The sequence below is a fragment of the Streptomyces hesseae genome, assembly GCF_031845785.1.
GTDB lineage: Bacteria > Actinomycetota > Actinomycetes > Streptomycetales > Streptomycetaceae > Streptomyces > Streptomyces hesseae.
Window position 1 is genome coordinate 171,569 of sequence record NZ_JAVRFI010000003.1, and the last position, 57,671, is coordinate 229,239.

Sequence of the window (57,671 nt, forward strand, 5' to 3'; positions counted from 1 at the left end):
CCTGGGTGTCCGCGAAGATCATGTACTTGCGGTCGCGGCGGTTGAAGCCCTTGGCGGCCAGCGCGTCGTTCGTCGCGCCGAACTCCTGGAGGGCGCCCGCGGGCAGCTCGACGTTCAGGACGGACGCGGTGCAGTCGGACTCGGTGACGTAGCGGACGTGCCGTTCGCCGCCGGTCTCCTGGGCGCTCGCGTTGTAGATGAGGTCGGTCTCCGACGCCCACTGCTTGAACGAGGCGGCGTACTGGGCGAAGCGGTCGCGGCCGGGCGCGTGGGCGTACAGCACCTGGACGCGGTTGCCGCTCGCGCCGTCGCCCTCGCAGACCACGCGGGAACCGGACGGGGCCTGCGGCGTGGTCGTACCGGAGCCGGGGGCGGCCGGGGCCGCCAGGCCGCCGGTGCGGGCGTCGAGGACGGGCTGGGCGCCGCGCAGCGCCTCGGCGGCCGAGGGGGCCCGGCCGCCGTCCCCGGCCGGGTCCGTGGAACCGGAGGCGGTGGCGCGGGCCACCGGCGCGGTGTCCTTGGTGATGTCGACGTCCTTGGGCGGCGCGTCCGGGCCGTGGGTGCACAGGCGCGCGGAGGAGACGCGGTAGACGCCGGCGCAGCGGTCGCCCTTGGGGGCGGGGTCGAGGCCGTCGTAGACCATGCCGCGCGAGGTGTCGGACTTGGGCGTGGTGGTGAGGGGGGCGGGGGGTGCCTGGTGCTGCGGCGCGGCGGCGGGCACGATCGCGGCGTCGGCCGGGGCCGCCGCCTCGACGTCCGGCGCGGGGCCGGTGCCGGAGCCGAGGGTGAGGACTCCGGCGGCGACGGTGGCGGCCGCGATCGTCGCGGCCGCCGTGAGTATCAGTGGTCGTCGTCCGTTCTTCTTCCGACGGTGGGTGGTACTGCGTCTTTCGCGTACGTGCTTGGAGCGCATGGGTGATCCCAACGGTCGTGGAGGGTGTGACGCGGCCGGGGCGAAAGCCCGGCGGTACCGCGCGACGGGCGCGCGGAAGTTCGGTGGGGGTGCGGTTCAGCGGGCGGCGATGACCGGCGTCCAGTGCTGCGGCGAACCGGCGACGAAGGTGACGCCGACGCCGAGTTCGGTCAGCGAGCAGTCGCGGACGACGTCGTGGCGTACCGCGCCGCGCGTCCACACGGTCATCGCTCCGGCGACGTCGGACCGCCCGGCCGAGACCGCGCCCGCGAGGCTCCAGCGGTGCCCGGGGGCCGCCTTCTCCTGCTCCCGGGAGACGTCGACGCGGCCGCGTACCGCCAGCTCGTCGGCGCCGCGCCGGGCGACGACGACCAGCTCGGCGCTGGCACGCAGCGGCCCGCAACCGGCCTTGGCCCGTTCGTCGTTGACCTGGCGCTCGACGTCCCTGGCGGCTTCGTCCTGCTGGCCGCTGCCGGGCGTGGTCGCGGGCGCCGGGGTACGGACCGGGGTGGCGGTGCGTGCGGACGGGGCCGCGGAGGGGGTACGGGCGGGCTGCCGTACGACGGGGCGGTGGGCGGGCGCGGACGCGGGCGTGGCGGTACGCACCGCCGGGGAGGACGCGGAGGGGTCGGGCGCGGGCGGCGAAGGAAGCTCGGTCCGCAGGGAGGTGAGCGGAAGCACCACGTTCTCCGCACCCCGGCCCTGGCTTCCGTCGCGCGTCGCGCTGCCGTCCGGCGCGGGGGCGAGGTAGCGGTATCCGCCCAGGACGCCGACCGCGACGGCGACGGCCAGGGCGGCGGCGGTGACGACCGCGCGGACACCGGGGCGGCGGCGCACGGCCGGGACGAGCGCCCCCAGGGACGTACCGGAGGCCGTACCGGGAGCCACCCCTCCCGCGCCGCCCGAGACACCGGCCGAGACGCCGCCCGAGCCACCGGCCGTAACGCAGGCGACGGGCTGAATACCCGGCACCCCGGCGGCGAACCGGTCCAGCAGGGCGCCGCTCACCGGGACGAGCCCGAGGCCCGCGAGCAGTCCCTCGGCGGGTATGAGCGCGGTCCAGTGGCCGCCGCACTCGGCGCAGCCGCGCGTGTGGCGGGCGATGCGCTTGCGCCACAGCGGGGACGGCGTGCCGTCCCAGATGCCGACGATGCCGGCGAGTTCCGGGCAGCGCGGGGTCGTGGCCAGGGCCCGTACGACGGCCCGGGCGGTCTCCAGCTGGAGTTTGGTGCGCTGGATGCGTACGGCGGTGTGCTGCGGCGTGAGCTCCAGCGCCGTGACGACCTCGGCCCGGGTCAGCTCGCCCGTCGTCTCCAGCCACCACAGGGACAGCGCGGCCCGCTCGTCGTCGTCGAGCCAGCGGGTGGCTTCGGCGACCTGCCGGCGCTGTCCCTCCAGCCCGAGCCGGAGGATCGTCAGCTCGACGAAGTCGGCGCCGGGATCGGAGAGGTGGCACGCCTCCTGGAGCCCGCCCACGGGGGCGTCCTGCTGTCTGCGCCAGTGGCCGCGGATCCGGTTCATGGTGATCGCGACGAGCCAGGACCGGAAGCGGGAGGCGTCACGCAGCCCGGAGAGACCGCCCACCATCCGGATCATGGTCTCCTGGACCACGTCGTCGACGTCCGCGTGGCCCTTCAGCGCCCTGCCGACGATGTTGTAGACCAGCGGCAGGCAGGCTGCCACGAGTTCGCCCTGCGCACCCGCGTCCCCGGCCCGCGCCGCCTCGACCACCCCGGTCACACTCTTCACAGTCACGTCTCGCCACCTCGTTTCCGCCCGCCATTCCTGGCGCTCCGATGCATGGGAGACCTGAGGTAACAGGGGCCATAACGAAAACTGGTCCAACTTTTCGGCCACCACTTCGGCACCGCCCGATCACGGCACGGGCGTACCGACCTGGTGGCGGGCACGACGAAGGCCCAGGGCGGAGACGTGCTCCGGCCTGGGCCCATGTGCGCCGTCGGCGCGCGGTGGCGCCCCGGTCAGCTCGGCATCGGATGGGCGTACGTGGCGGCCAGGAGGGGGTGCCGCGTCACTCCGTCGCCCTGCACCAGGTGGCGCACGGACGACGGGATCAGTCCGCCGAACACCGTGCCGACGAGCCCCAGCGCCTGGCACCGGAGGTGGAAGTCGTACGTCGCCATCGAGGCCCGCACCAGCGAGACGCGGTAGCCGTGGGACCCCGCCCAGCTGTCCGCCGCGTCCAGGTCGGCGTAGAGCGCGACGATGCCCGCCGCGGTGGAGAACTCGCGCTGGACGCCCAGGTCCTCGGGCGGTCCGAGCTCGTCGGGCCCGGCCAGGTGGGCGGTCTCCCCGGCGGTGACCCGGTAGACGCCGGCCGGGGCGCCCTCGCTGCGGAACGCGAAGACGAAGGCCACCAGCTCGCCCGCCGTGTCGTCCAGCCCCCAGTCGGCGCGGTCGCGGGCCAGTACGTCGCCCAGCGACGAGAGGATCACGTCGGTGCGCACCGGCTGCTGCGCGTAGTGCAGCAGGGAGCGCCGCCGCTGGAGGGTGTCCCGCAGGTCGTGGACCGGTCGCAGGTCCTCGGCCGACGGGGCCGGGTCGACGGGCACGGCGTTCGCGAACGGCACCGGCCGGCGCTCCGCGGCCAGGCCGTCCGACGTGCTCGTCCGGGAGGAGAGGCCCTCCAGGACGGTCTTCATGGTTTCCAGGTCGTTCCTCATGCCGTACCTCCCAGGGTCGCGACGGCGACGACGGGCTCGTCGGCCGGCGCCGCGCCGAGCACGCCTGCCAGCGCGTCGTCGTCCCAGTCCGGTGCCGGCGCGAAGCGCAGTCCCAGGTGCCGCGCGACCTCCCGGGCACTGGTCAGGGCGCAGCCGGCGTCCAGGAAGGTCAGCCTGAAGCCGAACGTGCCGTATTTGGTCATGACCTTCTTCAGATCGCCGGTGACGACGATGTCGCACGGCGCGTCACCCGGGGGCACCGCACTCGAGACGGCCGCGAGCGTGTGAGTGCCCTGGGCGTACGCGTAGACGCCCGGGGGCAGTACCCGCTCGTCGCGCGAGATGACATAGGCCGTGGTGCAGCCGATGTTGCCCGCCGCCGCCGTCCAGCGCTTGACGCGTTCCGGTGTGGTCTCGTCGTCCTTGACGCCGAAGGCGATCTTCAGCACCAGCGCGAGGGTGTCCAGGGTGAGCGGCATATCCCCGAGGGACGCGTCGCGCCGCTCGGCCTCGGCGAGCACGGACAGGTCGGGGGCGGGCAGCGGGGTGTGCGGGCGGCTCGGCCAGTCCTTGAACTGCGACTGCAGGGCGAGGTTGGTCGAGTAGTAGTGCGCCTGGTGGCCCTTGGGGTCGAGGAACGCGCGCGGCGGCATCGCGATCGAGGCCTCGTAGAGGGCGCCGGCCGGCGCCTGCGGCGCGACGGGTCCCGTCGTGGCGGAGCACCGGGGGCATCCCGGCCGGGTGGTGGCCGGGAGGTAGGTCGTGGCGAGCGTCGCCAGGTCGATCACGCTGGAGTCGATCGGCAGATGCGTGATCGTGGACCGCGCGGCCAACGCGGTGATGTGGTGGGCGGCCATGCCGACGACCAGGTCGTACAGGCCCTCGGACGGCTCGCCGGACAGGGCCGCCTCACCGTGGCGGCCGCAGTCCAGGCATGGCGTGATCGAGGGGTCGGCATACGGGCCGACGATGATCGTCCGCGCGTCGGCGCGCACCCTCAGCAGCGGACGCCCGTCCCGCCGGCACCGTTCCTCGGTGGCGGCGAGCAGCGGCGCCGACGAGGCCGTCTCGAAGAACACGGTGAGCTCGTCCTCGCTGCCGGGCCGCTCGGCCGGGTCGGTGACCACCTGGCACACCCCCCGCAGCGCCCGCCGGGCCGCGGCGACGAGGGCGAAGTCCCCTTCGAGTCGCACGGGCCGCCGCGCCAGCCGCGTCACGGCGTCGGCCCAGGACGGGTTCACCCCGGTGGAGTTGCCCAGCCGGGAGAGGAAGACGGCCAGCTCGGGCTCGACGTCCGGCTCCTCGCCGGAGACGGCCTCCTCGACCACTCCCGCCGTCCAGAGCAGGGCCACGCACTTGTAGACCGCCGCTTCGTCGAGCCCGACCTCCCGCGCCAGCGCCGCGTGATCGCGAGTGCCGTCGCACGCCTCGGCCAACGGCACCAGCCCTTCGCGCGCGAACGCACCGGAGAACGCCTGGCTCCGGTCCGCGCCGTCGAGCACGACGGCGTCCCCGGCCCGGCGCAGCCTCACCCCGCGTCGCAGGACGGGCCGGACCGGCACCGTCAGCTGCATGTCCGTACGCGCGGCCCGCCCGATCTGCTCGGCCTTCATCTCGGCAACCATGACCAATCCCCCTCTTTACCGAAGCAGTTCCGGAACCGGCATCGCGCCGGCGGCACGCGCCTTTGCGAACCGGTCCCCGCACCGCGGGCAAAGGTTCACCGACACCGTCGCGGCGGCCTGGACGGCTCCCGAGACGATGTTGACGGTCCGCACGGTGCCCCCGATGCCCATGACGCCTTCGGCGATCTCGCCCAGGGCGAGCTCCAGGAGGCCGGAGGCGACCGCCACATGCTGCGGGCCGAACCCCTCCGGCAGGCCGGACAGCGCCGCGTCCATGTCGTAATGGCGAGCCGAACCCGCGTGCTGCGCGGCGCGCTTCCTGTAGCACGCGTAGCAGGCCGTCCTCCCCGGAACCACCACGGGCCCGCAGACGATCCTGGTCGGCTGCAGCTCGATCCCGACGGAGGCGGTCCCACGCTCCGCGCAGATCCGGTCGATCTCGTCGCGGAGCTCCGCGTCGCCGCCGGAGTGCACGGCGACGACGACGTCGGCGTGCGGTGCGGCGCCGTTGCGGAAGTCCTCGAAGGACACCCGCCGCTCCGGGGGGACACCGCGGTGCTCCATGAGCCTTCGGCCGAAGGAGTCACCGATGACGTACAGGCACTGCGGGCGCGGTTCGTGCGGCATGTTGCTCTGCTCCTTCTTCGCGCTCACGCGAACGGCTGGTGCTCGGGGTTGATCGCGTCCTCGGGGTGGCTCGGGTGTCCCATCGCACGGGGCGCCTCGTACAGGCGCGGCGTGCCGAGATACCGCTCGCCGTGCACGAACGACACGGGCAGCGCCTCGGGCACGAGCACCTTCACCGCCCGCATCCCCACCTGACGCGCCTCGTCCGTGGTGATGTCGGCGACGAGCACCTCGGCGCCCTGCTCGGCGAGCCTCGCGACCACGGTGTCCAGGGGGTCCGCCCCGGCCGGCAGCCCGGGCATGCCCTCGATGCCGTACGACGGGCGCTCGCCCTCCAGCAGGAAGTCGAAGACGCCGCGCCGGTCGGGTGCCGCGTTGTGGACGGCGCCGCCGACGACGCTCACCTTGCCCGGGTCGGGCTCGCGCCCGGCGTAGGCCGCCACATACCCGCGCAGCGCCACCCGCAGGGAGGCCAGTTCGCGGTAGATCTTGCCCAGCGCGCGCTCCGGCTCGATGTCGCAGGTGGCGGCGACGACCTGGGCGAGCGTGTCGTCGGAGTCGGCGAGCTGCATCGCGTAGATCACCGGGACGCCGAAGTCCGTCGTCGCGTCGAACAGCCGCACCCGCAGATCCGTCGAGGTGCCGACCCGGTGGAGTTCCCGTGTGGCGGCGTCGAGCCGCTCCGGGTCCACGACCAGCTCGGGCAGCCGCAGCCGCTGGAGCCAGACCAACGCGATGGCGTCCCGCTCGACGACCTCCAGCAGGCCGTTGAGCACGGCCGCGCGCACGTCGGAGTGGACCGCGGCGCCCGTGGTGATGCCGCGGGTGAACCGTTCGGACGTCGATTCGTAGGGCATGTGCAGATACACGGAGATGGCGGGCACCAGCACCGGCACCTGCCGGGTGAGCGACCACGCCCGCACCCAGCGGATGGGCACCGACGGGTCGTACTCGGCCAGTTTGGAGTCGTCGCGTGCCAGCTCCGTGGGTGAGCACCTGGGCCACCGTGACGGTGACACGAACTCCTCGTCGAGGTCGTTCTCGGCGGCGACCACCATCTCGGCGTCGTTCCACGCGCAGGTGGAGTACCGCTCCAGCGCTTCCGCGATGGCGACCAGTTTGGCGCGTTCGGGCGTGAGCCCGGTGCCCGCCCCGTCGGCGTTGCCGGTGTCCTCGTCGTGGGCCCACCGGTGGAGGTTGTCGAGGGAGCGGGACGGGACGCCGAGGTAGGCCAGCTGGACCGCGAAGGGCGGTTCGCCCTCGCGCACCGGCAGCGGAGCCGTGCGGGAGACCAGTCCGTACGGCGAGACGAGATCCTCGAGACGGCGCAGCTCGTCCGGGATGTGCTCCTGGTGCCTGCTCAGATACATGTGGCTCTTCTTCCTGCGGTCGTGTGGTCCCCGTGCTCGTGCCGTGTCACCCGGTGGCCGGCGAGGAGACCGCCGCCATGCTCTTGGCGAGGCGGTCGAGGTCGTCGCGGAGCTCCTCCGTGGACCTTCCGGCGACCTCTTCGCAGGCGCGGGCGACGACGTAGCAGAAGACGTATCTCTCCGCCAGGCTGAAGCCGAGGGAGTACAGGCAGCTGTACAGCAGGCTCGTGTGCAGCCGGAATGCCAGGAAGTCGGCGTCTCGGTGCATCAGGCGATTCAGCTCAGGGCTCGGGGGTGTATGGAAGCGCGTAGGCTCGACCGGTCCGCCCTGTTCGCGGACGAGATCCTCGAGGGTTCTACCGGCATCGACGACGGTGCCGTCCAGGAACTCGGCCGCCAGGCCGGCGGAACCGGAGACCACCAATTCCGTCCATTGCGCGACCGCTCTGTCGCCCGTCGGCCCGATATCCGGATCGCCGCATTCGGCGATAAAGTCCCGCGTGGCCGGACCGACCTGTTCATAGAATCTGGCACAGGCGGCCTCGAAGGATTCCGGATCCTTGCTTCGCGGGTAAATCGCCTCGAAATGCGACCGATAACTCAGCAAACGCAAGGACAAGAGCTCGCGGAAGTCATATCCATCGAGTTCCCGTTGTGGAGAGCGCAAAAGGGTCGCTCTACTATGGGCCACCATAAGACGAATCGCCCCGAGTGCCCTATTTAGCGGGTCCCGCTCCTCGGCGGCGCGGTCCAGGAACTCGACGAGAGTCGGCGCGGCCTTTTGGAAGAGACGCTTTGAGGAATCGGAGAATCCGCTTCCGTCGAACCCCGCGTTCCACAACGGTGAGGGGACCGCCTCCCGCGGCGTCTCCTCGACCTGTGCCGCGCACCCATACCTCTGGGCGAGTCTCCGCAGCTCATCGCGGGTGGTGTCGGGGTCGGAGACCCCGTCGACACTGATCTGGAGGACTTCCGCGCCGGCCCTGGCGTCCCATGTACGGACGAAGTAGTAGGGGCCATACATGCCTGCACGCTCACGCGAGAACAGTTCCCGGATCAGAGGCGCGAAGGCTTCGTTGTAATTTGAACCATTCGGCTGCGGGATGGTGACAAGCAAATGCACGGTTGAGCCCCCCCCCGGACCCGAGCACACTCGCTCGGATCGGCCGTTCGTGTGTTTCAGAACCGACCGTACCCAGAAGATCAACTTTGTGAACCCCTCGTAACATGTGATCTAGGCCACTCCGAAATTCGCTTGCGAGCCATTCGATCAGCTGGATACGTTCGTGGCACATCAACCGAAAGGGGGTGCTCCAAATGGAGCAGCAGATCGACCTCAACGTGCTTGAGATCTCGGACCTGATCGCGGGTGCCGGTGAGAACGACGACCTGGCCCAGGTCATGGCTGCGTCTTGCACCACCACCAGCGTTTCCTCGAGCTCGTCCTCGTCCTCTTCCTGATCCAGGGCTAGGAATTAGTTGAGCCACCGTCGAGGTGCACCTCGGCGGTGGCTCACTGCCATTCTGGCGCGCTTATTCAGTTTTTAAACCGCGCGAATCGACCGGTTCAGTGGAATAGCAGGCGGACTCCGTGCGGCGGGCCCCCTTCTCCACGGCCCGGCCCCGACGTCCGACGTCCGCATGCCATGAACCGGGGCCCGCGTGACGAAGTTGGGGGATTTCTATGGGTGTGAATGTCAGTCCGTACGTCGTCTACCGGCGGAGCAGACTCCCACTGGGTGAGCTCGAGGGGATGTCCTTCACCACCGCCTGGTCACGCATCGACGCGGCGCACGCCCTGCGCGAAGAGATCGGCAAACGTGCCACCGCTCTGAGCGACCGCCTCGGCGACGTCGTGCCCACGCTGGCCGACGACATCCGGGCCGGCCTCATCCGCCTGCGCCGCGACGTGCACAACCTGCGGCACGACCGCGTGGCGGCACGACTGGAATCGTTCCGTGCGCATCTGGCCGCCGACACGCTGGCCGAGCTCGAGGACTGGTGTGCCCTCGGCGAGCGCGCCGAGCAGTGCGAGCGCGAGGGCGAACTGGCCCTGGAGGACGAGAAGTCACGGGCGGCGGACGGCTTCCGCGCGCTCTTCGAACACGACGCGATGGCCCGGAGCGTCCAGCTCTCCGGCGACCAGCTCTACCGGGGCCTGCGCGACTTCGTCACCGGCGACGGCGGCGCCCTCAAGCCGAGCAAGGCCAGGGTGCGGGAGTCGTCCCTCGTCAACTTCGCCTACCGGGCGGCCCTGAAGCCTTCGCCCTTCGGGCGGTTCACGGAGATCGGCGCGTTCCCGCCGGACGACCCGGCCGCGGCGGCGCCCGCCCGGGACCACGGACCGGACGCGTCGGACCCCTCGGTCACCGTGCTCAACCGCCTGCTCGTGAACTGGGTGCTCGCCGCGCTGCCGCGCATACCGGGCGGCCTGGAGACGGGCCACCTGGTGCTGAACTCGACCCTGCGGGCCGGCGCCGAGGCGATCGAGTTCATCGGCGTCGCCCCCGGCACCCACGACGGCGAGAACATCGCCTCCGAGACGGTCCTCCGGATGCGCCGCGAGGCACTGTTCAACACCTTGCTCGCGGCGATGCCCGAAGGATCGGCCCCCGCCGCCCCCGTGCTGCGCGCGCTCACCGCCGTCACCGGGAACGACGAGCTGAGCCGCAAGGTCGTCCACGGTCTCATCCGGGCCGGCGTCCTGTTCTTCCGCCCCGAGATCGACGACCACGACCCCGAGTACTCCACAAAGCTCGACGGCGTGCTCGCCTCCGGCGGTACGCCCGAGACGGCGGCCCTGCGCGAGCACTTCACCGACCTCCGGCGCCTGGAAGCCGACTTCGCGGGCGCGACGGCCGAGGAACGCCAGAAGCTGCTCGACTCGGCGTACAAGGCGATCAGCGGCATCGCCGAGCTGTGCAAGGTATCGCCGCCCCCCGAGTCCGTCCTGAAGTCACCGGTCTTCGAGGACACCCCCGCCGCCACGGCGCCCCAGGCGTGGAGCCTGCCGACGGTGGAGGGGAGCATCCCCGCCCTGACCGGCCTCTGGCGGCTGGCCTCCCTGCTGGACAACGGCCAGGTGAAGCGCGTCGGCCTCCACGCCTTCGCGACCCGGCTGCTCGGCGACCGCCGCACCATGCCGTTCCTGGAGTTCTTCAAGGCGTTCTCGTCGCTGACCGACCAGGATCAGCTCGACGTGCTCATGGGCCGGGGTGTGGCGGCGGCCGACACGTACCGCGCGCAGCGGGCCGAGGCCCTGGACGTGATCCGGGAACGGCTCGTCCCCGGCGACGGCGCCGTACACCTGGACCCCGCCGACATCGAGCGGGCCTGCGCGGGCGTGGACGACCTCCTGGACACCGAATCCGTCACCTTCCGGGCGCAGTTCGCCCGTGGCGTGCTGCCGGACCGCGAGCGGACCCTCGTCGTCAACGGCCTGCTCACCGGCTACGGCGTCTACTTCTCGCGATTCGGCTCGTTCGTCGGGGGCACCGGCGACTGGTCCCTGCGCGAGGCGCAGCGAAAGCACCTGGCCGACCGGTTCCCCGGCCAGATCGACCTCAACTCCGTGCTCGGCTTCAACTTCAACCTCCACCCCTCGGTGACCCCGCGGGTCGTGAACTACCCCGGCGCGGTGTCGCTCGGCGCGGACCGGACGGTGTACGGCCTGGCGCGCCTGGAGGTCCGCGCCGACGACGCCACCAGGTCGCTGCGCCTCCACGACCCCGAGGTGGGGGAGGACCTCGGCCTCGTGCCGATGAACTTCCTGACCCCGATCGGGGTGCCGCTGCTCTACCGCATGCTCGAGGCGCTGTCCCCGTCCAACCGCTATATGTGGAAGCCCCTGGACGACATCCGGGACGCCGGCGGCGCCGTCGAGTACACCGGGACGACGCCCCGCCTCGTCGTGGGCGACGTCGTGGCCGACCGCAGGTCCTGGACCGTGGCCGCCGCCGGCATCCCCATGCTCCAGGAGCTGAGCCGCGACTCGTACGAGGCCCTCGTGGCCTTCGACGCGTGGCGCCGGTCCCAGGGCCTCCCCCGGCACGCCTTCGTGCTGTGCCAGACGGCCGAGGAGCGCGACGTGATGGCCGGCCGCGGCCGGAAGGTGACCCGCAAGTGGGCGGACTACGCGCACCTGCGCCGCGCCAGCGTCCACAAGCCGATGTACGTGGACTTCCGGAACCCCTATCTGGTCCGCAGCTGGGCCAAGTCCGCGCTGTCGCGCGGCGACGTGCTCGTGTCGATCCGCGAGTGCCTTCCTTCGGTGGACGACTACGGCCCGGAGACGGGCTGGACCGCAGCAGAGGAGTTCTTCGTTGAACTGCACACAGACAAGTAGCGAGCAGGCGACGGCCGAGCGGGCCGGGGCGCGCGAGTGGCGGACGGCGCACATCCACATCCCGCACTCACTGCACAACCCCTTCCTGTGCGACGTCATCGAGCCGCTGCTCCGCGCCGAGGGGCTCCAGGAGCACTACTTCTTCCTCCGGTACTGGCAGGGCGGGCCGCATGTGCGGCTGCGGATGCTGTGCGGCCCGGGGGCCGGTTCGGCGGAGGCGGCGGAGCGGGTCGTCGCGGGCCTGGAGCGCGCCATGCCGGAGTTCGGAGCCGGGGAGCGGGAGGAGTACGCGCTCGGGCTGACGCTCCAGGACGAGCTCGCGCGCCTGGAGAAGGAGACCTCCCGGGAGGGCCGGCCCATCGGCTCCCTCGACCCGGTCCCCTATGTGCCGGAGTTCCGCAAGTACGGGGGCACGGAGGGCGTGGCGATCGCCGAGACCGTCTTCCGGAAGTCGTCCGTGGCGGTCCTCGACCTGATCGGCGGGCAGCCGGAGGCACGGGCCGGCGCCCGCCGGGCCCCGATCGGGGAGGCCGCGAGGATCATGGTGATGTTCCTCCACGGAGCGGGCCTCGACGCGGAGGCCGCCGTGCCGTTCCTGCGGGAGTACGAGGAGTGGTGGCGGCCGTACGCGCCGGACGAGATGGTGCGCGCCTGGCCGGAGCTGTACCGCGGCGTCTCGGCGCAGCTGACGAAGCTGTGCTCGGCGGTCTGGCGGGACGGCGCCACGGACGACGTGTTCCACCGCATGAGCGTCGAGGCCACCGCCCGCGCCCGTGCCGTGTCCGGCGCGGAGCCCGGCGCCGACGCCCGCGAACTGCGCCTGGACGGCACGCCGTACGTGGGCTGTCTGTCGAACTACATCCACACCACCAACAACCGCCTCGGGCTGGTCCCCGCCGCCGAGGGGCTCGTCGCGTACCTGGTGCGCAGGGGGCTCGAGGAGATGGCGGCGTAGCCGGCCGGACGGGTGGCCGTGCGGCCGCCGGCGGGACGGGCTCCCTCGCGGGACCGTCCGCCGGCGGCTTCACGGGTGGCTCACCAGGTCACGGGGAACCGGTGGAGGCCGTACACGCCCATGCTGTCCTTGAACGGCAGCTCCTCCACCGGGGCCGCCGCCTTCAGGCCGGGGATCCGGGCGAAGAGGGTGGTGAAGACGATCTCCAGCTCCAGCTTGGCGAGGTTCTGGCCGATGCACTGGTGGATGCCGTGACCGAAGGCCAGGTGCTGCTTGCCGCCCCGGTCGATGTCCAGCCGGCCGGGGTCGGGGTAGACCGCCTCGTCGTGGTTGCCGGAGGCGCTGAGCCCGATGACGCCTTCACCGGCGCGGATCAGCACGCCGCCGATCTCGATGTCCTCCGTCACCACGCGGGAGGTCACCTGGTCGGCGATGCTGAAGTAGCGCAGCAGTTCGTCGACGACCTGCGGGGCGAGCTCGGGGTCGGCCTGGAGCCGGGCCAGTTGCCCGGGGTTCTCCAGCAGGCCCAGGACGCCGAGGGAGATCATGTTCGCGGTGGTCTCGTGGCCGCCGACGAGCAGGACGTTCGCCATCCCGACCAGGCCCTCGTGGTCGAGTGTGCCGGTCTCGCGGTTCTTCTCGACGAGCCTGCTGAGCAGGTCGTCGCCCGGGTCGGCGCCCTTGGCGGTGACGAGCTCGGAGAAGTAGGCGTGGAGCTCCTGGTGTGCGGTGTTCCGCTCCTCGGGATCGGCGTCGACCGAGACCAGCTTGTTGGTGCGGTCCTGGAAGAAGTCGCGGTCGGCGTAGGGCACTCCGAGCAGCTCGCAGGTGACCAGGGACGGAACGGAGAGGGCGAGCGCCTCCACCAGGTCGACCGGTCCCTCGCCGGCGAGCATCGCGGAGACGCGCTCGTCCACGATCTCCTGAATGCGGGGGCGCAGTTGGAGCACCCGCTTGACGGTGAATTCCGGGATCACCATCTTGCGCTGCGCGGTGTGCACCGGCGGGTCCATGGCGAGCATCACCGGACGCATCCGTTCCATGACCTCCGCCGGGATGTCCCAGTGGAGCGGGTAGCCGGGGTGGGCCATGTTCGAGCTCACGTGGGGACTGGCGAGCAACTGCCGTATGTGCTCGTGCCGGGTGAGCAGCCAGGCGGTCCGTCCGGAGGCCAGGGTGACCTTGCCGATCGGCTGCTCGGCGCGCAGGGCGGCGTACTCGGCCGGCGGCCGGAGCGGACAGGTCCGCGGATAGGGGAAGGCGCTGTTCTGACGGTCAGTCACGATCTGCTCCGCTGATGGCTCAAGGGAATAAGCGGACGCACTCTATCGAAAAGGAAGGGGCATTCACCGGTTCAATTTCGTGGCATAGAACACTCCAACTGCGCGTGGAAGTACCGCCGCAGCTAAGGAATCTGATACTCCGTTTACTCTCGCGCGCTCCGCACCCTAAAGGGTAGGCTGAGCCCGTCGACATCACCTGGACAGACTGGTGGGGGAATGTTCGTTTCGATCGTCATGTGGGATCTGAAGAAGTCGGAAGCCACGGTGGAGAGCCTCAGGGATTACCTGCGGGACTATGCCGTCGAGGCCTACTCCAACCTGGACGGCATGCGGCTGAAGGCGTGGTTCTCCGACGCCCGGCGCCAGTTGTGGGGTGCGGTCTACCTGTGGGACCGGCCCGACCAGATGCCCGGCCTGTACAACGTCAGCCGCGTGGTCGACATCATCGGCTATCCGCCCACTTCGGTCGGTGGCTTCGCACTTGAGGCGACCGCCGAGGGGAACAGCGTGCACGACACGCTGGCCGGCCTGGGCCTCGCCCTGGAGGGCGGAGCGCCGGAGCCCGGGCCGGTGGACTCGCCCTGAACCGGCACAAAGAGCCGACAATACTCGTGCTAACGTCTGCATCGTGGCCAGCCTTGACATTATCACCGAGCGCTCCGACCCTGCTGTTCAGCGAATCATCGATGTCACAAAACATTCGAGGTCCGTTGTCCGGACGGCGCTGATCGAGGACATCGAGCCTCTTCTGCAAAGCATCCGCGCCGGCGTGGAGTTCACCGAGGTCTACGGGCTCGAGTCCACTCCCCTGCCGGGTGATCTGCTCGCCGCGTGCGAAGAGCGCGGAATCCCGGTCCGGCTGCTCGCCGGCGCGATCGCCAATCAGGTTTTCAAGACCGAGAAGAAGCCCAAGGCGTTCGGCATCGCCCGCGTCCCGCGGCCCGCCCGTTTCGCGGATCTGGCGGACCGCTCCGGCGATGTCGTCCTCCTCGACGGAGTGAAGATCGTCGGCAATATCGGCGCCATCGTGCGGACCGCGTTCGCGCTCGGTGCCGCGGGCATCGTGCTCGTGGACAGCGATCTCGTCAGCATCGCGGACCGGCGCCTGGTCAGGGCGAGCCGGGGCTATGTGTTCTCGCTCCCGATCGTCCTGGCGTCGCGGTCCGAGGCGCTCGGCCACCTCAAGGACAGCGGCATGCGGCTGATGTCCTTCGACATCGACGGGGAGCACACCGTCGGCGATCTCTCCCGGATCGACGAGCGGCTCGTCCTGATGTTCGGCAGCGAGAAGACCGGTGCCTCGGGCGAGCTCGCGGACGCCTCCACCGAGTCGGTGACGATCCCGATGAACCCCGCGGCCGAGTCGCTCAACGTCTCCGTGTCGGCCGGCATCGCGCTCCACGCGCGGGCTCACCGGAACCTCCCCGCGTGACCCGAGCCGAGGATCCGTCACCGGCATGACGCCGGTACGACGAGAGCCGCCCCCGGATTTCCGGAGGGCGGCTCTCGTCGTTCCGTGCCCCCGGGCAGATTCGAACTGCCGACACCCGCTTTAGGAGAGCGGTGCTCTATCCCCTGAGCTACGGAGGCGGGGCATGAGCGCGTCCGCCGACGCCCGCGGACACCCGTGGGGGGCCGCGCGGCCTGCGAAGACGCTCGACGGACAGGTTAGCGGATCGGCGTGCGGCCGGTCAGTGGGCCGTCAGGTGTAGTCGTCCGCCGGCGGGCGGCGGGTGACCAGGACGCGCCAGTTCCCGGAGCGGTCCTGGCCGAGGACGTCGACGGTGACGCCGGCCGCCGTGCAGCGCTGACCGGCGCGGTAGGGGGCGTCGGTCAGGGGCGGGCTCACATTGGGGTCGGTGGTCAGGCAGCCGCGGCTGCCCGGGGTGGCGTCGGAGGTGCGCACGGGGGCGCCGCCCGAGGGCAGGTCGGAGGCGACGGTCGTGACGAGGACGCCGGGGCGACAGACGGCGTGGTCGAGACGGCCCGGGGCGCGGGCCTCCAGGGTGATCGCGCGGGTCGGGGAGAGGGGGATCACGGCGAGCTTGGGGCCGCCCGGCACCGAGGTGGGGCTCAGCGTCAGCATGCGGCGGCCGGGCCGGGACACGCAGTGGACCTGCGAGGGGGCCAGCCAGCCCAGCTTCCACTTGTGCCAGGCGAGGAAGTCGTTCGAGGGCCCCCAGTCCTCGTCCATGGGGTCCCAGTGGCCCACGGGGGTGCGCGGCATCCGGTTCTGGTCGCCCCGGTAGAGGTCGGGGAGGCCGAAGCTGTGGGCGTTCTCGTGGTTGAGGACGCGGTAGGGGCTGTCGCCGGTCTGCCGGCTCCAGATGAAGGACACGTTCCGGATGGGTGCGCCATTGCGGGAGGTCAGTCCGGTGGCGGCGCCCGCGAAGGTCACCGAGCGGACGTCCTGGACGGCGGGCGGGCCGGCGTCGGGCGTGGCCAGCACGTTGATCAGGTCGTAGCGCCGGAAGTCGACCCGCCCGCCGACGGCGGCCAGGATCTCCTGGGTGATCGCGTAGTAGCCGTCGTCCCGGTTGGGATCGAAGGTCGCGCCGCGCGTGATGCCGTACGAGCGGTACGGGCGCGACATGCGGATCCAGCGCGGCCAGGGCGTGGAGCGGTAGTCGAGCCGCCCGTAGGAGCTGACGCGGTAGTAGTCGGCGACGGCCGGGAAGAACTCCGCGTACCGCTTGCGCGCGCTCATCCTCGCGGGGGCGTCCGGGAAGTCGATGAGGAAGGTGGCGGCCCGCACGACGCCGCTGGACCGGGCGTACCCGCGCGGGGTGCGGGCCCCCTCGGAGACGTGCCGGGTGACGGTGCGCAGCGCGCACGGGCCGCTGGGCGGCCTGGCCCCGCTCCGGAGGCCGGAGGCGGACGGGTCGCCGGCTGTCCCGTCCGTCCCGGTCGCCCCGGTCGTCCCGTCCGTGGCGGCCGGGCGGGCGGCGGCCGGGCCCCCGGCCTCCCCCGCCCGCGCGGGCAGCGGTGCGGTGAGGGCGCCCACCGTGGCCGCCGCGACCAGGATGACCAGGGGTCTCATGCCGCCTCGCCTTCATCCCGCCGTCGTCATCTCGTCGTACTCATCACTCACCCTGTGCCCGGTGAGCGGTCCCACGCGCCTTGGACTGCGGCAGACGGGGAACGGAATCCCGCCATCCGGGGGTGTGATTCACGCCATACGGAGCCCTGAAATATCCGGGGAGGTTCTCCCCGTTTAAGTGAGCGTTCCTGTCAAACGGGGAGACACTCCCCGCATAGTCATCCTCACGGAAGGAGGGCACGGCCTTGGCCACAGCCCCGCAGCCCCGCCTGCGCGCCGACGCCCTGCGCAACCGCGAGCGGATCGTCGCGGCCGCCCGCGAGGCCCTCGTCGAGCACGGGGCCGATTCCTCACTCGATGAAATCGCTCGACGTGCCGGGGTCGGCAATGCCACGCTGTACCGGCACTTCGCGGACCGCCGCGAGCTGATTCACCATGTCACCCTCTCCGTCATGGCCCGTATCGCCGACCGGGCGGAGACGGCGCTAGCGGAGGAGCCCGATGCTTTCCACGCGCTGAGGCGCTTCGTCCACGCCGCGGCGGACGAGCGGATCGGGGCCCTGTGTCCCCTGCTCGCCGAGGGCGTCGACAAGAGCCACCCCGACCATGTCGAGGCCCGCGACCGGCTGGAGAGCGTCATCGAGGCGCTGATGGCCGCCGCCCGCGCGTCCGGTCAGCTCCGCGCCGACATCGGCATCGGTGACCTGATGGTGGCCATCACCCAGCTCACCAGACCGCTGCCCGACACCGGCTGCCACGACTTCGGCCAGTTCGTCCACCGCCACCTCCAGCTGTTCCTGGACGGCCTGATGAACCCGGCCCGGTCGGAACTCCCCGGCACGCCCGCCACCTTGGCGGACCTGCGCCGGAAGTTCCCCTCGGCAGCGGAGCCGGCGGCGGACCCGGCAGCGGACTCGTCCACCGGGGACGCACCCCGCCCGTAGCAGCACGCGCGGCCCGCGCACCAGGCAGGCCCACGACCACCGCACACACCATTACCGCTAGGTAGGCCCCACCCATGCCAGAACTCCGCACCGAAGCCGACCCCAGGCGCTGGAAAGCGCTGATATTCATCGCCCTGGCCCAGCTGATGGTCGTCCTCGACGCGACCATCGTGAACATCGCGCTGCCCTCCGCCCAGGCCGACCTGGGCATCTCGGACGGCAACCGGCAGTGGGTCATCACCGCCTACGCCCTCGCCTTCGGCGGACTGCTGCTCTTCGGCGGCCGGATCTCCGACCTGTGGGGCCGCAAGCGCGCGTTCGTCACCGGCCTGATCGGCTTCGCGGCCGCCTCCGCGCTCGGCGGCGCCGCGGTCAACACCGGCATGCTGCTGGGCGCCCGCGCCCTCCAGGGCGTCTTCGGCGCGCTGCTCGCCCCGGCGGCCCTGTCGCTGCTCGCCGTCCTCTTCACCGAGGCGAAGGAGCGCGCCAAGGCGTTCGGCGTCTTCGGCGCCATCGCGGGTGCCGGTGGTGGTGTCGGCCTGATCCTCGGCGGTCTGTTCACCGAATACCTCAACTGGCGCTGGACGTTCTTCGTGAACATCCCCTTCGCCATCGTCGCCGCCGCCGGCGCGATCTCCGTGATCCGTGAGCCCGCCGAGGGCCGCAACCCCTCGAAGCTGGACATCCCCGGTGTCATCCTGGCCACCCTCGGCCTGGTCTCCCTGGTCTACGGCTTCACGCGCGCCGAGTCCGACGGCTGGTCCTCGGGCATGACGATCGGTCTGTTCGCCGCGGCCGCCGTGCTGCTGGGCGTCTTCCTGCTCGTCGAGCGCACGGTGAAGGCCCCGCTGCTGCCGCTGCGCGTGCTCACCGACCGCAACCGCGGCGGTGTCTACATCTCCCTGGGCCTGGCCGCCATCGCGATGTTCGGCCTGTTCCTCTTCCTGACCTACTACCTCCAGATCGTCCGCGGCTTCTCGCCGGTCAAGACCGGTCTCGCGTTCCTTCCGATGATCGCCATGATGATCACCGGTTCCACGCAGATCGGCACCCGCCTGATGACCCGCGTCCCGGCGCGCTGGCTGATGGGCCCCGGCTTCCTGCTCGCGGCGGCCGGCATGGTCCTGCTCACCCAGATCGACCTGGACACCTCCTACGCCACGGTGGTCCTGCCCGGTCTGATGATGATGGGCCTCGGCATGGGCACCGCCTTCATGCCCGCCATGAGCCTGGCCACCCACGGCGTCCAGCCGCGTGACGCGGGTGTCGCCTCGGCCATGGTCAACACCTCGCAGCAGGTCGGCGGCGCCATCGGCACCGCGCTGCTCAACACCATCGCCGCCAGCGCCACCACGGACTACTTCAAGTCCCACATGGCCGGCGCCACGAACCAGAAGGTCCTCACCTTCCAGTCGATGGTGCACGGCTACTCCACCGCCGTCTGGTGGGCGGTCGGCATCCTGTCGCTCTCCGCGCTGGTAGCCGTCGTCTTCGTCAACGCCAACCCGGGCGGCGGCTCCGCCGCCTCCTCGGCGGACGGCGAGACGGCCGAGGACGCGATCCCGGTGATGGCCCACTGAGGCCACGACTGAACCGCTGAAACGGTGAAGGGCCCCCGCCGAGGGAATCGGCGGGGGCCCTTCACGCGTACGGGCGCGTACGGGCGCGTACGGGCCACGTCCCGACCGGCTCCGGATCACCGGATCACCGGATCACCGCAGCCAGGGCAGGTCCGCACCCTCCGGCTGAAGCCCGGCGGCGATGATCCCGCACACCTCGCCGAACCGGGCGACCTGCTCGGGCGTCAGCCGGTCGAAGACCGCGCCCCGGACCGCCTCCACATGCCCCGGCGCGGACCGCCGCAACATCTCGAAGCCGGCGTCCGTCAGCACGGCCAGCTGCCCGCGCTTGTCCGACGGGCACTCCTCGCGCCGCACCCAGCCGCTCTTCTCCAGCCTGGTGATCGCGTGCGACAGCCGGGACCGGGTGATCTTCGCGCTCTGCGCCAGCTCCGTCATCCGCATCCGGCGCCGCGGCGCCTCCGAGAGCTGGACCAGCAGGCCGTAGTAGACGTGCGGCATACCGGCGTCGCGCTGGAGCTGCCGGTCGAGATGGTCCTCCAGCAGCGTGGCGGCATGCTGGTACGCCCGCCAGGCCTCCTGCTCGGCGTCGGTGAGCCAGCGGGGCCCGTCGGCGTCCTTCGGGCCCTCCGGGGGTCGGTTCGTCATGACATCCACTGTTTCACTCGCGGGTTCCCTCCGGTACGACGACCAGCCATTGCTTGAAGCTTAAATAATAAAGTTATAAGGTCGGGAGGTGTAGAAACTTTATACTTCAAGTAAATCGGAGGCTGTCATGCCGGCACCCGGGCGCATGCCCGCCCTCTACCTCTCCCACGGCGCGCCGCCCCTCGCGGACGACCCCATATGGCCCGGCCAGCTCGCCGCCTGGGCGGCTGACCTGCCCCGGCCCACGGCGATCCTGATGATCTCCGCCCACTGGGAGGAGGCGCCCCTCGCGCTGGGCGCCACCGAGACCGTCCCACTCGTTTACGACTTCTGGGGCTTCCCCGAGCACTACTACCGCGTCCAGTACGCGGCACCGGGCGCCCCGGCCCTCGCCGACCGGGTCCGCCGCACCCTGCGGGGCGCCGGTACGCCCGTACAGGACCTGCCCGACCGGGGGCTGGACCACGGGGCGTACGTCCCGCTCGTCGAGATGTACCCGGGCGCGGACATCCCCGTCCTCCAGATGTCCCTCCCCACCCTCGACCCGGCGCGGCTGCTGGAGATCGGCCGGCGGCTCGCCCCGCTGCGCGACGAGGGCGTCCTGATCGTCGGCAGCGGCTTCTTCACCCACAACCTCGCCGCCCTCCGTCACGCCGGCTCCGGCCCGCCCGGCTGGTCGGCGGAGTTCGACGCGTGGGGCCGCGAGGCCCTGGCGGCGGAAGACGTGGACGCGCTCCTCGACTTCGAGCACAAGGCCCCGGCCGGCCGGCTGGCCCACCCCCGTACCGAGCACTTCGCGCCGCTGTTCGTGGCGATGGGCGCGGCGGGCGACGACCTCGGCGCGCAGCGCAGCGTCATCGACGGCTTCTGGGGCGGGCTCGCGAAGCGGTCGGTGCAGTTCGGGTAGTCCGGGCAGCCCGGGTAGCTCGGGTAGGCGACCGGACCGGGCACAGGATGTCGGGTCCGGCAGGGTGGTCCTTTCCTAACGTGAGTGATCGAAAGGGAAGGAGTCCGGGATGATGCTGGAACGGCTGAACCAGGCGCTGGAGCACATCGAGTCACATCTCGACCAGCCCATCGACGTGGCCGACCTCGCGCGCGTCGCGGTGACATCGGAGTACCACTTCCGACGGCTGTTCTCCGCGCTGGCGGGCATCCCGCTGTCGGAATACATCCGCCACAGGCGGCTGACCGTCGCGGGCGCCGAAGTACTCGCCGGCGAACGGACGCTGCTGGACGTAGCGACGCGCTACGGCTACGGCTCGGCGGAAGCCTTCGCCCGGGCGTTCCGCGCCCTCCACGGCGTGGGCCCGGGCGAGGCCCGTCGAACGGGCGCGACGCTGCGCTCCCAGCCCCGGATGTCCTTCCGCCTCATCGTCGAAGGGAACAGCAGTATGCGATACCGAATCGTGGAGAAGGACGAGTTCCGCGTGGCCGGAAAGAAGGCCCGCGTCCCGCTCGTCCACGAGGGGGTCAACCCGGCGATAGCCGAGTTCATCCGGGGCATCGGGAAGGAGACGCAGAGGCGTATCGCCGCACTGTCCGACCAGGACCCGGCGGGCATCGTCTCGGTGAGCGTCCTGCTCGACCCGAGCCGCGCGGAGGGCGCCGAACTCGACTACTACCACGGCGTGGTGACGCACGCCGCCGAGCTGCCCGACGACCTCGACGCGCTGACCGTCCCGGCGGGCACATGGGCCGTCTTCGAGAACTCCGGCCCGTTCCCGCAGGCGCTCCAGTACCTGTGGCGGGACGTGTTCACGCAGTGGTTCCCCTCGAACCCGTACGAGAGCCGGCCCGGGCCGGAGATCCTCCGGGTGCGCCCGTCGGAGGACGGGACGCGGGCTGATGCGGAGCTGTGGATTCCGGTGGCACGGACCGACGCGTATGCGCCGCGTGACCAGGAGACGCGCGTCTGAGCGGTCTTGTCGAAGTCCGGTGCGGTCCTGTGCGGTCCTGCGCCCCGTAAGGCGCGCGGGACAGTGCCGATATACGGCTACCGCCGTGTGGGCGCGACCAGCCCCCACCGGCCCGCGACGACCGGACCGGACTTCCCGGCGGAGCACTCAGTACAGGACCTCGCCCATCGGGGAGCCGTCGCCGACGATGTAGGCGCGGATCGACGCCAGATACGCGTCGCGGCCGACCCGGCCGTCGCCGTCGGCGTCCAGCGCGTCGAACGCGGCGGCGGCGTTCCCCGGCGGATTGTTCAGCGCGGTGCGCAGCGACGTGAACTCGGCCTTGTCCAGGGCACCGTCCCCGTCGGCGTCGGCGAGGTCGAACAGCGCGCCGAGCGCGAACCGGCAGATGTTGTCGAACTTGTCGGCGCCCACCCATGCGTCGTACTCGCCGAAGGTCAGCTTCCCGTCGCCGTTCGCGTCCATCGCCGCCCAGGCCTTCCGGCCTTCGGCGCGGGCCGCGACGACGAGCGGATCGTCCTCCGTGCGCCCTGTGGCCCGGACGGTCCGGTCGATCCGGGAGAGGTAGTCGTACGCCGAGATGACCCCGTCCCCGTCGGCGTCCATCATGGCGAAGACGCGTGTTCGCGCGGCGGTGGCGGCGTCGGTCATGTCGGTCGTGGAACCCACTCGGATCTCCTTCTGATGCTGGTCGTGACCCGTTCGCCCTGTGCGGCGAGGGCTCGCCGACGCTTCCTACCCGGCACGTCGCGCGTGCCATGCGGCCGGAGGCGAGCGGGTGAGGTCCGGTGGGAGGGGCAGCGCGCGCGACCGCGCGGCGGGCCGGGCGCGCGCGGGTGGTGCGCTACGAGGCGCCTGGGCAGCGAGCGACCCCCGGGGGTTGCCAAAAGGCCGGGGCAGCCGTCGGCAACCTCGACGCAGTCGTTCTCCAAGCCGCTGCGGCTGGACTTCCGCCGGCGCGCCACGCCCGCACCGAATGGCTCAGGCACTGGCATTCCTCCATGTCGTCGCACATGCCGTCGCACATGTCGTCGCTCATGCCGCCGCACCGAATCAGCCGTACCGCTTGAGCGCCCCCGTCAGCTCCCGGCCTTCCTTCGCGCCCTGCCTGAGCAGCACCGCCGCCGTCGTGTGCAGCTCGTTCCACGAGTGGGGGCGTCCGACGGCGGCCGCATCGGGGAGGCAGTTCAGGGCGACCTCCAGCGACTCGGCCGCTTCCCCGGCCCCGGCCAGGCCGTGCGCCAGACAGGACCGGTACCACGTCTTGTCGCGGCGGTAATGCTCGGCGAGCCCGTCGAGTCCCGTGGTGAGGTTGCCGATGGCAGCCTGCCATTCCTTGACGTGCAGATCGGCCATGCCGCGCTGAAGCGTGAACCACGTCTCGCCGTAGAAATACATCCACGGTGGTTCGTCCTCGGGGCAGTCGGCCGCGTGCGCGACAAGGCCCTGCGCTTCTTCCAACAGCCTGTGCGCGGCGTCTCTTTCGCCATTCTGGGCGTGCCCACGCGCCGCCATTTGCGCGGCCATTCCCCGCACTCCCCGCGAGGCCTGCGGCGACGCCCAGCGCGCGGCCTCGGCCAGGCGAACACAGCGAATGCCGAGCCCGCCGGACCACGCCATGTGAGCCTTCATGCTCAGCGTCGTACAGGCCATGTTCGCGTCCCCAGCCTCCAGGGCCCACTCGTGGGAACGGTCGTACCACGCCAGCGCGGCAGCGGATTCTCCCTGGTCCTGCGCCATCCACGCGAGGAACTGGGCGTGTTCGGCGGCGAGCCGGACGACTCTCTCCGACAACGGGCCCCTGGCTCCCGCGTAGAGGTCCATCACGGTACGGAGCTGCTGCCGCATGACGTCGACCAACGGCCGGGAGCCGATGAGATCCTCCGACCTGCGGTGCTCCGCCAGCAAACGGTCGAGCCAGTCCAACGTGGCGGTATCCACGCGGGTTTCCGCTTTGACGGCGCTCGTGACGCGCGCGAGCAGGTCGTCGTCCGGACCCATTCCGGCCGAGAACAGACGGGCCACCGGCCCCGATTCGACGGGCGAGTCCCGGTGCAGCAACTCCGCTGGAATCCCAAGCCCTTCGACGACTCTTTGCCGCACCTCCACGGAGGTGACCCGGCGCCTTTCGCGCTCGATGCCGGAAACGTCGGGCTGCGCCAGACCGACCAATTGCCCCAGCCTGGTCTGACTGATTCCGGCGAGCCGCCGGTACACACGGAAAACGGCCGCCCAGTCCTCCGCGGCCACGGCCGAGGCGAGGCGGGGGTGCGCCCACAGTGCCTGGATATGGTCCCCCATGTGGTCAATATAGGGCCTTCCCATAGGGCCTTGGGATGGCTTCGAAGCCGCCTCCACCGGAACGGTTGGCCGTGCCAAGAACCGAGAGGAGCGTCATCCATGCACGAACCGATCCGCCGGTGGCTCGCGTGGGCGAGGGCGGTTTTCCGTACGACCGTTTCCGCCTCCCGCGCGAGCGGTGACCGTACGTGCCCCGCATGCGCGGGGCTCGCGGCGCCGAAGCCCCAGACCCCGCCCGTCGACGACGCGTCGTACTGGGTGTGGCTCACCGCGCACGGCATCGACCTCCGCCCCCGCGCGCCCCATCACGACACGGAGGCGGCCCGATGACCAACGACGCGCTGCGCGCGAAGGTGGCCGATGCCAACCACCAGAGCAGGCAGCGACTGCTTTCCGGCAGCGGGAATCCCCCGAACCACCAGCCCCTCGTTGCGAAACCTGCTGGGACATCAAGCGCCGCCGCGCGGCCGCCCTGCGCGCCGCCCACTGACAGGCGCGCCCGGCTCGGGCACCGGCACCCTCCTCAGCTCAGCAGCCCCGGAGGGTGCCGCACCGCCGTGAGGTGCGCGTACACCACCACGTTCCCCAGGTACTCGTCCGCTTCCGCCGAGAAGCCCCCACCGCAGGTGATCACGCGCAGCTCCGCACGCCCGTGGCCCGGGCCGACCGTCCCGTAGACCTTCTCCGAGGGGAAGTCGGAGCGGTCGTAGACCTCGATCGCGTCGATCGTGAAGACGGCCGTCAGCGCGTCCGACCGAGCCACCTCCACCGTGTCGCCCTTCTTCAGCGCACCGAGGTTGTAGAAGACGGCCGGGCCGTTGGCCAGGTCGACGTGGCCGGCGACGACGGCGGTGCCGGCGGCGCCGGGTGGTGTGCCGCCCGCGTACCAGCCGGCGATGTTGCCGTCGTCCTCCGGGGGGCTCGCGAGCGTGCCGTCGGGGCCGAGGCCGAGGGGGGTCATGGGCGCGTCGACCTGGATGCCGGGGATGCGGACGCGCGTGGGCGCGACCGACGGCAGGGGTGGTACGGCGCGGTCGTCGCGGCGCGGGCCGAGCAGTGGCTCCCCGGGCGTGGGGAACGCCTCGGCCCGGGACGGCTGCGGGGGCGGCTTCTGGTCCTTCGCCCCGTGTTCGATCAGCCAGCTGCCCACCAGCAGCGCCACCGCCAGGACGACCGCGAGGACGGTCTTGTGGCGCGAGTCATGGGGCCGGGGCGGGCACGGTCGTGGCGTGCCCGGCCGGGGCGGGGGCCCACCCCGGGCCCGGGAAGCGGGCCGTACGCGCCGCGAGCGCGTAGCCGCACCGCGCAGGCACGCGTTCGCCCACCGCCCCGCGCCGGGAGCCGGGCCCCCGGCCCCCGGGCGCAGCGCGCGCGTCCGGGGGCCCAGGGGCGGTCCGGCCGGCACCGGGAACCGTCCTCGGTCAGGCCTGGTCGGCCCGGTCGCCGCCGCCGCGGCGCCGCAGGAACCAGACGCCGACGACCGCCGACGTACCCAGGACGGCCGCGCCGGCGATGACCTCGGCGGTGCCGGAGTCGTCGCTGGTGCCGCCGACGCCGGTCTTCATGCCGCCCTTCGGGGTCATGGGCGACATGCTCGGCGCGGCGGAGGGCGAGCTCTTCATGCCGGCGCCCGCCTTGACGACCAGGTCGCCGGTGGCCTCCTTGCCGTTGGCGCACTTGGCGCCGATCCCGTAGGTGCCGGGCTTGGCCGACTTCGGGACCATGAACTGGCCGGCCACGGCCTCCTTGTTCGCGCCCGGCTTGAGCTCGAACGACGCCGGGCCGCCCACGGCGCTGGCGTCGCCCATGCCCTTGCCGTCGGGCCCACAGGCGGTGGTGTTCACCATGACCATGGCGCCCGCCTGGACCGTGCCCGGGGTGACCTCGAGCTTTCCGAAGTGATCGGCGGCGAGCGCGGGGGCGGCGGCCGCCCCCAGCGCGGCTATGGTCAGCGCGGCCCCGGCGAGCACTCGTGCGTTACGCATGCTTCCTCCGTGAGCGCGGGCGCGGCACGCCGATGTGCCGCAGCGGGAGTCGGAATTCCGCGCTCCTCTCTGCCGAGGGAAACCGCGCCCGAGGGGGCCCGCACCCGGCGGGACGGGCCGCCGACGGCCCGGGGCGACCGGGGGCAGGGCCGTATGGGCAGGTCATCCCGGGGGCGCGAGATCATCCGGACGGCCTCCCCGCCGAGACTGCGAACGGGTGACCGAGAGAATGCTCTCGGTCACCCGTTCGAGGTCAGGCCCGGCGTGAAAGCGGGCTAGCGCGCCAGGTCGTCCGGGCAGCCCGTGCCGCGCGGCAGCTTGTACTTGGCCACGATCCGGTACGTACCGGAGTGCGGGGCCCGCAGCAGGGTCCAGTCGTCCTCCGGCTGGCCCGCGCGGGACTCCTGGACCTGCTTGGCCAGACAGCCGTTGACATTGACCGGCGGCTCGCCGCCCGGCCCGGCCTTGGGGGGCTGGATGTCCTTGCCCTGCGCGTCGACCAGGCCCAGCCACGGCGAGTACGGGACGCGGATCAGCACCGGGCCCGGCTTGCTCACCGTGACGGTCAGCCCCTCGGCGTCCGAGCGATCCACCACCGCGGGCGGGTTGGCGAGCGGCGTGGGGTTCTTCACCGCGAAGACGCGCCAGTTCTCGTCGGACCACACCTCGCGCAGATAGGACTGGCCGTGCTCGACGAGCTTGGCCTCCTCGACCGCCGCGTTGTCCGGCTCGTCCTTGGGCAGCACCACATAGGCCACGGCCCAGCGGCCGAGCCAGGCGCGGTAGCTGTCCGGGGTGAGCATGCCCTCCTCGTAGAAGAGCGGGTTCCGCTTGAGGTCCGCCTGCCGGTTCCAGCCGCGCGCGAGATTGACGTACGGGGCGAGGGCCGAGGCCTCACGATGGCTGCGGGCCGGGACGACCTCGACGCGGCCGCCCGCCGCGTCCAGCTTCTGGAGCTGGTCCACGAGGGGGGCGAGCTCGCGGGCCCAGGAGGCGGCGGGGGTGGTGTGCACTATGTCGCTGATGGAGTTGGCCAGCTGCCAGCCGGTCAGGGTCAGCACGGCGAGCACCGTCGCGAACCAGGCCCTGCCGCGCTTGAGCAGTTCGGCCCTCGGCGGCACCTCCATCCCGGTCAGCACGGCGACCAGCACCACGCCACCGAAGATCATCCCGAGCCGGGAGATGTTCGTGCCGATCTGCGAGGGGATCAGCCAGACCAGCAGCACACCCAGCACATAGAGCGCCGAGACGGCCCGCACCGTGCGCCAGGACGAGGGCGCCATGAACAGGCCGAAGAGCCCGGCGAGCAGCGGCAGGATCGCCGAGGCGAAGGCCATCGGCTGCTGCCCGGAGAACGGGAACAGCCACGCCGACAGCCCGACCACCACCACCGGGGTCAGCCCCAGCGCGTACGCCGCCGCCCGGCGCCGGCTCAGCCACAGCGCCGCCGCCACGATGCCGACGAACAGGCCGGCCACCGGGCTCGATGCCGTCGCCAGCCCCGCCATCAGCCCGGCCAACGCGGCCCGGCCCCAGCGGTAGCGGCCCGAGGAGCGCCAGCGCGCCGGCCACGCGAAGATCACGGCCACCGCCGCCAGCCCGAACATCGCGCCGAGCCCGAAGGTCACCCGGCCCGATATGGCGTTGCACATCAGCGCGAACGTGCCGTAGAGCGCCGGCCACAGCGGTCTGCGCACGACACGGCTGCGGACCAGCAGCAGCGCGATCAGGCCGGCCGAGACCGTGCCCCCGATCATCATCGTGGTGCGGACGCCGATCGCGGCCATGAGGTAAGGCGAGATGACGCTGTACGAGACCGGGTGCATCCCGCCGTACCAGGCGAGGTTGTACGCCGAGGCCGGGTGCTGGAGCGCGAACTCCGCCCACGCGTCCTGCGCGGCGAGGTCGCCGCCGCTGTTGGCGAAGATGCAGATCCAGAGGATGTGCAGCACGGCCGCCACGAAGAGGGTGATCCCGACCGTCCCGGTGAGCGCGGCGTAGCGCCCGCCCTTGCGGTGGTGCGGGACGACGGCCCACGACGGGCGCCGCCATGCGGCCCCACGGGCCGTGGCGCCGGGGCGCCCCTTCACGGGTGCGCCGGTGTCACCGGTGTCGTCGCCCGGTACTTCCGGCTGCTCCGGACGCACGGTCCGTTCCGGCCGTTCCGGCTGCTCCGGGTCTCTGGGCCGCGCCGGCCCCACGGTGGTCACTGCGGCTCTCCCCGTCTTCCCCCTGCGGTCTTCTCCCCCATCTTCACGCATGCTCCGGCTGTGACGAGCAAACCCTGGCGACGCTAGCACGCGCCGTCGGACCGCTCCGCCCATCGCGACGACCGCGAAAGCGGCCCCCGGTCCGTACCCACTCGTACGGACCAGGAGCCGCTCCCCGGCCGGTCGGCCGGTCGGCCGTCACGGCCGGCCGGCGTCAGCCCAGGCGGGTCAGCTTGGCGCCGAAGGAGGGCTCGGCCAGCGCGGTCTTCAGCACGACCGGGACCTTCACCGCGTCGGGGCCGCTGCCCACGATCAGCTCGCCGACCTCCGTACCGGCCTTCGCCGAGTGCGGGATCTTGCGGCCGACGTCGGACAGCGCGAACTTCGTGTCGAAGCCGGCCCAGCCGACGGCCTCGACGTCCTTGGTGGCGACGACGGGCGTCTGCCCGCCGAGACCGTCGTCGACGTGACCGACGACATCGCCCTTCTTCACCACGGTGACCGTCTTCAGAGCGTTCTGGATCGACGTGAGCTGCTCGTAGCTCTTGTTCTTGACCTTGGTGAGGCTGTTCTCGGCGTTGGGGTCCAGGCCCTTGAAGTGCTGGTCCATGGTGGCGCCGACGATCAGGTACTCCTTGCCGTCGAGCACCCGTCGCGCCGCCCACATCAGCGTGCCGCCGGCCGGGCTGCTGGAGCCGGTCTTGATGCCGAGGACGCCGGTGCCCTTGACCAGCAGCGTGTCGTTGTTGTTGTTGATGTGCGGGCCGCCGGGGATGTCGGCGTTGGGCTGCTGGGTGATCTCCCGGACGACCGGGTTCTTGATCATCACCTCGGCCAGCTTCACCTGGTCCACGGCCGTGCTCTTCGTCGTCGCCGTCAGACCGCTGGGGTCGGTGTAGGTGGTGTTGGTCATGCCGAGTTCCTTGGCGGCGTCGTTCATCTTCTTGACGAACGCGTCCTCGGAACCGTTGGTGTCCCACCGGGCGAGCATGCGGGCGATGTTGTTGCCCGACGGGATGAGCAGCATGCGGAGCATGTCGTACTCGGAGAACTCCTGGCCCGCCTTGACCGACGCCGTCGACTCGCCGTCGGCGCCGGACTCCTTCTCCGCCGCCGCGTCGATCGTGATCTTGTTGCCGGTCTTGTCCCCCTTCTTCAGGGGGTGGTCCCGCAGGATCACATACGCGGTCATGACCTTGGCGACGCTCGCCGTCGGCACGGGCTTCTGCGGGCCGTACGTGCCCACGTCACCGGCGCCGATGACCTTGGCCGCGGACTGGCCCTCGTCCGGCCAGACGAAGGGCGCCTTGCCGCCCTCGAAGGTGTACGACTTCTTCGCGCCGAGCGAGAGCTTCGGGTCGGGCAGCGGCCGGAAGGACTGCACGACCACGAAGATGATCCCGAGCAGCACGACGAGCGGCGTCCAGATCTTGACGCGCCGCACGGCCGTCCGCACGGGCGTCTGCGGCGGCGGCGGAGTGTTCGTCAGCTGCGCGAGCAGGTCGAGCGGCGCGGCCGGACCCGCGGGCGCGGCCGGGGCGGCGGGACCGCCCGGGGGCGGCGGGACCTGGGACTTCGCCGGCTCGGGCTTCGCGGGCCCGGCGGGCTTGACGGGCTCGGGCTTCGCGGGCTGCGGCTTCGCCCCGGCCGGAGCGGCCTTGGCGGGCGCCTTGGCGGCCTGCTTGGCGGGCGCGGCCTCGTCGTCCTTCTTCAGCGGGACGAACTGGCTCTTGCGCTCGCCACCGGGCGTCGGCTGCGGGGTGGGGGCCTTCATCAGCTCGGTCGGCTGATCGCCGTTGTCGGGCTTGGCGGCACCGGCCTTGGGGGCGTCGGCCTTCGGCTCGTCCGCCTTGGGGCGCACGGTGCGGAAGACAGCGGTGGCCTGGTCGGCGGCGGGCTTGTCCTTGCCGTCCTTGTCGCCCTCGGCTGCGGGCTTCTTCCCGTCCTCGGGCTTGGCGGCGTCACCCTTCGGGCGCACGGCGCCGAAGACGGCCGTGGCCTGGTCGACGCCGTCCTTCTTGCCGTCATCGTCGCTGTCGCCGGCGCCGGCCTTCGGCTCGTCCGCCTTGGGGCGCACGGCACGGAAGACGGCCGTCGCCTGGTCGGCGGCGACCTCGTCCTTGCCGTCCTTGTCGCCCTCGGCAGCGGGCTTCTTCGCGGCGGACGCGTCGTCAGCGGCGGTGGACTTGTCCACGGCAGCGGGCTTCTTCGCCTCGGAGGCCGAGTCGTCGCCGGTTTCGTCCGCCTTCGGGCGCACCGTACGGAAGACGGCCGTCGCCTGGTCGGCGCCGGGCTTGTCCTTCGCGTCGGCGTCGGACTCGGCCTTCGCAGTCGCATCGGTCCGCGCGGGGCGGTCCGCGGCGCCCTTCGCCGTAGGCGCCTCTTCTGCCGGGGCGTCAGCGTCCGTACCGGCAGGGGCGTCCGGGCCGTCCTCGTCCTCGCTCGCCACCCAGGCAGCCACGGCGGCCTTCAGCCGGGCGTCGCCCTTGCCACCGCCGTTCCCGCTCCCGGCGGGCGCGGTGGACTCAGTGGTCTCAGCCGACTCAGCAGCCTTCGCGGCCGCATCGGTACCGGAATCGGCCGTGGCGGACTTGCCGTCCGCCTTGCCGTTCACACGGTCCTCGGCCGTGTCCCTGGCGGCCCGGAAGACTCCGAGCCGCGGGTCGCGTTCATTGCCGGTCGTACCAGTGGTGCGAGTCGTCTCCCCCGACGACTTCCGCTGCTCCGACTTGCCGGGGGACTCGCCCGCCACCGATGCCTCCTCGAAATTCCGCGCACGTACACCGAGGCGGGACGACAAGCGCCCCGCAGCCCGGATTCCCTAACGTCTATCAGTGTCCTCTGCCGCCGTCGCGCCAGGGCACAGCCAGCGGGTCACGGAACGGTGTCCGCCTTCACCCACGTGCAAGACGAGACGACATACCTACCGGTTCCCGCCCGAAGTCACCACGCGCTCTCGACAGACCAATGTGAGAGGGGTCACCCTGTCACTCATCCACGCGGGGAGGCATGGATGGGCAGGAGCCGCAGAACAATTCCGGAGGAGCTTCTGCTGCTCGCCCTGGACCCGGCCACGGGTACCACGGCGCAGCCGCAGTCGCTCGACCTCGGCCTTGCCGGAGCACAGCTCGTGGAGCTGGCTCTGGCCGGACGGATAGCCCCAGACGGGGATCGTATCGCCGTGGTGCACCCACGGCCGACTGGTGATCCGACCCTGGACACCGCGCTCGAGCTGTTGCGCCGCCGCGGCAGCCCGGTGCGCGCCGTCCACTGGATCGGCGGGCCCCGGCTGGGGCTGCGTCAGACGTATCTCACGCATCTGGAGCGGTGCGGCATGGTGCATGCCGTGGCGGGCCAGATGTGCGGGGTGCTGCCGACCACGCGCTACCAGGCGACGGACACGGCGATCAGCCGGGAGATCAGGTCCCGGTTGGACAGCGCGATCCGCACCGGCGTCCCGCCGGACCCGCGGACGGCCGCGCTCGCCGCCCTGGCCCACGCGGTCGGCCTGGGCAAGCACCTCTACCCGGGCAACGAGGGCCGTTCCTCACGGTCCCGGCTGCGCGACCTCATCCGGCACGACCCGATGGGCGGGCTCGTCGCGCACGCCGTGATGGACGTGCAGAACGGGGTCGGGACGCAGCCGCGCCGGGCGCCGGCCACGGCCGGTACGGCGGGCGGCGGCGGTTCGGGTCGTCGCGCGGCCGTACGGGCGCCGGTCGAGCCGGCGGCGGTCGGCACGGTCGGCACGAGCCGGGCGGTCCCGCACCGCGGTGGGGTCATGGCCCGCGCGGGCGCCTCGTGAAACGGTTCCGCAACCGCTGACCACGGCCGTATCACCGCCGGCACCACCCTCGGCACAACCTTTCGCACAACCCCACGCACAACCCCAGGCATCACTTCCGCTCCACCGACCGCACCGCGGTCCCCCTGACCCCGGTCCGGGAGCCGCAACAGCGCGGGGCGGCGGGCCGTACCGTCCGAGGACGGTGGTACGGCCCCGCCGCCCCGCGTGCGCGTCCCGTGCGCGTCCTGTGAGCATCCCGATGAGCGTCACGCGCGCGCAGGCGCGCACGGGCGCGCGCCCGTGCGGTCGTGTACGTAGGCACGACTACGTCACGCGCATCCGCATCAGGGTCACCACAAGCGGACCCGGTGTAAGCATTCTCCAGCGCCGCCCCGGCCGGTGGTGGCAGGCTGCCGGAGCAGGAGACAGCAGCATGACGGAGCCGGAGGTGCGTCCCGTGGCGTCCAGTGTCAACCCCACCGTAAGGCGGCGCCGATTGGGGCAGGAGCTACGCAAGCTCCGTGAGCTCAAAGGCATGACCGCCGAGGAGGTGGCCGAGCGGCTCCTGGTCTCGCAGTCGAAGATCAGCCGGCTGGAGAACGGCCGCCGCAGTATCAGCCAGCGCGATGTCCGCGATCTGTGCGGCGTGTACGGCGTCGAGGACCACCGCATCGTCGATTCGCTGATGCAGATGGCGAAGGAGTCACGACAGCAAGGCTGGTGGCATGCCTTCGGCGACATCCCGTACAGCGTCTACATCGGACTGGAGACGGACGCGGCGTCGTTGCGCGTGTACGAGGCGTCGCTCGTGCCCGGCCTGCTCCAGACGCCCAACTACGCCAACGCCGTGACCGAGGGCTCCTGGCCGGAGGCCACTGCGGCGGACGTCGAACGGCGCGTACAGGTGCGGATGCGCCGTCAGGAACGGATCACGGACCCGGAGAACCCGCTGCGGCTGTGGGCGGTCATCGACGAGTCCGCGCTGCGCAGGATCGTCGGCAACAGCGCCATCATGCGCGAACAGATGGAGCATCTGGTGGAGTTCAGCCTCCAGCCGCACATCACCGTGCAGGTGCTGCCGTACGCGGTGGGCGCACACCCGGGTATGTACGGGAAGTTCTCCATCCTCGAGTTCCACGATCCGCAGGACGCGAGCACGGTCTATCTCGAGGGCATCACCAGCGATCTGTACCTGGAGAAGCCCAACGACGTCCAGGCGTACAGCGTGATGTATGAGCATTTGCGGATGCAGGCGCTCAACGCCGAGGACTCACGGCGGTTCATCCTCCAGGTCGCGGAGGACTGGGCGGAGGACGGCCGGAAGGAGGGGCCGAACCAGCAGCCGTGAGGTGCGGGGGCGGGACCGTACACCCCTTCCCATCACGAAGGTAGGGGAGATGGATATATGCCATCCGGTCGAGTGAACGGGCCATTCATCAGGTGATGTTGGCGCGTAACGTCGATCGCGTCGGGACACCGGCCCCACCGGTCCGGCCAGTGGGTTCCCGGCCGTCTTCCGGCCGACACCCGGGCGATTCCCGGCCGTACCAGGCAGCACTCATAGGCATCGGAGCAATTCATGGCGATTCAGCAGGGAAAGACCACGTGGCGGAAGTCCTCCTACTCGCTGGCCCACGGCGACTGCGTCGAGGTCGCCTCCCCGCTTGTGCGGTCCATCGCGGTCCGTGACTCCAAGGACCCGCAGGGCCCCGCCCTCGCTTTCTCCTCGGAGTCCTGGTCCACGTTCGTGACGGTCGTCGGCGGCAGCGCACAGTCCCTCTGACCGACCGCGCGTTGACGCGGATCACCCGGCACAGCGACGTAAAACCGCCGTATCGATTTTCCGCAGAGAGCCCTCTTGTCGCCTGGCACCCGTCCCGGCCGAGAGGGCTCCGCCATGTCCGGAGCCACCACCTACGCGCGGAGCCATCGCCTACGACCGGAGCCACCACCTACGCGCGGGGATACCGCGCCAGCCAGGCCGCCGACGAGGCGGCGCCGGGCGGGCCGTGCAGCGCGGGCCCCTGGGTGAGCTCCATGGCGAAGTCGTCGGCGAGTTCCAGGATCGTGCCCCGTCCCTCCAGCTCCGCCACCCACCCGGGCGGCAGCGCGGTCTCCCCGTGCACGGCGCCCAGGAGGTTGCCGCAGATCGACCCCGTCGAGTCCGAGTCCCCGCCGTGGTTGACCGCGAGCAGCAGGCCGTGGCGGACGTCCTCGGCCACCAGCGCGCAGTACAGCCCCATCGCCAGGGCCTCCTCCGCCACCCAGCCCTCGCCCAGCGACTGGAGCCGCTCGGCCGAGGGCGGGCCCTGCCGTACGGCGGCCAGTGCGCCCCGCAGCGCCGCGGTGGTCTCCTCGTGGCCGGGCCGGGCCGCCAGCAGCTCCAGGGCCCGCAGGGCGGCGGCCTCCAGTGGCTCGCCCCGTACCACGCCGTGCACGATGACGGCGAAGGCGGCGGCCGAGAGCCGGCCGGTGGGGTGACCGTGGGTCTGTGCCGCGCACTCGTCGGCCAGCTGGAGGACGAGGCCGGGGGCCCAGTCCGCCAGCAGCCCGAACGGCGCGGAGCGCATCACCGCGCCACAGCCCTTGGAGCCCGGGTTCTTGGGCGCCGCCAGGGTGCCCATCCGGTGGTCGGCGAGGCCGGAGAGGCACGCCCCGCCGGGGGCCCGCCGCGCGTAGAGCCACTCCTGCCCGGCGAGCCAGCCCGCGTCCCGCACCCGCTCGTCGGGGCCCCAGCCCTCCTGCGTGGCGGCCCAGCGCAGATGCGCGCGGTGGACGTCGGCCGGCGGATGCCAGGCCCCGGTGTCACGGCGGACGTGGGCCCGGATCAGCCCCTCCACCGTGAAGAGCGTCATCTGGGTGTCGTCGGTGATGGCGCCGCGCCGCCCGTACGCCGGGACGTAGTCGGTCACGCCCGCGGGGCCGTGCGCGGCGCGGATCGCCTCCAGGGAGTCGAACTCGATGCCCGCGCCCAGCGCGTCCCCGATCGCCCCACCGAGCAGGCAGCCGCGCACCCGGGAGCGGAAGTCCTGCTGTTCGGCCCGGCCCCGGGGAAGGGGCCCGGGGGCTCCGGCGGTACCCGCCGCGGCGGTCGTGGTCACGTGTCCGGCCTCCTGGACGGGAGAGTGTCGACAGTGCGCCATGTCGGCACAGCACTGTAGTGCGCCGCGGCCGGCCCGGCGTCCGGGACGCCGGGCCGAAGGCGATTACGCGCCAGGGCCCTTGGCCGGGCGCACCGTGTTCATGATCTTGTCGATCTGGGCCTCGGTGAGCGCGTCCGGGACGCCCTGGTCGGCGTAGATGACCCAGCCGTGGAAGGTGCCGTCGGGCATCTTCTGGGCGATGGACTTCACGATCGCGGTGGGCGGCACGCACGCGCTCGGACGGTTGGTGACGGTGACCTTCGCGGTCGCCGTCCAGCCGTCGATGCCGTTGTGCTTCCACTCCTTCTCGTCGGTGAACTCAAGCTTGGGCTTGTGGTCCTTGCCGCCGTAGGCCATGAAGCCCCAGTTGCCCGCCCAGTTGCGGGCGTTCGTCTTGAGGTCGCCGTCCTTGCCGCCGCCGGTGGTGCCCACCGTGGCGAGCTGGCCCTGGCCGGCCTCGCCGATGGCGTCGGGGTTGGGCTGCGAGGAGCAGCCGCCCTCCTTGTAGTTGGACGTACCGGTCATCACGACGACCGGCTTGCCGTCCTCGGTGTACGAGATGGCCGTGTCGGTCGGGGCGACCTTCCACTTGTCGGCCTTGCCCGGAACGTCGTACTGGAAGTAGTGCTCCGCGCGGGCCTGCGTCTGCCAGCCGGGGACGGTGGGCTGCTGGGCGGCCGGGTCGGCCGAGGCGCCGCCGTCCGCCGGCTTGTCCGACTGCCCGGGCGCGGCGGGGGCCTGCGACTGGGACTGGCCGGCCTGGGGCTTGTCGTTCTTCTTGTCGTCGTCACCGCCGCTGTTGCCGCTGAAGGCGAAGTACGCGCCGCCGCCGATGACGGCGAGCGCCACGACGCCGCCGATGACGGCCATCAGCGTCTTGTTGCTCTTACCGGCCTGCGGACCCGGGGCCTGACCGTAGGGAGCCTGGCCGTAAGGGGCCTGGGGGGCCTGAAGGGCCTGGCCGTGAGGGGCCTGCTGCTGCGGCGGCCACGGCTGCTGGGCCATCGGCGCCTGGGGCATACCGGGCGGCGGGGCCATGCCGGGCGCGCCGGGAGCCTGGGCACCCGGGACGGGCCCCGGGGCGGGCGGCGGGGGCGGCGGGACCGCGCCCGGGGCGCCGCCCTGCGCGGGGCCGGGCGGCGGCGGTACGGCGGGCTGGGAGATCATCGTGGGCTGGGCGTGCCCGTCGCCGTCCGGGCCCCACGTGGGCGGCGGGCCGAAGCCGCCCTGCGGCGGCGTCGAGGGGTTCTGCGGCTGCTCGGGCTGCTGCGGCTGCGGGGGATTCTGGGGCCAAGACATGCGGGACACCTTATGCGGGCACTGTCGCCGCCCGGTCGGCGGTCCGCGACAGAACCGCAACACTTGTGCGAACGAAGATCATTCGTTGCGATCATTCGTCGCGGTCGTTGCCGTCGTTGCCGTCCAGCACCGGGAGCAGCGTGGGCAGATGGCCGTCCGAGGCGAGGGCGGCCTCCTGCCGCTCCTTCGGCACCTCGCCGTAGAGCGTCGTACGGGGCCGCGCGGGGCGCCCGGCGGCCTCGGCTATCGCAACGAGGTCCTGGATCGAGCGGTACGAGCCGTACGAGGAGCCCGCCATCCGGGAGATGGTCTCCTCCATCAGGGTGCCGCCCAGGTCGTTGGCGCCCGAGCGGAGCATCTCCGCCGCGCCGTCCTTGCCCAGCTTGACCCAGCTCGTCTGGATGTTGGGGATATGAGGGTGGAGCAGCAGTCGGGCCATCGCGGTGACCGCGCGGTTGTCCCGCATGGTCGGGCCGGGCCGGGCGATGCCCGCGAGATAGACCGGTGCGTTGGTGTGGATAAAGGGCAAGGTGACGAACTCGGTGAAACCAGCCACGTTCTTGGACAACGCGGACCGCTGGATCTCGGCGAGCAGCCGGAAGTGGCCCAGCCAGTGCCGGGGCTGGTCCACGTGCCCGTACATCATCGTGGAGGACGAGCGGATGCCCAGCTCGTGCGCCGTCTTGATGACCTCGACCCAGGTGGCCGTGGGGAGCTTGCCCTTGGTGAGGATCCAGCGGACCTCGTCGTCGAGGATCTCGGCGGCGGTGCCGGGGATGGAGTCGAGCCCGGCCTCCTTGGCGGTGGTCAGCCACTCCCGGATGGACATGCCCGTGCGCGTGGCGCCGTTGACGACCTCCATCGGCGAGAAGGCGTGCACATGCATGCCCGGCACCCGCTCCTTCACCGCGCGTGCGATGTCGAAGTAGGCCGTGCCGGGCAGGTCGGGGTGGATGCCGCCCTGCATGCAGACCTCGACCGCGCCCACGTCCCACGCCTGCGCGGCGCGGTCGGCGACCTGGGTGAGCGAGAGGGTGTAGGCGTCGGCGTCGGTGCGCCGCTGGGCGAAGGCGCAGAAACGGCAGCCGGTGTAGCAGACGTTGGTGAAGTTGATGTTCCGCGTGACGATGTAGGTGACCTCGTCCCCCACGACGGAGCGGCGGAGGTCGTCGGCGACGCGGCAGAGGGCGTCCAGGGCGGGGCCGTCGGCGTGGAGCAGGGCGAGCGCCTGGTCGTCCGTCAGCCGGGTGGGGTCGTCGGCGGCCTGGCGCAGTGCCTCGCGGACGTCGCCGTCGATGCGCTCGGGCGCCATGCCGGGGACGGCGGCCTCGCGGAGCGCGTCCCAGTCGCCGTAGACCTCGTCGAAGTCCTCACGGCGGTCGGACGTACGGCCCTCGGTGTCGATGGCGCGGTGGAGGTCCGTCCGGCCGGAGGCGGTGAACACCTCCTCGGGCTCCTGCCAGGGGATGCCCTTGACCTCGGCGTTCTCGTCGGCCAGGCCGGTCTCGGGGTCGGCCAGGGCGCGGATGTGGGGCAGGATGCGGGGGTCCAGCCAGGGCTCGCCGCGCTGGACGAACTCCGGGTAGACCGCGAGGCGTTCCTTGAGGCGGAAGCCGGCGGCCGCCGAGCGCTCGGCGAGCTCCTCGATCGCGGGCCAGGGGCGCTCGGGGTTGACGTGGTCCGGGGTGACCGGGGAGACGCCGCCCCAGTCGTCGATGCCGGCGCCGATGAGGCGGGCGTACTCGTCGTCCACCAGGTTGGGCGGGGCCTGGAGGCAGCCGGAGGGGCCCATGATGAGCCGGGCGACGGCGACGGTGGCGACGAGGTCGTCGAGCGTCGCGTCCGGCATGCGGCGCATGGCCGTGTCCGACTTGGCGCGGAAGTTCTGGATGATGAGTTCCTGGATGCCGTGGTAGGCCCGGGAGATCCGGCGCAGGGCGAACAGGGACTCGGCGCGCTCCTCGGGCGTCTCCCCGATGCCGATCAGCAGTCCGCTGGTGAGGGGGACGGAGCTGCGGCCCGCGTCCTCCAGGTGGCGCAGCCGGACGGCGGGCTCCTTGTCGGGCGAGCCGTGGTGCGGCATGCCCGGCTCGCTCCACAGCCGCTGGGCGGTGGTCTCCAGCATCAGGCCCATGGAGGGCGACACCGGCTTGAGGCGCTGGAAGTCCGTCCAGGTCATGACGCCCGGGTTGAGGTGCGGCAGCAGGCCGGTCTCTTCGAGGATGCGGATGGAGATGGCGCGGACGTAGGCGATGGTGTCGTCGTAGCCGTGGGCGTCCAGCCACTCGCGGGCCTCGGGCCAGCGGTCCTCCGGCTTGTCGCCGAGGGTGATCAGCGCTTCCTTGCAGCCGAGTTCGGCACCGCGCCGGGCGATGGCCAGTACCTCGTCCGGGGACATGAACATGCCCTCGCCCGCGCGGCGGAGCTTGCCGGGGACGGTGGCGAAGGTGCAGTAGTGGCAGCGGTCGCGGCAGAGGCGGGTGAGCGGGATGAAGACGCTCTTGGAGTAGGTGATGACGCCGGGCCGCCCGGCGGCCTCCAGGCCCGCGTCCCGCACCCGGGCGGCGGAGGCGCACAGATCGTCCAGATCGGCGCCGCGCGCCCTGAGCAACACGGCGGCCTCGGTGACATCCAGCGCGACGCCGTCGCGGGCCCGCTTGAGGGCGCGTCGCATGGCGTTGGCGGTCGGGGCGGTCGGCTGTTCGGGACGCGGGGCGCTCGAAGTCATTGTCCGAGCATACGAGCGGACACCGACACCGCCATGTACTGGAAGCGGCCGTTCCATGTGCCTCTCGTCACGTCAGACGGAGGCATCCTCCGGAATGCTCCGGAGGCGTCCATTCCGTCGCGCCTAGTCGCGCCTAAAGGAACTCCGCGTGCGCGTCCAGCGCCCTCAGCACCTCCGACTCGGGGGCCGACGGCAGCCCGACCGCGATCTCCTCGATGCCCAGGTCGGCGTAGTGCGCGAGCTTGCCCGCCGAGGGGTGGACGGCGTACGGCATGACCTCCGGCTCCCCCGGCCGCCCCGCCTCCGTCCAGACCCGGCGCAGCTCCGGCAGCGTCTCGCTCAGACCGCTGCCGCCCACCGGCATCCAGCCGTCCGCGTACTCGGCGATGTGGGCGAAGAGCTTCGGCCCGGCCGCGCCGCCGATCAGGGTGCGCGGCCCCACCAGCGAGTCCGTGCCCTGGAGCCGGCGCGGGCGCCGGACGGGCTTGGGGTGCGCCCAGCTCGCCTGGACGGAGCCGAATTCGCCGTCGTAGGCCGTCGGTTCCGCCGACCACAGCGCGCGCATCAGCGCCATCCGGTCGCGCACCAGCTCCCGGCGGGTGCGCCAGTCGACGCCGTGGTCCTCGGCCTCCTCCACGTTCCAGCCGTAGCCGACGCCGAGGGTGAACCGGCCGCCGCTGAGGAAGTCCAGGGTGGCCGCCTGCTTGGCCAGGACGATGGGGTCCTGCTGGGCCACCAGCGCGACGCCGGTCCCCAGCTCGATCCGGTGGGTGACGGCGGCGGCCTGCGCGAGCGCCAGGAAGGGGTCGACGGCGCGGCCGTACTCGCGCGGCAGCGGGTCACCGGCCGGCGCGGGGGTCTTGCGGCTCACCGGAATGTGGGTGTGCTGGGGCAGATAGAGCCCGGTGAAGCCTCGTTGCTCCAGCTCACGGGCAAGCCGGACCGGGCTGATCGTCTCATCGGTGAGAAAGATCGTGGTGGCGATCCGCATCCCGGGGCACCTCCGTCGTCGCGGCTGTCTCGCGTGTGACCCACGGTATGCCCTGGGAGGCGGCCGCGGGGCGCCACGCGCGGTCGTGTGTCGATGTGTGTCGACGCGTGTTCGCGCACCGGCCGCCACGCGCGTCGGCGAGTGTTCCGCCGGACGCCACCCGGGCGTACAACAGTGGGTCACGGCAGTCACAGCACCGGCACGACACCGGAACGGAACGGCACGACACGGCACCAGCACGGTCGGCACGGCCCACGCAAGGAGGCTGAGATGAACCGGCGCGACGTACTCAGGCGCGACATACTCAAGGTGGCGGCCGCCGCGGGAGCGGCGAGTGCGCTGACGCTCGAAGGCGTGAGCTTCGCCCACGCCGAAGGCCGGGAACCCCGGTCCGGCGAGGAGACCCGCAGGGTCACCGGACGGCTGCCCGCCGGTGCCCCGGACTTCGTCCACCTCCCCGTGGAAGTGCCGCGCGGCGTCCGCGAGATCGCCGTCTCGTACAGCTACGACAGACCTTCCGTGCCCACCGGAACCCAGGGCAACGCCTGCGACATCGGCATCTTCGACGAGCGCGGCACCGCCCTGGGCGGGCCCGGCTTCCGCGGCTGGTCGGGCGGCGCCCGCACGGAGTTCTTCGTGGGCACCGAACGGGCCACGCCCGGCTACCTCGCCGGGCCCGTCCGCCCCGGCACCTGGCACGTCGTCCTCGGCCCGTACACGGTGGCCCCGCAGGGGCTCGCCTACGAGGTCGCCGTCACCCTGCGGTACGGGACGCCGGGGGCCACTCCGAAGCCGGTGTACCCGCCGCAGCGGGCCCGGGGCCGGGGCCGCGCCTGGTACCGGGGCGACAACCACCTCCACAGCGTCCACTCCGACGGGCTGCGCACCCCCGCGCAGATCGCCGCCGCGGCCCGGGCCGCCGGGCTGGACTGGATCACGACGACGGAGCACAACACGACCTCCGCGCACGGGGCGTGGCAGGGCCTGTGGGGCGACGACCTCCTGATCCTCACCGGCGAGGAGGTCACCACGCGCAACGGCCACGTCCTCGCCCTCGGCACCGACCCCGGCGTCTTCATCGACTGGCGCTACCGCGCGAGAGACCACGCCTTCGGACGTTTCGCGCGGAGAATCCGGCAAACGGGCGGACTGGTCGTCCCGGCCCACCCGTACGCGACGTGCGTCGGCTGCGGCTGGAAGTTCGGCCTCGACGAGGCGGACGCGGTGGAGGTGTGGAACGGCCCGTACACCCCGGACGACGAGATGGCCGTCGCGGCGTGGGACAACACTCTCGTCGCGGCGGCCCGCTCCGGCGGCCGCTGGCTGCCCGCCATGGGCAACAGCGACGCCCACCGCGAACCACAGGTCGTGGGACTGCCCCAGACGGTCGTCCTGGCCGACGCGCTCTCCCGCGAGGCCCTGCTGGCGGGCATCCGCGCGGGGCGCAGCTGGATCGCGGAATCGTCGTCCGTGGAGCTGTCGTTCACGGCCGTCGGCGGGCGCGGCGCGCACGCGGGCATCGGGGAGCGGCTGCGCGCCGCGCCCGACGAACAGGTCACCGTACGGCTGAAAGTCACGGGTACGGCGGGCTGCTCGGCGTCCTTCGTCACGGACCAGGGGCGGATGTTCACCGCGCCGGTACCGACGGACGGCACGCTGGAGTGGCGTACGACGCCCGGGCAGGCGGCGTACGTACGGGCCGAGGTGCGGCACCCGGCGGGCGACGGCGGGGCGTCGGGGCTGCCGGGGCCGATGGCGGCGATGACGAACCCCGTGTTCCTGGGGGCCGCCTCCTGACGGTTCGCGAACAGCACCACGCGCATGGCCTCGCGCCACTAGAGTTCTGGCGCTTCGTCACCTCTGGCATCACCTCCTGTTGAAGGGAACAGCCATCCCCATGCCGAAGACCTCCTCGCGCGTCCGGCTCGCCTCCGTCGCCCTCACCGCGGCCCTGCTCGGCGCAAGCGCTCCCGTCGCCTACGCCGCCTTCGACGACCCGGAGCCCAGGGCCTCCACCAGCGCGCCGGTGCGGGCGGTCGGCAAGCCGTACGTCAAGACCGAGCTGCTCTTCGGCACGGCCAAGCCCAACGGCGGTTCGCCGGTCACCGACAAGGAGTTCCGCGCGTTCGTCGACGAGGTCGTCACCCCGCGCTTCCCGGCGGGCCTGACGGTCGAGAACGCCTACGGCCAGTACCGCGACGCCCACGGGAAGATCGAGCACGAGCGCTCGTACAAGCTCACCCTCCTCTACCCGAAGGGCGAGGCCCGGACCGACAGCGTCAAGATCGACCAGATCCGCACCACGTACAACAAGCGCTTCGCCCAGGAGTCGGTGGCCCGCGTCGACGACAACGAGCTCGTCGACTTCTGATCGCCCGGCGAGGCGGCCCGGCGTACGGTCAGGCCGCTTCGTCGGCTCCCACCACGTGGTCACGGCAGTCCCGGCAGTCCCGGCACAGACCGGGCCCGGTCGCTCTGAAGGCCCGTTCGCAGCCGTCGCAGGTCTGGAACGGCAACGGTCGCGCGATGCGCTCCGCGCCCGAAGCCCGGGGCTTGGCCGGCCCTGTCACGGGCAGGGCGGGCGGCAGCCAGTGGGCGAGGCGGTGGGCGAGCAGACGGGCGGGCCAGGTGATGCCGCCGACCGGCAGGTCGGCGGTCAGCGTGCGGGCGATCTGCGCGGGGCCCACGTCCCGGTCGAGCCAGGCGCGTACGGCCGGGGCGAGGCGCCGGACGTCCTTCTCCGAGAGCAGCAGCCGGGGATCGCGGCGCCGCAGCCCGGCGAGCAGGCCGGAGGCGGGTTCGTCGACGGGACCGTCAGCGGACGGTAGCGGCTTCGACGGCGGTGGCGATGGCGATGGCTGTGGTGGTTTCTGCGGCGGTTTCTGCGGTGCGACGGGGGGTGCGACGGGGCGTTCGGGCCTGGGGGCCGGTGGAGGAGCGGGAGGGGAAGGCCGCTTCACGAGATCGATCCGCTTGCCGGGGCCCGGAAGCGGCGCGCCGGGACGCTCGTACCAGCGGGTCGCGGTCACGACCCGGCCGCGTTCGGTCCGGAGGCGCCTGCGCTCCAGATACCCGGCGCCCTCCAGCTCGTTGAGGGCCCGGCCGATGACCATCTCGCCTTCGCGGAAGCGGCGGGTGAGGTCCTTGATGCCGACGAGAGCCCCATCGGGAAGCGACTGGATGTACACGCCGAGGCCGATCGCGACGGCGGACAGGTCCGGGTGCTGGGCGAGGTGATTGCCGACGACGGTGAATTTGGTGTCGTGCCGATGCCGGACATGAATCACTCCGGCTCGCGGCAACTCGCCGCGCGCGCACTCGTGCGCGCTAGACTGCGGATCAGTCATTGGGAAGGTGTAGCTTCCTGGATGATCAGGCCCTCGTTCGGGATGCCACTCCCGGCGGGGGCCGTCGTCTTTTGAGGTTGTCGGCGCGACCGTACCGCGCCGTTCTCCGCATGTGCCACGCGTGTCACCCGATGGGGTGACACGCGCCCGGTTGGGTGGGTATTGGTTCTTTCCCGGTTTCTTTAACAGGACGTCGGGCTCGCGCAGTTCGCGGTGATCCGGGACGAGGAAACCCCGATCCGGTGAGACGGCTCGTCCAGCCAGGCCGCCTACCGCCCCCTTGACGCGCCAAGCGTCCACGGCGAGTTTCGTAGACGTCCGTAGAACCGGTAGGCCGACGGCACCTGTCATGGCGCTACTGTTCTCATCGCGAAGGACCCGAACGCCAACGGCACCCAGTGCCCCACGGCCTGGGTGGATGACGAAGCGCAGGAGATCGTCATCCAGGGCTGGAAGGCAGGGGAAGCGCTGTTGGCCAAGTGCCAGGGGCTGGGCCCCATTCCGGAGAGCGAAGCGGTGGTGCGGCTGCCGATCCGCATGGTGCCCGCCATCAGGGAGGCATGTGATGTCGCAGACCGACTTGGCGTTCACTGACCTGCTGGCGAACACTCGGCGCTCCGCCGTCCACCTTGAGATGCGCGACTCCTACGGCATCGGCGAGGAAGCAGCCGAGTTCGAGGCCTGGCACGCCGGTTGGCGGCCATCCAGTGAACCGGGGACGTGGTGGAACGACTTTCACACGATGGTGCGCGACGCCGTGGTGCGCGGCGTTGCGTTCCGCCGTGCGCGGATTGCCTCAGAGCCGGTGAGCGACTACATCCGATACGAACACAGCTGCGCCTACCAGAACATTGCGGCGGGGGAGCTGGCGCGTTGGCTGCCTCGCCGCAATGCCTCGGACATCGCCCTCCCCGGCAATGGCTTCTGGCTGTTCGGCGAGCGAGTCATCATGTGGAACGACTTCACGGGAGACGGCGGGTCCGCCGGATCAGATCTGGAGGAGCGACCCGACGTGGGGAAGCTGTGCTCTACCGCCTTCGAGGCGGTGTGGGAGCGGGCGACGCCCCACGAGGAGTACCGGATCTGAGCAGCGCGTCCAGAGATGCCCACCCCACCCTCATCCAGTGTTCAGGCGGCCCGGAAGGCCGTTGCCGACCGCCTTCGGGAGATCCGCCGGGACGCCGGGCTGACCGCCAAGGAGGTGGCCCAGCGTGCCGGCTGGTACCCCTCCAAGGCGTCGCGCCTGGAGAACGCCGTGACGCCGCCATCCGACGTCGACATTCGCGCATGGTGTGCTGCATGCGGGGCGGATGACGTCGCCGTGGACCTGATCGCCGCCTCTCGCTCCGTTGACAACATGTACGTGGAGTGGAGGCGGGTTCAGCGCACAGGGCTGCGCAGGCTCCAGGAGTCGTACGTCCCTCTCTTCGAACGTACCCGGGTGTTCCGCATCTACTGCTCGAACGTCATTCCAGGTGTGCTCCAGACCCATGCCTACGCCACGGCGCTCATGAGTGCGATCACGGATTTCCACGGCACCCCCAACGATGTCGCCGAAGCGGTCGATGCACGGCTGGCCCGGTCGCACGTGGTCCGCGAGGGTAACCATCGCTTCGCGTTGCTGGTGGAGGAATCGGTCCTGCGCCACCGGGTCGGAGACGCCGAAACCATGGCGGGGCAACTTGGATATCTGCTGTCGGTGATGGCCTATCCATCCGTCTCTCTCGGAGTCATCCCCTTCTCTGCACCACGGCGCATGTGGATGATCGAGACGTTCAGCGTGTACGACGAAGACATGGCGCAAGTCGAACTGCTGACAGCGCAGGTGAACGTGACTGCTCCCACCGAGATAGCCCAGTACCTGAAGGCGTTCGGAGAGTTTGCCGACCTCGCCGTGTACGGCGCCAAGGCGCGCGCCCTCATCACCTCCGCCGTGGACGCCCTCGGCTAACTCGCGTGGAACTTCGTAGAACCTTGTTGGGGTCCGCGTGACCACGTCCCTAGCGTGTCGGCATGGCAAGCAGCAGAGAGCCGACGCCGGGCGGATCCTCGCGGATGACTCTGCGGGTCAGCCGCGACAGTGGGCGGACGTACGGGCCGACACGAGCGGTTCGAGCGGATGGCCCCGTCGTCATCCTGGAGAACCCTGTGCGCTACCCGCCGTGCGAGTGTCCTCGCTGTGCGCCCGAGCGGCAGGCTTCGCGGGCGATACCGGCCCGTTCCCTGCGACCTGCCTAGCCGCCCGCTCCAGCCGTCGTCTTCACCCATTCCCAGGCGCAAGACCGGAGCGGGCTGACGTCCGAGCACCACCCTTCCGAGGAGGTAAGACGTGACCATCGTGGAAGAACGTCCCGCCGTCGACGCGGGAACCCTCGTCAGTGCCGAGCTGCGCGAGACCATCGCCGGCGACGTACGGGCGAAGTACGACCACATCACCACCGACATGGCATACCGGGGTGTGGGGCAGATGCTGGCGTTCGTGGCCGCCAGCGCCACCAGTGAGAAGCCACTGAGCCCGTCCCCGCTGGTGGATGACTTCTGGCACGCGTTCGTCCTGCGGACCAAGGCGTACGCCGACTTCTGTCAGGACACGTTCGGGAGGTTCGTCCACCACCAGCCCGGGTTCCTGGACCGTGATGAGCACGGCGGGGGCAAGGGACTGCGGGCGCGGACGGTGGACGCCATCCAGACGGCGGGATACGCGGTCGACCTGGAGTTCTGGCCGGATTTGGACATCGCCGACTGCTCGCAGTGCCACGCCAACTGCCACAACAGCCCGAAGCACGCCACGGCCCCGGCCGGTTGAGTCCGGCACAGACCCCTTGGCCAGCCGTACCGTCCGGTGCGGCTGGCCGCCCCTCTGAGTCCACGAGGAGAAGCACGTGACCGACACGACGGCGTGGGACACCTATGCCCGCAAGAAGCCCGGCGGCCGGCGGGAGAAGAACGCCAAGGGTGAGACCACCTGGTTCAACTGGACCCAGTACCCCGACCACGGCCCCGGCATCGAGGTCTTGGGAGAAGCCGAGAGAGTGGCACTCCTGGAGCTGGGATGCGGCTCAGGGGGGAACCTCGCCCATGCGGCCACCCTCGGACACCGCGCCGTCGGCGTCGACGTCTCCCCCATCCAGCTCAAGGCCGCCCGCGAGCTGTGGGGCGGCCTGCCGGGTCTGGAGCTGCACCAGCGGGGCGCGCTCGACTTCATGAGTGAGACCGCCGAGCGCTTCGACGCCGTGTACTCCGTCTTCGGCGCCATCTGGTTCACCGACCCGGGGCAGATGTTCCCCGCCATCCGCCAAGTCCTCAAGCCCGGCGGAGTGCTCGCGTTCTCCCAGCGGCCCCCGGTCGAAGGCTGCTACGGCTGCCAGGCGTCATACATCAACCAGGCCGACGACCCGAACCCCCTGGTCGTGAAGCGCTGGGACTACACCCCCGACATGTGGACCGGCCTCTTGAAGGAGCACGGGTTCCGCTACGCCCTGGCGAACGAGATCACTCCGCCGGAAGGCTGGAAGACCGGCACTCTCCTGGTCCGAGCCCTGGCGCCCGGCGCCTGAGCCCACAGCCCCCTGGAGCGGGCGGCCTGCTCCACCGCTCGGACGGGCCGTTCGCTCAGGAATTCTCTACCCGCACCGGGGTGGAACGCGTCAGCACTTCCCCCCGGAAGAACGCCGGGCTGCGCCGTCGCATCAGCTCCATCAGCACCACGCCCAGGAACAACAGCCCCACCCCGATGACGAAGACCGAGCCGACGCCGAGCACCTCGCTGCCGCTGCCGTAGGCCGGGTTCCACATGTCGTGGAGCGTTTTGCAGAAGACCGACGCCAGCAACAGTCCACCCGTTAGCGGGAAGAGGCCTTTGAAACACGCGTCCCGCACCGAATTCCGCAGCTCGCTCCGGAAGAACCACACACAGGCGAACGCCGTGATCGAGTAGTAGAAGCAGATCATCAGCCCCAGCGCATAGATGGTGTCGACCAGCACATCGCTGCTGAGGAAGCTCATCCCGGCGTAGAAGACCCCGGTGGCGACGCCCGCCGCGACCGTGGCCCGGCCGGGTGAGCGGAAGCGCGGGTGGACACGGGCGAAGGACGGGGGAAGCGCCTGGTAGGCGCTCATCGCGAGGACCGTCCGCGCCACCGGCAGAAAGGTCGTCTGAAGGCTGGCCGCCGCGGACGCCAGCACGGCCACGAAGAGCAGGACGCCGAGGGCGCGGCCCAGGACGGGGTCGGCGAGCGCTGCGAAGACGTTGTCGGCGGTCGCGGGGTCGCCCAGCCCGGGGCCCTTGTCGCCGACGCCGGCGAACATCTGGGCGGCGACGCCGGTCAGCAGGTACGAGCCCACCAGCACGACCATCGCCAGCAGCGCCGCCCGGCCCGGCGTCCTGGCGCTGCCCTCGGTCTCCTCGTTGACGGTCAGGCACGCGTCCCAGCCCCAGTACATGAAGATGGAGAGCGAGAGCCCCGCTGTGAAGGCGCCGAAGGAGGCGACCTCGAAGGGGTTCAGCCACGTCCACGAGAAACCGAGGGAGCCGGAGCCGGGCAGGCCACCGCCGGACCGCGCCTTGGTGAACGCCATGGCCACGAACAGGGCGAGCACGGCCAGCTGGAGCCCGACCAGCGTGTACTGCACCCCTTTGGTGGCGGTCATGCCGCGATAGCTGACGGCCGTCGCGGCGGCGATGAACACCAGGCACGTCACGACGTGAACGAGCCGGTCGCCGTCGAGGGCCGCGACGGAATCGCTGCCGGTGAGCCGGCCGAGCAGGAGGTAGAAGAAGGATGTCGCGACGCCCGCGAGGTTCGACAGCACGATGATGGTCGCGATGACCAGGCCCCAGCCGCACATCCAGCCGACCCGTGGCCCGAAGGCCCGCACGGTCCAGGTGAAGGACGTACCGCAGTCGGGGAGGGCCTTGTTGAGCTCGCGGTAGGCGAAGGCGACCAGCAGCATCGGGAGGAAGCCCGCGACGAAGACTGCGGGCATCTGGACCCCCGCCTTGCCCACGGTCGGACCCAGGGTGGAGGTCAGGCAGTAGACGGGCGCGACGGTCGAGATCCCGATGACGGCGCTGCCCAGCAGGCCGACGGAGCCGCCGCTCAGGCCCTTGGCCCGCGGCTCCCCGGCACCCATCAGCGCTTCTCCGGCCCCCGGCCGCTGCTGCACGTGAACCATGGCGAGGACGTTAAGTGCTGCTGTATCCGCATCCGGAGAGCGATCCCTTGAAAGCCGGGCCTTTAACCCTCAGCCATGAACGACTAGTTGATCTTCTTAACGAAGACACTCATCGCGTTACGCCAGGTAACACCAAGGAGTAACCCAACCCCCAGCAGGTGCGGGAATCGCACCTCCACCCTATTTGTCCCGATTCAAAATTTTCCCGTCCCGATCCCCGTCCCCGGCCCCGTCGCCACCGTCTCCGTGTCCCGCCCCGACCGCAGCACCCGCCCCGGCACCGCCCCCGTCACCACGTCGTGCCGGACGGTCTCCACGCCGTTGACGCGTACGCTCACCACCCCCACGGCCCGCGAGTCCAGCCGGGCGCCGTCGCCCGGCAGGTCGCGGACCAGCGTCGCCGGGCCCGCGTCGACGCGCTCGGGGTCGAAGAGGACAAGGTCGGCGCACCAGCCCTCGGCGATCCGGCCGCGCTCGCGCAGCCCGAAGAGGCGCGCGGGCTCGTCGGTGAGCATCCGTACCGCCCGTTCCAGCGGCACCAGCTTCCGCCCGCGCAGACAGTCGCCCAGGAAGCGCGTCGGGTAGGGGGCGCCGCACATCCGGTCCAGGTGCGCCCCGGCGTCGGAGCCGCCGAGGAGGACGTCCTCGTGGTCCCAGGCGAGGCGGCGCAGCTCCCAGCTGGCGGGGTCGTTGTCGGTGGGCATCGGCCACAGGACGGTGCGCAGGTCGTCGGCGGCGCAGATGGCGACCAGCGTGGCGAAGGGGTCGGTGCCCCGCTCGGCGGCGATGTCCTCGACGACGCGCCCCGTGAGGCCCTCGTTCTCGGGGGTGTAGGTGTCGCCGATGACGTAACGGCTGAAGTCGGTGAGGCGGCGGAAGGCACCGGCCTCCGGGCTCGCCGCGCCGCGCAGCAGCCTGTCGCGGACGGCCGGGTCGCCCAGCCGGTCGATCCGCTCCGGCAGCGGAAGTCCCAGGATCTCGCCCCAGCCGGGGAGGAGATGGAGGGCGCAGAAGGTCCCCAGCGACATGTTCATGGGCGTGAGGATCGGCATGGTCAGGGCGACGATCCGGCCGCCCGCCGCGCGGGCCCGCTCACTGGCGGCCAGCTGGTGCGGCACCCGGCCGGGGACGGTGGACTCGACGGTGAGGACGTTCCAGTTCAGCGGGCGTCCGGCAGCGGCCGTCAGCTCCACAAGGAGCGCGCTCTCGTCCGCCGAGAAGTGGTCCAGGCAGCCGGTGACGATGGCCTCCAGCTGGGTGCCCTCGTGCTCGCCGACCGCGCGGGCGAGGGCGAGGAGTTCGTCGGGGCGGGCGTGCCGGGAGGCGACGGGCCGGCCGTCGCCGTCGGAGTGGGTGTTCGAGCGGGTGGTGGACAGCCCCCAGGCGCCGGCGTCCATGGCGTCGTGGAGGAGCGCGGCCATCTGCCGTAACTCCTCCGCGCCGGGGGTGCCGCCGATCGCGGACGGGCCCATCGCGTACCGCCGCAGCGCGCAGTGGCCCACCATGAAGCCCGCGTTGACCGCGATCCGGCCGTCCAGCGCGTCGAGGTAATCGCCGAAGGAAGACCAGTCCCAGGGCGCGCCCTGCTCCAGGGCGGCGAGCGACATGCCCTCGACCTTGCTCATCATCCGCCGGGTGTAGTCGGCGTCGGCCGGGCGGCCCGGGTGGAGCGGGGCGAGGCTGAAGCCGCAGTTGCCGCCGACGACGGTGGTGACGCCGTGGCTCAGGGAGGGCGCTGCGTAGGGGTCCCAGAAGAGCTGGGCGTCGTAGTGGGTGTGCGGGTCGACGAAGCCGGGGGCGAGGACGAGTCCGGCGGCGTTCTCCTCGGTCCGGGCCCGGTGCCCGACCCGGCCGCCCGCCTTCACCCCGCCCGCGCCCCGGTCGATCAGCGCGATCCGGCCGTCCCGGATGCCGACGTCGGCCACGTACGCGGGACCTCCGGTGCCGTCGACGACGGTGGCGCGGCGGATGAGGTGGTCCAGCACGGTGGGCTCCTCTCGCTGGGGGTTCCCGTCGGCGCCGGCCCTTCTACGGGCGAGCGGGCCGGGGCGGCGGCCCGGGAGGCGCCGCCCCGGGGCGTGGGGCGGCCGCTCAGGCGTGCCCGGCGGCCTGGCGGTAGCGCGTGGTGCGGTGGACCGGATCGGTGTCTATCTTCGGGATGACGTGCTCGCCGATGAGCCGGATGCTCGTCATCGTGTCCTCGTAGGAGATGCCGATCGGCAGCCCGAAGGACAGCTGGTCGGCGCCGGCCTGCTCCCAGCGCTTGCACTGCCGGAAGACCTCGTCGGGGTCGCCGCAGATCATCAGTTCCTCGGCGATGAGCAGCTCGATGATCTCCTCGGTGTACTCCGGCAGCAGTTCGGGCCACCGGGGGATGCCCTCGGGGCGGGGGAACGTGTCGTGGTAGCGGAAGAGCAGCGACTGGAGGTAGTTGAGGCCGCCGCCCACCGCGATCTCGACGGCCTTGGCGTGGGTCTCCGCGCAGATGGCGGTCGAGGTGACCATGACGTTGTCGTTGACGTAGTCGCCGACGGCCCGGGCCTCCTTGACGGCGGTCTTGTAGGAGTCGACGACCCACTCCATGTCGGAGACCTTCTGGACGCTGAAGCCGAGGACGCCCAGTCCCTTGCGGGCCGCCATCGCGTACGAGGAGGGCGACCCGGCGGCGTACCACATGGCGGGGTGGGAGGGTCCGTACGGCTTGGGCAGGATCGTGCGCGGCGGCAGGGACCAGTGTTTGCCGTTGAAGCCCTCGTAAACCCCCTCCCGCCACATCTTCGGGAACTCGGCGATGGTCTCCTCCCACATCTCCCTGGTGGCGTCCATGTCGGTGACGCCCGGCAGGAAGCCCAGGATCTCGTGGCTGCCCGCGCCCCGGCCGGTGCCGAACTCGAAGCGGCCGCCGGAGAGGTGGTCGAGCATGGCGGCCTTCTCCGCGACCTTCACGGGGTGGTTGGCCTTGGGCAACGGGTTGAAGATGCCGGAGCCGAGGTGGATGCGTTCGGTGGCGTGGGCGAGGTACCCGAGGAAGACGTCGTTGGCGGAGAGGTGGGAGTACTCCTCCAAGAAGTGGTGCTCGGTGGCCCAGGCGTATTTGAAGCCCGACTTGTCCGCCTGGACGACGTAGGCGGCCTCCTCCATCAGCGCGTGGTGCTCGGCCTGGGGGTCGTTGCGCGACCGGCTGGCCGGCACATAGCCCTGTACGAAGATCCCGAATTCCACGGAGGTCACCCCGTCCTTTTTACTGACGCATCGTCAGATCGATTGACGCGATGCGACTGTGGCACCGGTCACATGCACCGTCAAGGCCACGGAGCCGTCAGGCTCGGGCCCCCGCCCACAGCCCCTCCGGCGTGAGGCCGAGCAACTCGATGGCGTTGCCCCGCACGACGCGCTCCACGACCTCCGGCGCCAGGTGCGCCATCTGCTCCTCGGCGACCTGGCGCGAGCGGGGCCAGGTGGAGTCGGAGTGCGGGTAGTCGGTCTCGTACAGCACGTTCCCCACCCCGACGGCGTCGAGGTTGCGCAGCCCGAAGGCGTCGTCGAAGAAGCAGCCGTACACATGACGGGCGAAGAGCTCGGAGGGCGGGGTGAGCACCTTGTCCGCGACGCCGCCCCAGCCCCGGTTCTCCTCCCACACCGTGTCCGCGCGCTCCAGGACGTACGGGATCCAGCCGATCTGCCCCTCCGCGTACATCAGGCGCAGGCCGGGGAAACGGTCGAGCTTGCCGGACATCAGCCAGTCGGCGAGCGAGAAGCAGCAGTTGCCGAAGGTGAGGACGGAGCCCACGGCGGGCGGCGCGTCGGCCGACGTGGAGGGCATCCGGGAGGACGAGCCGATGTGCATCGCGAGGACGGTGCCGGTCTCCTCGCAGGCGCGCAGGAACGGGTCCCACGCGTCGCTGTGGACGGACGGCAGGCCGAGGTGGGGCGGGATCTCGGAGAAGCAGACGGCGCGTACGCCGCGCGCGGCGTTGCGCCGCACCTCGGCGGCGGCGAGCTCCGCGTCCCACAGCGGCACGATCGCGAGCGGGATCAGCCGCCCGTGCGCCTCGGGGCCGCACCACTCCTCCGCCATCCAGTCGTTGTAGGCCCGTACGCACAGCAGGGCCAGTTCCCGGTCGGCGGCCTCGGCGAAGGTCTGGCCGCAGAAGCGCGGGAAGGTGGGGAAGCAGAGCGCGGACTGGACGTGATTGAGGTCCATGTCGGCCAGCCGGTCGGGCACGCTGTAGGAGCCCGGCCGCATCCGTTCGTAGGTGATCCCTTCCAGTCTGATCTCGTCCCTGGAGCATCCGACGGCGGTATCAAGCCGCGTAAGAGGACGGCACAAATCCTCATAGACCCACCAGTCCGCCTCCGGGCCGTCGTCACCCGGGGTGCCCATGACGGGCGCGAAACGGCCGCCCGCGAAGGTCATGCCCTTCACCGGGGCCCTCACGATCCGTGGCCCGGCATCGTGAAATTTCGCCGGTAACCGGTTCCGCCAGACGTCGGAGGGCTCCACTGTGTGGTCGTCCACCGAGATTATCTTGGGGAAGCTCACCATGGCCGACACCGTAGCGCCGAACTGACGGTTCGTCAGGAAGGTGGGGATCCGGCCCGTGGCCGGACGCTCGCGGACCGTACGGAGAGGGCCGGACCCCTGCTGACGTAGCAGCCCTGAACAAGGCAGACTGGCCGGTGCGACCGAGCAGGACAGGCAGGGGGTCACCATGGCCGGGGATACAGGGCACGGGCAGGCGCTGCGCTTCACCGTGCTCGGGCCCGTCCGCGCCTGGCGCGGCGACGAGGCGCTGCACACCGGGTCACCCCAGCAGCGGGCGCTGCTGGCCGCCCTGCTGCTGCGCGGCGGGCGCACGGCCACCGCGCCCGAGCTCGTGGACGCCCTGTGGGGCGAGGAGCCCCCGCACGCCGCCCTGGCCGCCCTGCGCACCTACGCCTCCCGGCTGCGGAAGGCCTTCGGGCCGGACGCGGACGCCCTGGTCAGCGAGGCGGGCGGCTACGCGATACGGGTCTCCGGCGGCGGTCTGGACGCGGACGAGGCCGAGCGCCTGGCCGCCGACGCGGAAAAGGTCCGCGCGAGCGGCGACCGCTACCGCGCCCGCGACCTGATGAACCAGGCCCTGGCCCTGTGGGACGGCGAGCCGCTGGCCGGGCTGTCCGGCCCGTACGCCGACACCCAGCGCACCCGGCTGGAGGAGTGGTACCTCACGCTCCTGGAGACCCGCCTGGACCTGGACCTGGAGGTCGGCGGGCACGCCGAGGCCGTCTCCGAGCTCACCGCGCTGACCGCCGCGTACCCGCTGCGCGAGCGGCTGCGCGAGCTGCTGATGCTCGCCCTCTACCGCAGCGGCCGCCAGGCCGAGGCCCTCGCCGTCTACGCCGACACCCGCCGGCTGCTCGCCGACGAGCTGGGCGTCGACCCCTGCGCCGAGCTCTCCGAGCTCCAGCAGCGCATCCTCAACGCCGACACCGAGCTCAACGTCCACCCCGCGGGCGACCGCCCCAGCCTCGGCCCCACCTTCATCCGGCCCGCGCAGCTGCCCGCGACCGTCCCCGACTTCACCGGGCGCGCCTCCTTCGTCCAGGAGCTCGGCGACCAGCTGGCCACGGCCGAGGGCAGCGTGATGGCGGTCTCCGCCGTCGCGGGCATCGGCGGCGTCGGCAAGACGACCCTCGCCGTGCACGTCGCGCACGCCGCCCGGAACCACTTCCCCGACGGCCAGCTCTACGTCGACCTCCAGGGAGCGGGGCCCGTGGTCGCCGAACCGGAGGCCGTGCTGGGGTCCTTCCTCCGCGCCCTCGGAATCCCGGACTCCGCTATTCCGGACGGGATGGAGGAGCGCGCCGCCCTCTTCCGCTCCACGCTCGACGGGCGCCGCGTGCTGACCCTGCTGGACAACGCCCGCGACGCCGCCCAGGTCCGCCCGCTGCTGCCCGGCAACGAGGGCTGCGCCGCGCTCGTCACCAGCCGCGTCCGCATGGTCGACCTCGCCGGCGCCCACCTCGTCGACCTGGACGTGATGAGCCCCGAGGAAGCCCTCGTCCTGTTCACCCGGATCGTCGGCTCCGAGCGTGTCAGCACCGAACGGGACGCCGCCATGGACGTCGTGGCCGCCTGCGGCTTCCTGCCGCTCGCCATCCGCATCGCCGCCTCCCGCCTCGCCGCCCGCCGCACCTGGACCGTCTCCGTCCTCGCCCGCAAGCTCGCCGACGAACGCCGCCGCCTGGACGAGCTCCGCGCCGGCGACCTCGCCGTCAAGGCCACCTTCGAACTCGGCTACGGCCAGCTGGAGCCCGGCCAGGCCCGCGCTTTCCGCCTCCTCGGCCTCGCCGACGGCCCCGACATCTCCCTGGCCGCCGCGGCCGCCGTCCTCGACCTGGGCCCCGACGCCACCGAGGAGCTGCTGGAGTCCCTCGTCGACACCTCGCTCCTGGAATCCGCCGCACCCGGCCGCTACCGCTTCCACGACCTCGTCCGCCTCTACGCCCGCTCCTGCGCCGAACGCGACGAGCAGCCGCCGGCCGAGCGCGACGCGGCCATGTCCCGCCTGCTGGACTTCTACCTCGCGACGGCCGCCGGCGTGTACGTCCTGGAGCGCCCCGGCGACCAGCTGCTCGCCCACCTGACGCCGACCACCCACCCGGGCCTGACCTTCACCGACCGTGCGGCCGCCGGCGACTGGCTGTTCGCCGAGGCCGGCTGCCTGCTCGCCTGCGTACGCCAGCACGCCCGCGCCACCGGCGACACCCTGCGGCGCGCGGTCGACCTGCTGCTGGCCGCGAAGGACCTCGCCGAGTCCGGCGCCGACTCCCGCCAGTACGAGCAGGCGGCGTCCGCCCTGCTGACCGCCGCCATGGAGGCCGGCGACATCCGGGCCGAGGGCCGCGCGCGGACGGTGCTGACGCACGCGCACAGCATCGCGGGCCGGTTCGGGCAGGCCGAGGAGCAGGCGCGGCACGCCGTGCTGCTGGGGCGCTCCTGCGCGGACCCCATCCCCTGCTGCTACGCCTCCAACAACCGCGGCATCATCGCCATCTACGAGCACCGCTACGAGGACGCCGAGGCCCACATCGGCCACGCCCTGAGCGCCTTCCGCGCCGACGGCAACCGCCCGGGCGAGGCCAGCGCGCTGAGCAACCTCTCCCGGGTGCACCAGGAGACCGGCCGGACCCAGTCCGGCGTGCGCCTCGCCGAGCAGGCCCTGGCCATCTACCGCGAGGCCAACGTCTCCTGGCGGCTCGCCAACGGCCTCTACGCGTACGGGCTCGCCCTCAGCCGCGCCGGACGCTACGACGAGTCGCTGGGGCGGCTCGCCGAGGCCCTGCCGGTCTTCCACGACAATAGGCAGCGGCTGTGGGAGGGCATGACCCTCTACCGGATGGCCGAGCTCTACCTGGCCACCCGCCGGCACGCCCAGGCGGCGTCCTACGCCGAGCAGGCGCTGGTGCAGGTGCGGGGCATCGGCGGCGAGTGGCGGCGCGGCAACATCCTGACCGTGCTGGGACGTTCCCTGGACGCGCTCGGGCAGCAGGGGCGCGCGCACGCCTGCTGGGCGGAGGCGCTGGCCATCTACGAGGCGCTGGGCTCCGCGGAAGCCGCCGACGTACGGGACCTGCTGACGCCGGCAGCGGCGGCGTAGACGGGGAGAACGGGCGTAGGCCTGTTTCCTCAGCAGAACGCTGGGGTCCCGTGGGCGCTCAAAGGCGTATATGGGCCTGCGCAGGCGGGAGCAGGCCGGGGAAAGGGCTGCCGGAGTGGGCCGGAGTGAGGCGTTCCGGCTTATCCGGAGGGCGCGTTCCGGGCGGGCTTACCGCCCTACCGGAGGTCACAAACAAGCGGAATCAGGGCGCTAACGTGCCCGTTCATCGATCGTTTATCGTGGCCGGTCAATCTAAGGGATGTCGATCCGTCGCGTCGGGGGGCAGGCGGGTCGTAGGTGAGACTTTCACCTCAGGGCGAGCAGCCCTCACAACCCGTCCGGCGGCCCTCGGGGGAGTCGCCGGACGGGTTCTGCGATCCCTGACCGACCGACGACTCGCAATGCCAACGGGAGACAGCATCATGAGCGACGACAACAAGCTCGACCCGCCCATAGCGGCCAAGCCGCAGGACGACCACGCCACGGGGGCGCCGCTCACCGCGCAGAAGCTCACCGGCACGCAGGCCACACCGCAGGACGACCACGCGACGGACGCTCCGGCGATGGTCACGATGGACGACCACGCGACCAACCCGCCGAAGTTCGTGACGATGGACGACCACGCCACGAACCCGCCGAAGTTCGTGGCCATGGACGACCACGCCACGATCGAGAAGCCGTTCTGAGCAAGCGGTACCGAGAAGCACCACTTCGAGCAACACCACTCTGAACGCATCGAGTGTGGGAGCTTCCGCCAGACATCGGCCGGAAGCTCCCGGAGTCCAGGGTCCTCCGGGGGAAATCAAGGGGGCGGACTGTCCGGCGGAGGGAACCCACGGGGGGCGTGGGCGACCGACGGGGGAACCGGCCGAATGAACCGACGAGGCGGACACGGGGGAACGACACCGCCTCGCGGATCACTTGACGGGGGACAGTCCGGCGGGGGACCCGGGTAAGAGAGGCAGGGGCCGGCGCCGACGGCACGGAGGGGGAGCCGTCGACACCGGCCCTTGTCGTTCGCCCCGGCACGGGCGCGCGACCGGGAACGGGCGCGACCGTGCCCGGCGGCGCGTCGAGGACATATACGCCCGGTCGCGGAGGCGTCCAGGGGCGGATACGTCCTTCGGCG

At 71.6% G+C, this 57,671-nt stretch carries 47 protein-coding genes and 1 tRNA gene (1 of these 48 cut by a window edge); 22 read left to right on the top strand and 26 right to left on the bottom strand.

Features of this window, described 5'->3' with window-relative positions; genetic code table 11:
- The 7 genes from RM609_RS06720 to RM609_RS06750 form a co-directional block, all read right to left on the bottom strand.
- Nucleotides 1–913, bottom strand: the 5' end (the start) of a protein-coding gene (locus RM609_RS06720) for an RICIN domain-containing protein (RefSeq protein WP_311608749.1). The gene continues 1,154 nt to the left of window position 1, outside the view; the window shows 913 of its 2,067 coding nt (coding positions 1–913); its start codon is at nt 911–913; its stop codon lies off the left edge, out of view.
- A 96-nt stretch (nt 914–1,009) separates the two neighbouring features.
- A complete protein-coding gene (locus tag RM609_RS06725; protein ID WP_311608750.1) occupies nt 1,010–2,668 on the bottom strand; it encodes a sigma-70 family RNA polymerase sigma factor in 1,659 nt (552 codons plus the stop codon).
- Nucleotides 2,669–2,895: 227 nt separating this feature from the next.
- Entirely contained in the window at nt 2,896–3,597 is a 702-nt protein-coding gene (locus RM609_RS06730; protein ID WP_311608752.1) for a tpaF, read from the bottom strand.
- On the bottom strand, nt 3,594–5,222 hold the full coding sequence (locus RM609_RS06735; protein WP_311608754.1) for a nitroreductase family protein: 1,629 nt from the start codon (nt 5,220–5,222) through the stop codon (nt 3,594–3,596). The genes RM609_RS06730 and RM609_RS06735 overlap by 4 nt, the downstream gene beginning before the upstream one ends.
- Before the next feature lie 15 nt (nt 5,223–5,237).
- Entirely contained in the window at nt 5,238–5,849 is a 612-nt protein-coding gene (locus RM609_RS06740; RefSeq protein ID WP_311608755.1) for a cyclodehydratase, read from the bottom strand.
- 23 nt (nt 5,850–5,872) lie between these two features.
- The gene (locus tag RM609_RS06745) at nt 5,873–7,219 is read right to left on the bottom strand and encodes a YcaO-like family protein (protein ID WP_311608757.1); all 1,347 of its coding nucleotides are present in this window, start codon (nt 7,217–7,219) and stop codon (nt 5,873–5,875) included.
- 46 nt (nt 7,220–7,265) lie between these two features.
- Complete coding sequence (locus RM609_RS06750; protein ID WP_311608758.1) at nt 7,266–8,342, bottom strand: hypothetical protein; 1,077 nt, start codon at nt 8,340–8,342, stop codon at nt 7,266–7,268.
- Nucleotides 8,343–8,536: 194 nt separating this feature from the next.
- Here RM609_RS06750 and RM609_RS06755 point away from each other — a divergent pair, with 194 nt between their 5' ends.
- The 3 genes from RM609_RS06755 (at nt 8,537) to RM609_RS06765 (ending at nt 12,519) form a co-directional block, all read left to right on the top strand.
- Nucleotides 8,537–8,680, top strand: coding sequence for a thiocillin/thiostrepton family thiazolyl peptide (locus RM609_RS06755; RefSeq protein WP_311608760.1), 144 nt, complete (start codon nt 8,537–8,539; stop codon nt 8,678–8,680).
- Between the two features lie 229 nt (nt 8,681–8,909).
- Entirely contained in the window at nt 8,910–11,564 is a 2,655-nt protein-coding gene (locus tag RM609_RS06760; RefSeq protein ID WP_311608762.1) for a lantibiotic dehydratase, read from the top strand.
- On the top strand, nt 11,542–12,519 hold the full coding sequence (locus RM609_RS06765; protein ID WP_311608764.1) for a lantibiotic dehydratase C-terminal domain-containing protein: 978 nt from the start codon (nt 11,542–11,544) through the stop codon (nt 12,517–12,519). Before RM609_RS06760 ends, RM609_RS06765 begins: the two co-directional genes overlap by 23 nt.
- 80 nt (nt 12,520–12,599) lie before the next feature.
- Here RM609_RS06765 and RM609_RS06770 read toward each other — a convergent pair whose 3' ends face one another.
- Entirely contained in the window at nt 12,600–13,802 is a 1,203-nt protein-coding gene (locus tag RM609_RS06770) for a cytochrome P450 (RefSeq protein WP_311608772.1), read from the bottom strand.
- A gap of 216 nt (nt 13,803–14,018) precedes the next feature.
- On the opposite strand from RM609_RS06770, the gene RM609_RS06775 reads away from it, so the two are divergent.
- Nucleotides 14,019–14,387 carry a hypothetical protein gene (locus tag RM609_RS06775; RefSeq protein ID WP_311608774.1) on the top strand — a complete coding sequence of 123 codons (369 nt, stop codon included), beginning with the start codon at nt 14,019–14,021 and terminating at the stop codon, nt 14,385–14,387.
- 43 nt (nt 14,388–14,430) lie between these two features.
- On the top strand, nt 14,431–15,234 hold the full coding sequence (gene nshR / locus RM609_RS06780) for an NshR/TsnR family 23S rRNA methyltransferase (protein WP_311608776.1): 804 nt from the start codon (nt 14,431–14,433) through the stop codon (nt 15,232–15,234).
- Nucleotides 15,235–15,319: 85 nt separating this feature from the next.
- Here the strand turns inward: nshR and RM609_RS06785 are convergent.
- Together RM609_RS06785 and RM609_RS06790 are read right to left on the bottom strand one after the other, a co-directional pair.
- Nucleotides 15,320–15,392, bottom strand: a tRNA-Arg gene (locus tag RM609_RS06785).
- A 112-nt stretch (nt 15,393–15,504) separates the two neighbouring features.
- Nucleotides 15,505–16,842, bottom strand: a complete 1,338-nt coding sequence (locus RM609_RS06790) for a M6 family metalloprotease domain-containing protein (protein ID WP_311608777.1) — start codon at nt 16,840–16,842, stop codon at nt 15,505–15,507.
- Between the two features lie 245 nt (nt 16,843–17,087).
- On the opposite strand from RM609_RS06790, the gene RM609_RS06795 reads away from it, so the two are divergent.
- Both RM609_RS06795 and RM609_RS06800 read left to right on the top strand, forming a co-directional pair.
- Entirely contained in the window at nt 17,088–17,786 is a 699-nt protein-coding gene (locus tag RM609_RS06795; RefSeq protein ID WP_311608778.1) for a TetR/AcrR family transcriptional regulator, read from the top strand.
- Between the two features lie 74 nt (nt 17,787–17,860).
- Nucleotides 17,861–19,366 carry an MFS transporter gene (locus tag RM609_RS06800; RefSeq protein WP_311608779.1) on the top strand — a complete coding sequence of 502 codons (1,506 nt, stop codon included), beginning with the start codon at nt 17,861–17,863 and terminating at the stop codon, nt 19,364–19,366.
- 132 nt (nt 19,367–19,498) lie between these two features.
- On the opposite strand, the gene RM609_RS06805 is transcribed toward RM609_RS06800, so the two are convergent.
- A complete protein-coding gene (locus tag RM609_RS06805; protein ID WP_311608781.1) occupies nt 19,499–20,014 on the bottom strand; it encodes a MarR family winged helix-turn-helix transcriptional regulator in 516 nt (171 codons plus the stop codon).
- A gap of 145 nt (nt 20,015–20,159) precedes the next feature.
- Between RM609_RS06805 and RM609_RS06810 the strand changes: the two genes are divergently transcribed.
- The gene (locus tag RM609_RS06810) at nt 20,160–20,921 is read left to right on the top strand and encodes a dioxygenase family protein (protein WP_311609136.1); all 762 of its coding nucleotides are present in this window, start codon (nt 20,160–20,162) and stop codon (nt 20,919–20,921) included.
- Nucleotides 20,922–21,033: 112 nt separating this feature from the next.
- A complete protein-coding gene (locus RM609_RS06815; protein ID WP_311609138.1) occupies nt 21,034–21,933 on the top strand; it encodes an AraC family transcriptional regulator in 900 nt (299 codons plus the stop codon).
- Between the two features lie 147 nt (nt 21,934–22,080).
- On the opposite strand, the gene RM609_RS06820 is transcribed toward RM609_RS06815, so the two are convergent.
- Complete coding sequence (locus RM609_RS06820) at nt 22,081–22,602, bottom strand: EF-hand domain-containing protein (protein ID WP_311608782.1); 522 nt, start codon at nt 22,600–22,602, stop codon at nt 22,081–22,083.
- Nucleotides 22,603–22,986: 384 nt separating this feature from the next.
- Nucleotides 22,987–24,234 (bottom strand): helix-turn-helix domain-containing protein, encoded by a 1,248-nt coding sequence (locus RM609_RS06825; protein ID WP_311608784.1) that lies wholly within the window; start codon nt 24,232–24,234, stop codon nt 22,987–22,989.
- 99 nt (nt 24,235–24,333) lie between these two features.
- Here RM609_RS06825 and RM609_RS06830 point away from each other — a divergent pair, with 99 nt between their 5' ends.
- Nucleotides 24,334–24,564: a hypothetical protein gene (locus RM609_RS06830; RefSeq protein WP_311608786.1), complete on the top strand. Its 231-nt coding sequence runs from the start codon at nt 24,334–24,336 to the stop codon at nt 24,562–24,564.
- A 193-nt stretch (nt 24,565–24,757) separates the two neighbouring features.
- On the opposite strand, the gene RM609_RS06835 is transcribed toward RM609_RS06830, so the two are convergent.
- The 4 genes from RM609_RS06835 to RM609_RS06850 all read right to left on the bottom strand — a co-directional run bounded on the left by RM609_RS06835 (nt 24,758) and on the right by RM609_RS06850 (nt 31,181).
- A complete protein-coding gene (locus RM609_RS06835; RefSeq protein ID WP_311609140.1) occupies nt 24,758–25,402 on the bottom strand; it encodes a class F sortase in 645 nt (214 codons plus the stop codon).
- A 253-nt stretch (nt 25,403–25,655) separates the two neighbouring features.
- Nucleotides 25,656–26,219 carry a GVDTG sorting domain-containing protein gene (locus RM609_RS06840; protein ID WP_311608788.1) on the bottom strand — a complete coding sequence of 188 codons (564 nt, stop codon included), beginning with the start codon at nt 26,217–26,219 and terminating at the stop codon, nt 25,656–25,658.
- 275 nt (nt 26,220–26,494) lie between these two features.
- Nucleotides 26,495–28,429, bottom strand: coding sequence for a DUF8823 domain-containing protein (locus RM609_RS06845; protein WP_438828394.1), 1,935 nt, complete (start codon nt 28,427–28,429; stop codon nt 26,495–26,497).
- Nucleotides 28,430–28,643: 214 nt separating this feature from the next.
- Complete coding sequence (locus RM609_RS06850) at nt 28,644–31,181, bottom strand: serine hydrolase (protein ID WP_311608790.1); 2,538 nt, start codon at nt 31,179–31,181, stop codon at nt 28,644–28,646.
- A gap of 261 nt (nt 31,182–31,442) precedes the next feature.
- Here RM609_RS06850 and RM609_RS06855 point away from each other — a divergent pair, with 261 nt between their 5' ends.
- The 3 genes from RM609_RS06855 to RM609_RS06865 all read left to right on the top strand — a co-directional run bounded on the left by RM609_RS06855 (nt 31,443) and on the right by RM609_RS06865 (nt 33,999).
- The gene (locus tag RM609_RS06855; protein WP_311608792.1) at nt 31,443–32,234 is read left to right on the top strand and encodes a GOLPH3/VPS74 family protein; all 792 of its coding nucleotides are present in this window, start codon (nt 31,443–31,445) and stop codon (nt 32,232–32,234) included.
- A 439-nt stretch (nt 32,235–32,673) separates the two neighbouring features.
- Nucleotides 32,674–33,564, top strand: coding sequence for a helix-turn-helix domain-containing protein (locus RM609_RS06860; RefSeq protein WP_311609142.1), 891 nt, complete (start codon nt 32,674–32,676; stop codon nt 33,562–33,564).
- 231 nt (nt 33,565–33,795) lie between these two features.
- The gene (locus RM609_RS06865; protein ID WP_311608794.1) at nt 33,796–33,999 is read left to right on the top strand and encodes a DUF397 domain-containing protein; all 204 of its coding nucleotides are present in this window, start codon (nt 33,796–33,798) and stop codon (nt 33,997–33,999) included.
- A gap of 169 nt (nt 34,000–34,168) precedes the next feature.
- Here the strand turns inward: RM609_RS06865 and RM609_RS06870 are convergent, their stop codons facing one another.
- The 4 genes from RM609_RS06870 to RM609_RS06885 all read right to left on the bottom strand — a co-directional run bounded on the left by RM609_RS06870 (nt 34,169) and on the right by RM609_RS06885 (nt 40,377).
- Nucleotides 34,169–35,317, bottom strand: a complete 1,149-nt coding sequence (locus RM609_RS06870) for an ADP-ribosylglycohydrolase family protein (RefSeq protein WP_311608795.1) — start codon at nt 35,315–35,317, stop codon at nt 34,169–34,171.
- 105 nt (nt 35,318–35,422) lie between these two features.
- Nucleotides 35,423–36,658 (bottom strand): DUF8017 domain-containing protein, encoded by a 1,236-nt coding sequence (locus RM609_RS06875; protein WP_311608796.1) that lies wholly within the window; start codon nt 36,656–36,658, stop codon nt 35,423–35,425.
- 91 nt (nt 36,659–36,749) lie between these two features.
- Nucleotides 36,750–39,386, bottom strand: coding sequence for a bifunctional FO biosynthesis protein CofGH (locus RM609_RS06880; RefSeq protein ID WP_311608797.1), 2,637 nt, complete (start codon nt 39,384–39,386; stop codon nt 36,750–36,752).
- A 133-nt stretch (nt 39,387–39,519) separates the two neighbouring features.
- Nucleotides 39,520–40,377 carry a TIGR03619 family F420-dependent LLM class oxidoreductase gene (locus RM609_RS06885; protein ID WP_311608798.1) on the bottom strand — a complete coding sequence of 286 codons (858 nt, stop codon included), beginning with the start codon at nt 40,375–40,377 and terminating at the stop codon, nt 39,520–39,522.
- A 270-nt stretch (nt 40,378–40,647) separates the two neighbouring features.
- On the opposite strand from RM609_RS06885, the gene RM609_RS06890 reads away from it, so the two are divergent.
- The gene (locus RM609_RS06890) at nt 40,648–42,174 is read left to right on the top strand and encodes a CehA/McbA family metallohydrolase (RefSeq protein ID WP_311608801.1); all 1,527 of its coding nucleotides are present in this window, start codon (nt 40,648–40,650) and stop codon (nt 42,172–42,174) included.
- A gap of 100 nt (nt 42,175–42,274) precedes the next feature.
- Nucleotides 42,275–42,748, top strand: coding sequence for a DUF3574 domain-containing protein (locus tag RM609_RS06895; protein ID WP_311608802.1), 474 nt, complete (start codon nt 42,275–42,277; stop codon nt 42,746–42,748).
- A gap of 28 nt (nt 42,749–42,776) precedes the next feature.
- On the opposite strand, the gene RM609_RS06900 is transcribed toward RM609_RS06895, so the two are convergent.
- Complete coding sequence (locus RM609_RS06900) at nt 42,777–43,724, bottom strand: hypothetical protein (RefSeq protein ID WP_311608803.1); 948 nt, start codon at nt 43,722–43,724, stop codon at nt 42,777–42,779.
- A 414-nt stretch (nt 43,725–44,138) separates the two neighbouring features.
- Between RM609_RS06900 and RM609_RS06905 the strand changes: the two genes are divergently transcribed.
- From RM609_RS06905 to RM609_RS06925, 5 genes are all read left to right on the top strand, one after another.
- Entirely contained in the window at nt 44,139–44,318 is a 180-nt protein-coding gene (locus RM609_RS06905; protein WP_311608804.1) for a hypothetical protein, read from the top strand.
- Nucleotides 44,290–44,811 carry a DUF6879 family protein gene (locus RM609_RS06910; RefSeq protein ID WP_311608805.1) on the top strand — a complete coding sequence of 174 codons (522 nt, stop codon included), beginning with the start codon at nt 44,290–44,292 and terminating at the stop codon, nt 44,809–44,811. The genes RM609_RS06905 and RM609_RS06910 overlap by 29 nt, the downstream gene beginning before the upstream one ends.
- Before the next feature lie 15 nt (nt 44,812–44,826).
- A complete protein-coding gene (locus tag RM609_RS06915) occupies nt 44,827–45,675 on the top strand; it encodes a helix-turn-helix domain-containing protein (protein ID WP_311608807.1) in 849 nt (282 codons plus the stop codon).
- Between the two features lie 378 nt (nt 45,676–46,053).
- Nucleotides 46,054–46,530, top strand: coding sequence for a glycine-rich domain-containing protein (locus tag RM609_RS06920; RefSeq protein WP_311608808.1), 477 nt, complete (start codon nt 46,054–46,056; stop codon nt 46,528–46,530).
- 76 nt (nt 46,531–46,606) lie between these two features.
- Complete coding sequence (locus RM609_RS06925) at nt 46,607–47,281, top strand: class I SAM-dependent methyltransferase (RefSeq protein ID WP_311608809.1); 675 nt, start codon at nt 46,607–46,609, stop codon at nt 47,279–47,281.
- Nucleotides 47,282–47,336: 55 nt separating this feature from the next.
- Here RM609_RS06925 and RM609_RS06930 read toward each other — a convergent pair whose 3' ends face one another.
- From RM609_RS06930 to RM609_RS06945, 4 genes are all read right to left on the bottom strand, one after another.
- Complete coding sequence (locus RM609_RS06930) at nt 47,337–48,899, bottom strand: APC family permease (RefSeq protein WP_311608811.1); 1,563 nt, start codon at nt 48,897–48,899, stop codon at nt 47,337–47,339.
- Between the two features lie 194 nt (nt 48,900–49,093).
- The gene (locus RM609_RS06935) at nt 49,094–50,884 is read right to left on the bottom strand and encodes an N-acyl-D-amino-acid deacylase family protein (protein ID WP_311608812.1); all 1,791 of its coding nucleotides are present in this window, start codon (nt 50,882–50,884) and stop codon (nt 49,094–49,096) included.
- Nucleotides 50,885–50,990: 106 nt separating this feature from the next.
- On the bottom strand, nt 50,991–52,121 hold the full coding sequence (locus tag RM609_RS06940; RefSeq protein WP_311609143.1) for an LLM class flavin-dependent oxidoreductase: 1,131 nt from the start codon (nt 52,119–52,121) through the stop codon (nt 50,991–50,993).
- A 97-nt stretch (nt 52,122–52,218) separates the two neighbouring features.
- The gene (locus RM609_RS06945; protein WP_311608814.1) at nt 52,219–53,445 is read right to left on the bottom strand and encodes an amidohydrolase family protein; all 1,227 of its coding nucleotides are present in this window, start codon (nt 53,443–53,445) and stop codon (nt 52,219–52,221) included.
- Nucleotides 53,446–53,611: 166 nt separating this feature from the next.
- Between RM609_RS06945 and afsR the strand changes: the two genes are divergently transcribed.
- Together afsR and RM609_RS06955 are read left to right on the top strand one after the other, a co-directional pair.
- Nucleotides 53,612–56,542, top strand: a complete 2,931-nt coding sequence (gene afsR / locus RM609_RS06950; RefSeq protein ID WP_311608815.1) for an SARP-family global regulator AfsR — start codon at nt 53,612–53,614, stop codon at nt 56,540–56,542.
- A gap of 422 nt (nt 56,543–56,964) precedes the next feature.
- Complete coding sequence (locus RM609_RS06955; RefSeq protein WP_311608817.1) at nt 56,965–57,228, top strand: hypothetical protein; 264 nt, start codon at nt 56,965–56,967, stop codon at nt 57,226–57,228.
- Nucleotides 57,229–57,671: the final 443 nt, after the last annotated feature.

What these genes read in the sequence shown, in the direction of transcription:
- RM609_RS06730 (WP_311608752.1), bottom strand. Translation starts at nt 3,597, where the DNA reads ATGAGGAACGACCTGGAAACCATGAAGACCGTCCTGGAGGGCCTCTCC.
- RM609_RS06735 (WP_311608754.1), bottom strand. Translation starts at nt 5,222, where the DNA reads ATGGTTGCCGAGATGAAGGCCGAGCAGATCGGGCGGGCCGCGCGTACG.
- RM609_RS06740 (WP_311608755.1), bottom strand. Translation starts at nt 5,849, where the DNA reads ATGCCGCACGAACCGCGCCCGCAGTGCCTGTACGTCATCGGTGACTCC.
- RM609_RS06745 (WP_311608757.1), bottom strand. Translation starts at nt 7,219, where the DNA reads ATGTATCTGAGCAGGCACCAGGAGCACATCCCGGACGAGCTGCGCCGT.
- RM609_RS06755 (WP_311608760.1), top strand. Translation starts at nt 8,537, where the DNA reads ATGGAGCAGCAGATCGACCTCAACGTGCTTGAGATCTCGGACCTGATC.
- RM609_RS06775 (WP_311608774.1), top strand. Translation starts at nt 14,019, where the DNA reads ATGTTCGTTTCGATCGTCATGTGGGATCTGAAGAAGTCGGAAGCCACG.
- RM609_RS06790 (WP_311608777.1), bottom strand. Translation starts at nt 16,842, where the DNA reads ATGAGACCCCTGGTCATCCTGGTCGCGGCGGCCACGGTGGGCGCCCTC.
- RM609_RS06800 (WP_311608779.1), top strand. Translation starts at nt 17,861, where the DNA reads ATGCCAGAACTCCGCACCGAAGCCGACCCCAGGCGCTGGAAAGCGCTG.
- RM609_RS06805 (WP_311608781.1), bottom strand. Translation starts at nt 20,014, where the DNA reads ATGACGAACCGACCCCCGGAGGGCCCGAAGGACGCCGACGGGCCCCGC.
- RM609_RS06810 (WP_311609136.1), top strand. Translation starts at nt 20,160, where the DNA reads ATGCCCGCCCTCTACCTCTCCCACGGCGCGCCGCCCCTCGCGGACGAC.
- RM609_RS06815 (WP_311609138.1), top strand. Translation starts at nt 21,034, where the DNA reads ATGCTGGAACGGCTGAACCAGGCGCTGGAGCACATCGAGTCACATCTC.
- RM609_RS06825 (WP_311608784.1), bottom strand. Translation starts at nt 24,234, where the DNA reads ATGGGGGACCATATCCAGGCACTGTGGGCGCACCCCCGCCTCGCCTCG.
- RM609_RS06830 (WP_311608786.1), top strand. Translation starts at nt 24,334, where the DNA reads ATGCACGAACCGATCCGCCGGTGGCTCGCGTGGGCGAGGGCGGTTTTC.
- RM609_RS06840 (WP_311608788.1), bottom strand. Translation starts at nt 26,219, where the DNA reads ATGCGTAACGCACGAGTGCTCGCCGGGGCCGCGCTGACCATAGCCGCG.
- RM609_RS06855 (WP_311608792.1), top strand. Translation starts at nt 31,443, where the DNA reads ATGGGCAGGAGCCGCAGAACAATTCCGGAGGAGCTTCTGCTGCTCGCC.
- RM609_RS06865 (WP_311608794.1), top strand. Translation starts at nt 33,796, where the DNA reads ATGGCGATTCAGCAGGGAAAGACCACGTGGCGGAAGTCCTCCTACTCG.
- RM609_RS06875 (WP_311608796.1), bottom strand. Translation starts at nt 36,658, where the DNA reads ATGTCTTGGCCCCAGAATCCCCCGCAGCCGCAGCAGCCCGAGCAGCCG.
- RM609_RS06880 (WP_311608797.1), bottom strand. Translation starts at nt 39,386, where the DNA reads ATGACTTCGAGCGCCCCGCGTCCCGAACAGCCGACCGCCCCGACCGCC.
- RM609_RS06885 (WP_311608798.1), bottom strand. Translation starts at nt 40,377, where the DNA reads ATGCGGATCGCCACCACGATCTTTCTCACCGATGAGACGATCAGCCCG.
- RM609_RS06890 (WP_311608801.1), top strand. Translation starts at nt 40,648, where the DNA reads ATGAACCGGCGCGACGTACTCAGGCGCGACATACTCAAGGTGGCGGCC.
- RM609_RS06895 (WP_311608802.1), top strand. Translation starts at nt 42,275, where the DNA reads ATGCCGAAGACCTCCTCGCGCGTCCGGCTCGCCTCCGTCGCCCTCACC.
- RM609_RS06900 (WP_311608803.1), bottom strand. Translation starts at nt 43,724, where the DNA reads ATGACTGATCCGCAGTCTAGCGCGCACGAGTGCGCGCGCGGCGAGTTG.
- RM609_RS06910 (WP_311608805.1), top strand. Translation starts at nt 44,290, where the DNA reads ATGTCGCAGACCGACTTGGCGTTCACTGACCTGCTGGCGAACACTCGG.
- RM609_RS06915 (WP_311608807.1), top strand. Translation starts at nt 44,827, where the DNA reads ATGCCCACCCCACCCTCATCCAGTGTTCAGGCGGCCCGGAAGGCCGTT.
- RM609_RS06930 (WP_311608811.1), bottom strand. Translation starts at nt 48,899, where the DNA reads ATGGTTCACGTGCAGCAGCGGCCGGGGGCCGGAGAAGCGCTGATGGGT.
- RM609_RS06945 (WP_311608814.1), bottom strand. Translation starts at nt 53,445, where the DNA reads ATGGTGAGCTTCCCCAAGATAATCTCGGTGGACGACCACACAGTGGAG.
- afsR (WP_311608815.1), top strand. Translation starts at nt 53,612, where the DNA reads ATGGCCGGGGATACAGGGCACGGGCAGGCGCTGCGCTTCACCGTGCTC.
- RM609_RS06955 (WP_311608817.1), top strand. Translation starts at nt 56,965, where the DNA reads ATGAGCGACGACAACAAGCTCGACCCGCCCATAGCGGCCAAGCCGCAG.